This is a genomic window from Streptosporangium canum (assembly GCF_900113865.1).
GTDB classification, from domain to species: Bacteria; Actinomycetota; Actinomycetes; order Streptosporangiales; family Streptosporangiaceae; genus Streptosporangium; species Streptosporangium canum.
On sequence record NZ_FOQY01000015.1, the window covers coordinates 57,245 to 114,497 of the forward strand.

The 57,253-nt window shown below is 68.0% G+C and carries 54 protein-coding genes (2 of these 54 cut by a window edge); 29 read left to right on the plus strand and 25 right to left on the minus strand.

Annotated features, from left to right (window positions below):
- Both BM085_RS22345 and BM085_RS22350 read left to right on the plus strand, forming a co-directional pair.
- Positions 1-699: the 3' portion of an alpha-amylase family protein gene (locus tag BM085_RS22345; protein ID WP_093888882.1), read on the plus strand. The gene continues 627 nt to the left of window position 1, outside the view; only the last 699 of its 1,326 coding nucleotides appear in the window; the start codon falls outside the window, past its left edge; its stop codon occupies positions 697-699.
- Between the two features lie 126 nt (positions 700-825).
- The gene (locus BM085_RS22350) at positions 826-1,257 is read left to right on the plus strand and encodes a hypothetical protein (RefSeq protein WP_143121019.1); all 432 of its coding nucleotides are present in this window, start codon (positions 826-828) and stop codon (positions 1,255-1,257) included.
- Between the two features lie 34 nt (positions 1,258-1,291).
- On the opposite strand, the gene BM085_RS22355 is transcribed toward BM085_RS22350, so the two are convergent.
- Complete coding sequence (locus tag BM085_RS22355) at positions 1,292-1,486, minus strand: hypothetical protein (protein WP_143121020.1); 195 nt, start codon at positions 1,484-1,486, stop codon at positions 1,292-1,294.
- Positions 1,487-1,583: 97 nt separating this feature from the next.
- On the opposite strand from BM085_RS22355, the gene BM085_RS46870 reads away from it, so the two are divergent.
- Complete coding sequence (locus tag BM085_RS46870; RefSeq protein WP_093888885.1) at positions 1,584-2,003, plus strand: MarR family winged helix-turn-helix transcriptional regulator; 420 nt, start codon at positions 1,584-1,586, stop codon at positions 2,001-2,003.
- A gap of 7 nt (positions 2,004-2,010) precedes the next feature.
- Here the strand turns inward: BM085_RS46870 and BM085_RS22365 are convergent, their stop codons facing one another.
- The 3 genes from BM085_RS22365 to BM085_RS22375 all read right to left on the minus strand — a co-directional run bounded on the left by BM085_RS22365 (position 2,011) and on the right by BM085_RS22375 (position 5,089).
- A complete protein-coding gene (locus tag BM085_RS22365) occupies positions 2,011-3,609 on the minus strand; it encodes a PP2C family protein-serine/threonine phosphatase (RefSeq protein ID WP_177245214.1) in 1,599 nt (532 codons plus the stop codon).
- A gap of 152 nt (positions 3,610-3,761) precedes the next feature.
- Positions 3,762-4,697: a sensor histidine kinase gene (locus tag BM085_RS22370; RefSeq protein ID WP_093888887.1), complete on the minus strand. Its 936-nt coding sequence runs from the start codon at positions 4,695-4,697 to the stop codon at positions 3,762-3,764.
- A complete protein-coding gene (locus tag BM085_RS22375) occupies positions 4,697-5,089 on the minus strand; it encodes an STAS domain-containing protein (protein ID WP_177245215.1) in 393 nt (130 codons plus the stop codon). Before BM085_RS22375 ends, BM085_RS22370 begins: the two co-directional genes overlap by 1 nt.
- A 149-nt stretch (positions 5,090-5,238) precedes the next feature.
- Between BM085_RS22375 and BM085_RS22380 the strand changes: the two genes are divergently transcribed.
- Positions 5,239-6,213: an NAD-dependent epimerase/dehydratase family protein gene (locus BM085_RS22380; RefSeq protein WP_093888989.1), complete on the plus strand. Its 975-nt coding sequence runs from the start codon at positions 5,239-5,241 to the stop codon at positions 6,211-6,213.
- A gap of 89 nt (positions 6,214-6,302) precedes the next feature.
- Here BM085_RS22380 and BM085_RS22385 read toward each other — a convergent pair whose 3' ends face one another.
- Positions 6,303-7,895 carry a sigma-70 family RNA polymerase sigma factor gene (locus BM085_RS22385; RefSeq protein WP_093888889.1) on the minus strand — a complete coding sequence of 531 codons (1,593 nt, stop codon included), beginning with the start codon at positions 7,893-7,895 and terminating at the stop codon, positions 6,303-6,305.
- Positions 7,896-9,611, minus strand: a complete 1,716-nt coding sequence (locus BM085_RS46875) for a ricin-type beta-trefoil lectin domain protein (protein WP_093888890.1) — start codon at positions 9,609-9,611, stop codon at positions 7,896-7,898. It lies immediately after the preceding gene.
- A 238-nt stretch (positions 9,612-9,849) separates the two neighbouring features.
- Here BM085_RS46875 and BM085_RS22395 point away from each other — a divergent pair, with 238 nt between their 5' ends.
- Genes BM085_RS22395 through BM085_RS22405 form a run of 3 tightly spaced genes read left to right on the plus strand, consistent with a single transcriptional unit; the run spans position 9,850 to position 14,212 of the window.
- Complete coding sequence (locus BM085_RS22395) at positions 9,850-10,479, plus strand: TetR/AcrR family transcriptional regulator (RefSeq protein WP_177245216.1); 630 nt, start codon at positions 9,850-9,852, stop codon at positions 10,477-10,479.
- On the plus strand, positions 10,473-12,206 hold the full coding sequence (locus tag BM085_RS22400) for an ABC transporter ATP-binding protein (protein WP_093888892.1): 1,734 nt from the start codon (positions 10,473-10,475) through the stop codon (positions 12,204-12,206). The genes BM085_RS22395 and BM085_RS22400 overlap by 7 nt, the downstream gene beginning before the upstream one ends.
- A complete protein-coding gene (locus tag BM085_RS22405) occupies positions 12,203-14,212 on the plus strand; it encodes an ABC transporter ATP-binding protein (protein ID WP_093888893.1) in 2,010 nt (669 codons plus the stop codon). The genes BM085_RS22400 and BM085_RS22405 overlap by 4 nt, the downstream gene beginning before the upstream one ends.
- Before the next feature lie 129 nt (positions 14,213-14,341).
- Here BM085_RS22405 and BM085_RS22410 read toward each other — a convergent pair whose 3' ends face one another.
- Entirely contained in the window at positions 14,342-15,313 is a 972-nt protein-coding gene (locus tag BM085_RS22410) for an acyl-CoA desaturase (protein WP_093888894.1), read from the minus strand.
- 372 nt (positions 15,314-15,685) lie between these two features.
- Here BM085_RS22410 and BM085_RS22415 point away from each other — a divergent pair, with 372 nt between their 5' ends.
- The 5 genes from BM085_RS22415 to BM085_RS22435 all read left to right on the plus strand — a co-directional run bounded on the left by BM085_RS22415 (position 15,686) and on the right by BM085_RS22435 (position 22,304).
- A complete protein-coding gene (locus tag BM085_RS22415; protein WP_245789550.1) occupies positions 15,686-17,101 on the plus strand; it encodes a cytochrome P450 in 1,416 nt (471 codons plus the stop codon).
- Positions 17,098-18,690 carry a peroxidase family protein gene (locus BM085_RS22420; protein WP_245789552.1) on the plus strand — a complete coding sequence of 531 codons (1,593 nt, stop codon included), beginning with the start codon at positions 17,098-17,100 and terminating at the stop codon, positions 18,688-18,690. Before BM085_RS22415 ends, BM085_RS22420 begins: the two co-directional genes overlap by 4 nt.
- Positions 18,687-20,981 (plus strand): alpha/beta hydrolase family protein, encoded by a 2,295-nt coding sequence (locus BM085_RS22425; RefSeq protein WP_093888896.1) that lies wholly within the window; start codon positions 18,687-18,689, stop codon positions 20,979-20,981. Before BM085_RS22420 ends, BM085_RS22425 begins: the two co-directional genes overlap by 4 nt.
- 38 nt (positions 20,982-21,019) lie before the next feature.
- Positions 21,020-21,262: a hypothetical protein gene (locus tag BM085_RS22430; RefSeq protein WP_093888897.1), complete on the plus strand. Its 243-nt coding sequence runs from the start codon at positions 21,020-21,022 to the stop codon at positions 21,260-21,262.
- A 199-nt stretch (positions 21,263-21,461) separates the two neighbouring features.
- Complete coding sequence (locus BM085_RS22435; protein ID WP_093888898.1) at positions 21,462-22,304, plus strand: NAD-dependent protein deacetylase; 843 nt, start codon at positions 21,462-21,464, stop codon at positions 22,302-22,304.
- A gap of 347 nt (positions 22,305-22,651) precedes the next feature.
- On the opposite strand, the gene BM085_RS22445 is transcribed toward BM085_RS22435, so the two are convergent.
- The gene (locus BM085_RS22445; RefSeq protein ID WP_093888900.1) at positions 22,652-23,611 is read right to left on the minus strand and encodes an NAD(P)-dependent alcohol dehydrogenase; all 960 of its coding nucleotides are present in this window, start codon (positions 23,609-23,611) and stop codon (positions 22,652-22,654) included.
- A gap of 101 nt (positions 23,612-23,712) precedes the next feature.
- On the opposite strand from BM085_RS22445, the gene BM085_RS22450 reads away from it, so the two are divergent.
- Positions 23,713-24,348 carry a TetR/AcrR family transcriptional regulator gene (locus tag BM085_RS22450; RefSeq protein ID WP_245789554.1) on the plus strand — a complete coding sequence of 212 codons (636 nt, stop codon included), beginning with the start codon at positions 23,713-23,715 and terminating at the stop codon, positions 24,346-24,348.
- Between the two features lie 108 nt (positions 24,349-24,456).
- Here BM085_RS22450 and BM085_RS22455 read toward each other — a convergent pair whose 3' ends face one another.
- From BM085_RS22455 to BM085_RS22485, 7 genes are all read right to left on the minus strand, one after another.
- Entirely contained in the window at positions 24,457-25,167 is a 711-nt protein-coding gene (locus BM085_RS22455) for an HAD hydrolase-like protein (protein ID WP_177245217.1), read from the minus strand.
- A 97-nt stretch (positions 25,168-25,264) separates the two neighbouring features.
- Positions 25,265-25,783, minus strand: a complete 519-nt coding sequence (locus BM085_RS22460; RefSeq protein ID WP_177245218.1) for a hypothetical protein — start codon at positions 25,781-25,783, stop codon at positions 25,265-25,267.
- Between the two features lie 120 nt (positions 25,784-25,903).
- Positions 25,904-26,638: a Type 1 glutamine amidotransferase-like domain-containing protein gene (locus BM085_RS22465; RefSeq protein WP_093888903.1), complete on the minus strand. Its 735-nt coding sequence runs from the start codon at positions 26,636-26,638 to the stop codon at positions 25,904-25,906.
- Between the two features lie 247 nt (positions 26,639-26,885).
- Positions 26,886-28,043, minus strand: a complete 1,158-nt coding sequence (tgmC, locus tag BM085_RS22470; protein WP_093888904.1) for an ATP-grasp peptide maturase system methyltransferase — start codon at positions 28,041-28,043, stop codon at positions 26,886-26,888.
- Positions 28,040-28,489, minus strand: coding sequence for an MvdC/MvdD family ATP grasp protein (locus tag BM085_RS43280; RefSeq protein WP_143121022.1), 450 nt, complete (start codon positions 28,487-28,489; stop codon positions 28,040-28,042). Before BM085_RS43280 ends, tgmC begins: the two co-directional genes overlap by 4 nt.
- A 42-nt stretch (positions 28,490-28,531) precedes the next feature.
- Complete coding sequence (locus BM085_RS22480; protein WP_093888906.1) at positions 28,532-29,203, minus strand: restriction endonuclease; 672 nt, start codon at positions 29,201-29,203, stop codon at positions 28,532-28,534.
- Positions 29,204-30,611: 1,408 nt separating this feature from the next.
- Positions 30,612-31,304: a hypothetical protein gene (locus tag BM085_RS22485; protein WP_093888907.1), complete on the minus strand. Its 693-nt coding sequence runs from the start codon at positions 31,302-31,304 to the stop codon at positions 30,612-30,614.
- 111 nt (positions 31,305-31,415) lie between these two features.
- Here BM085_RS22485 and BM085_RS22490 point away from each other — a divergent pair, with 111 nt between their 5' ends.
- The 3 genes from BM085_RS22490 to BM085_RS22500 are packed head-to-tail and all read left to right on the plus strand — an operon-like array spanning position 31,416 to position 35,538.
- Positions 31,416-32,840, plus strand: a complete 1,425-nt coding sequence (locus BM085_RS22490) for a ParB N-terminal domain-containing protein (protein ID WP_093888908.1) — start codon at positions 31,416-31,418, stop codon at positions 32,838-32,840.
- Between the two features lie 9 nt (positions 32,841-32,849).
- Complete coding sequence (locus BM085_RS22495) at positions 32,850-34,673, plus strand: DEAD/DEAH box helicase (RefSeq protein ID WP_093888990.1); 1,824 nt, start codon at positions 32,850-32,852, stop codon at positions 34,671-34,673.
- A 19-nt stretch (positions 34,674-34,692) separates the two neighbouring features.
- Positions 34,693-35,538, plus strand: a complete 846-nt coding sequence (locus BM085_RS22500) for a protein NO VEIN domain-containing protein (protein ID WP_177245219.1) — start codon at positions 34,693-34,695, stop codon at positions 35,536-35,538.
- 353 nt (positions 35,539-35,891) lie between these two features.
- Here BM085_RS22500 and BM085_RS22505 read toward each other — a convergent pair whose 3' ends face one another.
- Complete coding sequence (locus BM085_RS22505; RefSeq protein ID WP_093888910.1) at positions 35,892-36,407, minus strand: very short patch repair endonuclease; 516 nt, start codon at positions 36,405-36,407, stop codon at positions 35,892-35,894.
- An 82-nt stretch (positions 36,408-36,489) separates the two neighbouring features.
- Between BM085_RS22505 and BM085_RS22510 the strand changes: the two genes are divergently transcribed.
- Positions 36,490-37,764 carry a DNA cytosine methyltransferase gene (locus BM085_RS22510; protein ID WP_245789556.1) on the plus strand — a complete coding sequence of 425 codons (1,275 nt, stop codon included), beginning with the start codon at positions 36,490-36,492 and terminating at the stop codon, positions 37,762-37,764.
- Positions 37,765-37,821: 57 nt separating this feature from the next.
- On the opposite strand, the gene BM085_RS22515 is transcribed toward BM085_RS22510, so the two are convergent.
- Positions 37,822-39,636 (minus strand): alpha/beta hydrolase family protein, encoded by a 1,815-nt coding sequence (locus BM085_RS22515; RefSeq protein WP_143121023.1) that lies wholly within the window; start codon positions 39,634-39,636, stop codon positions 37,822-37,824.
- Entirely contained in the window at positions 39,624-40,838 is a 1,215-nt protein-coding gene (locus tag BM085_RS22520) for a helix-turn-helix domain-containing protein (RefSeq protein ID WP_177245220.1), read from the minus strand. Before BM085_RS22520 ends, BM085_RS22515 begins: the two co-directional genes overlap by 13 nt.
- A 71-nt stretch (positions 40,839-40,909) precedes the next feature.
- On the opposite strand from BM085_RS22520, the gene BM085_RS22525 reads away from it, so the two are divergent.
- From BM085_RS22525 to BM085_RS22540, 4 genes are all read left to right on the plus strand, one after another.
- Positions 40,910-41,275 (plus strand): hypothetical protein, encoded by a 366-nt coding sequence (locus tag BM085_RS22525; protein ID WP_143121024.1) that lies wholly within the window; start codon positions 40,910-40,912, stop codon positions 41,273-41,275.
- Positions 41,276-41,482: 207 nt separating this feature from the next.
- Positions 41,483-41,821 (plus strand): response regulator, encoded by a 339-nt coding sequence (locus tag BM085_RS22530; protein ID WP_093888914.1) that lies wholly within the window; start codon positions 41,483-41,485, stop codon positions 41,819-41,821.
- A 25-nt stretch (positions 41,822-41,846) separates the two neighbouring features.
- Positions 41,847-42,095: a hypothetical protein gene (locus tag BM085_RS22535; RefSeq protein WP_143121025.1), complete on the plus strand. Its 249-nt coding sequence runs from the start codon at positions 41,847-41,849 to the stop codon at positions 42,093-42,095.
- 756 nt (positions 42,096-42,851) lie between these two features.
- Positions 42,852-43,430 carry an ATP-binding protein gene (locus BM085_RS22540; protein ID WP_245789558.1) on the plus strand — a complete coding sequence of 193 codons (579 nt, stop codon included), beginning with the start codon at positions 42,852-42,854 and terminating at the stop codon, positions 43,428-43,430.
- Between the two features lie 78 nt (positions 43,431-43,508).
- On the opposite strand, the gene BM085_RS22545 is transcribed toward BM085_RS22540, so the two are convergent.
- The 3 genes from BM085_RS22545 to BM085_RS22555 all read right to left on the minus strand — a co-directional run bounded on the left by BM085_RS22545 (position 43,509) and on the right by BM085_RS22555 (position 46,145).
- The gene (locus tag BM085_RS22545; RefSeq protein WP_093888917.1) at positions 43,509-44,294 is read right to left on the minus strand and encodes a neutral zinc metallopeptidase; all 786 of its coding nucleotides are present in this window, start codon (positions 44,292-44,294) and stop codon (positions 43,509-43,511) included.
- Positions 44,295-45,038: 744 nt separating this feature from the next.
- Positions 45,039-45,278 (minus strand): hypothetical protein, encoded by a 240-nt coding sequence (locus tag BM085_RS22550; protein WP_093888918.1) that lies wholly within the window; start codon positions 45,276-45,278, stop codon positions 45,039-45,041.
- Positions 45,279-45,410: 132 nt separating this feature from the next.
- Complete coding sequence (locus tag BM085_RS22555; RefSeq protein WP_093888919.1) at positions 45,411-46,145, minus strand: L,D-transpeptidase; 735 nt, start codon at positions 46,143-46,145, stop codon at positions 45,411-45,413.
- Between the two features lie 96 nt (positions 46,146-46,241).
- Between BM085_RS22555 and BM085_RS22560 the strand changes: the two genes are divergently transcribed.
- The 3 genes from BM085_RS22560 to BM085_RS22570 all read left to right on the plus strand — a co-directional run bounded on the left by BM085_RS22560 (position 46,242) and on the right by BM085_RS22570 (position 49,638).
- Positions 46,242-46,958, plus strand: a complete 717-nt coding sequence (locus tag BM085_RS22560) for a response regulator transcription factor (RefSeq protein WP_093888920.1) — start codon at positions 46,242-46,244, stop codon at positions 46,956-46,958.
- Positions 46,955-48,736 (plus strand): sensor histidine kinase, encoded by a 1,782-nt coding sequence (locus BM085_RS22565; RefSeq protein ID WP_093888921.1) that lies wholly within the window; start codon positions 46,955-46,957, stop codon positions 48,734-48,736. Before BM085_RS22560 ends, BM085_RS22565 begins: the two co-directional genes overlap by 4 nt.
- 98 nt (positions 48,737-48,834) lie before the next feature.
- The gene (locus tag BM085_RS22570) at positions 48,835-49,638 is read left to right on the plus strand and encodes an SAM-dependent methyltransferase (RefSeq protein WP_093888922.1); all 804 of its coding nucleotides are present in this window, start codon (positions 48,835-48,837) and stop codon (positions 49,636-49,638) included.
- A gap of 228 nt (positions 49,639-49,866) precedes the next feature.
- Here BM085_RS22570 and BM085_RS22575 read toward each other — a convergent pair whose 3' ends face one another.
- A complete protein-coding gene (locus tag BM085_RS22575; RefSeq protein WP_143121027.1) occupies positions 49,867-50,328 on the minus strand; it encodes a hypothetical protein in 462 nt (153 codons plus the stop codon).
- Positions 50,329-50,650: 322 nt separating this feature from the next.
- Between BM085_RS22575 and BM085_RS22580 the strand changes: the two genes are divergently transcribed.
- Positions 50,651-51,295 carry a TetR/AcrR family transcriptional regulator gene (locus tag BM085_RS22580; protein ID WP_093888924.1) on the plus strand — a complete coding sequence of 215 codons (645 nt, stop codon included), beginning with the start codon at positions 50,651-50,653 and terminating at the stop codon, positions 51,293-51,295.
- Between the two features lie 44 nt (positions 51,296-51,339).
- On the opposite strand, the gene BM085_RS22585 is transcribed toward BM085_RS22580, so the two are convergent.
- Entirely contained in the window at positions 51,340-51,939 is a 600-nt protein-coding gene (locus BM085_RS22585) for a hypothetical protein (RefSeq protein ID WP_245789560.1), read from the minus strand.
- A gap of 257 nt (positions 51,940-52,196) precedes the next feature.
- On the opposite strand from BM085_RS22585, the gene BM085_RS22590 reads away from it, so the two are divergent.
- The 4 genes from BM085_RS22590 (at position 52,197) to BM085_RS22605 (ending at position 55,074) form a co-directional block, all read left to right on the plus strand.
- Entirely contained in the window at positions 52,197-52,817 is a 621-nt protein-coding gene (locus BM085_RS22590; protein ID WP_093888925.1) for a pentapeptide repeat-containing protein, read from the plus strand.
- A gap of 150 nt (positions 52,818-52,967) precedes the next feature.
- Positions 52,968-53,507 (plus strand): DUF4262 domain-containing protein, encoded by a 540-nt coding sequence (locus tag BM085_RS22595; RefSeq protein ID WP_086577518.1) that lies wholly within the window; start codon positions 52,968-52,970, stop codon positions 53,505-53,507.
- A gap of 102 nt (positions 53,508-53,609) precedes the next feature.
- Entirely contained in the window at positions 53,610-53,894 is a 285-nt protein-coding gene (locus BM085_RS22600; protein WP_093888926.1) for a hypothetical protein, read from the plus strand.
- Between the two features lie 115 nt (positions 53,895-54,009).
- Positions 54,010-55,074, plus strand: coding sequence for a cobalamin-independent methionine synthase II family protein (locus BM085_RS22605; RefSeq protein WP_093888927.1), 1,065 nt, complete (start codon positions 54,010-54,012; stop codon positions 55,072-55,074).
- A gap of 65 nt (positions 55,075-55,139) precedes the next feature.
- Here BM085_RS22605 and BM085_RS22610 read toward each other — a convergent pair whose 3' ends face one another.
- Together BM085_RS22610 and BM085_RS22615 are read right to left on the minus strand one after the other, a co-directional pair.
- Complete coding sequence (locus BM085_RS22610; protein ID WP_093888928.1) at positions 55,140-55,700, minus strand: carboxymuconolactone decarboxylase family protein; 561 nt, start codon at positions 55,698-55,700, stop codon at positions 55,140-55,142.
- Positions 55,701-56,010: 310 nt separating this feature from the next.
- Positions 56,011-57,253, minus strand: the 3' portion of a protein-coding gene (locus tag BM085_RS22615; protein WP_093888929.1) for a sensor histidine kinase. 671 nt of this gene lie beyond the right edge of the window; only the last 1,243 of its 1,914 coding nucleotides appear in the window; its start codon lies off the right edge, out of view; it ends in the stop codon at positions 56,011-56,013.

Genomic DNA, 57,253 nt, shown 5'->3' on the forward strand with positions numbered 1-57,253 from the left:
GTCGGGGAGGTGATCCACGGCGACTACGCCGAATACGTCATGGTGAGCGGCCTGGACTCGGTCACCCAGTACGAGCTGTGGAAGGCGATCTGGAGCTCGCTCAACGACGGCAACTTCTTCGAGCTCGCCTGGACCCTGGACCGGCACAACAGCCTGCTCGACGCCGTGCCGCCCCCGCTGACCTTCGTCGGCAACCACGACGTGACCAGGCTGGCCAGCCGTCTCGCCGATGAGCGGCACCTGGGCCACGCGCTCGCCGTGCTGTTCACCGTGGGCGGCGTCCCCAGCGTCTACTACGGCGACGAGCAGGCCTTCCACGGCGTCAAGGAGGAACGGGAGGGCGGGGACGACGCGATCCGCCCCGCCTTCCCCGGCCGTCCGGACGCCCTCTCTCCCCTGGGATGGCCCGTCTACCGGCTGCACCAGCGCCTGATCGGCCTGCGCCGCCGCCATCCGTGGCTGGTCAGAGCCCACACCGCCGCCCATCACCTGACCAATCGGACTGTCGCGCTGGTGTCGACCGGCGCGGACGACCCGGGCCTCAGGATCGTGACGCTGCTCAACACCGACGACCGGCCCTGCCTCTTCCCGCTGGAGACCGGCGGGCTCACCGTGGAGGAGACGTCGGAGCCGGCGCCCGCCTCCGGGGACCCGGCGCTCGTCCCCGCCCACGGCTGGACGGTGCTCAGCGGCCGATGACCTCTGCAGACGCAACCGTGACCGCCGCCACCGCGTCCGGGAGGCCCGGCGCCACCGGCCCCTGGCTGGCCGGACATTTGATCCCTGGGAACCACCACATGGGAATACAGAAGGTACGGTCGGCTCATGTCTGAGCGCAGCATGCCGCACGACGCCGCCTCCTGGGCGTGTCCCCACGGGCAGGACGCCCGCCGAGGCTGCGTGGCCTGCTACGAGGAATCGGTCAGCCCCGACCCGGCGCTGCCGTTCTGGGAGGTCGCCGCCTGGTTCACCACGGAGCGGCCGATCCCCATCAGGACCCTTCAGGACGTTCACCACCACGGCCGGCGCTTCGCCCTCGACCAGCCGTCCACGCCGCTGGTCTACCTCCTGACCGGCCACGCCCGCGCCCACGACAGCGTCGAGGCCATCGCGGGCGTGATCGGCTTTCTCCTCCACAACCGGCACGTGGTGGCCAACTTCACCGTGACGGAGACCCGGGCCGCACCCCAGTCGCCGCCCAGGACCAGCACGACCCGCCAGACGGACGTGTGGCTCGACGACCGGCGAGGCGGCTGAGGGGCGAGACGCCGCCGGAAGGGGGCGCGGCTGCTCAGTCCTCGAACGGCTGCTCAGTCCTCGATGCGCCGGTCGAGCTCAGCTTGACGCCGATGATCTGCGGGACGGCCACATTGGTGATCGTCGCGCTGGAGACGACCATCGCTACCGCCAGTGCGGTGAAGGCGAGCCCCGCCCACCGCGCCCGGCTGTCCCCGCGCGCCGTCTCCGGCGATCTCGTCGCACTCACGCCGGCCGCCTCCTCGAAGTCCAACACTAAGTGCCCTTAGCTTCATTCGGATAACGTGGCCTGAGAGTTTCATCCGAGTACCGGCAGATGGAGTTTCATGGACGATCTCGCGTCCTGGCCGACGGGCCGCCTCCTCCTGGTCGCCGCGCGCCTGGTGGAGCGTGAGTGGAACGCCGTGCTCGCCGAGCGCGGCCTCACCCACGCGGGGTTCCTCACCCTGAACGCGCTCGGCGACGGCCCCCGGACCCAGCGGGAGCTCGCGGCCCGCACCTACGTCGAGGAGCAGACGATCCGCCCGGTGCTCGACCGGCTCGAACGCAACGGCCACATCAGCAGGGAGCGCGACCCGGCGGACCGGCGCCGCGTGATGGTGACCCGCACCCCCCGGGGAGAGCGGACGTATACCGCGCTCCTGGCCGGCGACTCCGCCGAGCGGATCATCGCCGACCGGGTGGAGGACCCCGAGGTCCTGCGGGCCGAGCTGATCCGGCTGATCAGCGGCATCCACGGGCAGTGACCCGGCGTCAGCCGTCCCGGCGGGGGAGCATCATGACCTCGCCGTTCTGGGTGACCTGGGTGACCAGGACGCAGGTGTCGTCGGCCGCGTTGGCCGGGACCATGGCGTCCATGACCGCCAGGAGCCGGTCCTGGGAGCCGGGAGCGATCGGCCGGAGGGCCTCGGTCAGGGCGGCGCTCATGAGATCCAGGCCCTCGTAGAGGTCGCTGCCGCGCTTCTCGATGAGCCCGTCGGTGAACATCACCATGAGGTCGTCGGGCCGGAGCCGTATGGTGCCGCAGGTGTAGGCGGCGTCCTCGAAGACGCCGAGCAGCACGCCCGGATGGAGCAGGCGCTCCACGTGCGAGCCCCGGGCCAGGAGCATCGGGGGGTGACCGGCGTGGGTCCACCGCAGGGTGCGGTCGGCCGGGTGGTAGCGGGCCACGAGCGCGGTGGCCAGCACGTCGGGCCGGAGCTTGCACAGCAGGCGGTTCAGCACGGTGAGGATCTCCGCCGGGTCGTGGTCGGCGAAGGCCAGGCCGGTGATCGCGTGACGCAGCTTCGCCATGGCGGAGGCGGCGGCCAGCCCGTTGCCGGCCACGTCCCCGACGGCGAGCAGCACGTCGCCGTCGTCCAGGCCGATCGCCTGGTACCAGTCCCCGCCGAGGTAGTCCGCCGTCTCGGCGGGCTGGTAGCGGGCGGCCACCCGCAGGCCGGGCAGGAGGTAGGGCTCGTTCTGGACCGGCATGATGATTTTCTGCAGGTGGGCGGTGAGCTGGTTCTCCTCCTCCAGCCGCCGGCTGACGCTGGCCAGCTCGTCGGCCGTCCGGCGCCAGCCGGTGATGTCCTGCATGACCCCGTGGATCTCCAGGGGCCGGCCCGCCGCGTCGAGGGTCGCCTCGGCCGAAATGCGGATGTGGCGGAGGGAGCCGTCCACCTCGATCCGGACTTCGAGCTCGTGGGGCCCGCCGCCGCGCGTCCACCTGTCCGCCGCCCCCGCGAGGAGCGGCGCGTCCTCGCTGTGGACGAGGGTGGAGTACTCCTCGATGGTGAGGGGGCCCTCCGCAGGATCGCGCCCGTGGATGCGGTAGAGCTGCGGCGACCAGACGACCTCCCCGGTGACCATGTTCCAGCGTCCCCAGCCGAGGTTGCCCAGGTGCTCGGTGCGGGCGAGACGGGCCTCCAGCCGCTGCCCGAGGTCGTCGCGGACCCAGGTGACGAGCAGGCCGTCGTCGAGGCGGGCGATCCGGATGGCGTAGGTCGAGCGGTGCGGGACGCCGTCGGCGACCTCGACGTGCTCGTACGGGCTGTACCGCTCGGGCGCGCCGGTCTCCATCACCCGCAGGTATGCCTGCCAGAGGGGCGTTTGCGCCACCGACGGGTAGGTCTGCCGGGTGCGCAGGCCGATCATCTCCTCGCCCCGTCGGCCGTGGATGTCCTCCGCCTCCGGGCTCACGGCCTGGACGAGGAGGTCGACGATCGTTCCGGTGGCGTCACGGATCGGCACGGACCAGCTCGCCGATCCGGGCATCACGTCGAGCACGGCCTGCACCGCCGCCGTGGAGGCGGAGACGCGCTCCGCGTCGATCGTTCCGGGAAGCGGCGCGGCCCCGATGGTGGTCTCCATGACGTTCGACCTGCCGGAGGGCAGCAGGCGACGTCCGTCTCCTGGGCTCAGAATCGCTTCCTTCCGCATGGCCGTAACCGGCCTGGGGGAGCCTGGTGGCGGGCGAAGTGCCGTCACGGGCTCTGACAGAGGGGGTGGGATGTGCGGACGGTTCAGGTGCTGAAATACACGCGGACGGTGGTGCCGTCCTGGTTGGTGTGGATGCGGACCAGGTCGCTGAGCAGGTTGGTGACGAGCAGGCCGCGAGAGCCCCGCTGGCGGGGATCGGCCGGCCGGCGTCCGGCAAGGGGGTCGAGGATGTGACCGGCGTCGGTGACGTCTACGGCCACCTGCCCGTTCTCGGCCCAGATACGCACCGTCCCCGAACCTCCCCCGTAGTCGAGGCTGTTGGCCGCCAGCTCGCTGGCGATCAGCCGCAGGTCCTCCAGGCGCTCTCCGCAGAGCCCCATGGAGGCGGCGTGCCCGACGACGAAGTCACGCACGCGCCCCAGGTCGCCGCCGGCGAATCCGAGGGCGGCGGCGTCCACGGGGTCGGGCAGCGGCTGGTTGTAGTCCTGGATGATCCGTTCGGGCGCGTAGACGCGGCTGGTGCGCTGGCCGTACCCGTCCATGACGACGGGATGGGTCATCTCGGCCTCCGCGATGACCGAGGGGTCCAGCCCGTCGAGATCATAGGGACACAGGATGGTGACGGCGCGGCCGGAGAACGCGAGGTTGATCAGCGCCTCGTGCTGGACGCACGCGGGATACTCCGTCGCCGACCGGCCGGCCCAGATCGGCTCGCCGATGATGCGGACCCTGCCGGCGGGGTGGAGGTCGGCGAAGGCGCGCAGGACGCCGGGGATGATGCGCCCCGGATTGCGACCGGCCCGCGTCATGTCGAGGAAGCGCACCTCGGAGGCCGCCTCGCCGAGCTCGGCCCGCAGCAGCTCCACGTTCTGCGGGGGCACGGCCACCGCGACCGGCTCTCCGGCCGCCAGGCCCTCACGGATGAACGGCACGGTGCCGTCGAGATACTGCCGGGCCCCGCGGTAGAACAGCGCGGGATGGACGAACGGATCCACCGCGGTGGTCGTCGTCGTGGTCATCACGTCTCCACTTCGATCGGGAAAGAGTCCGGTCCGATCAAGGCGAGTACGGATCTCAGACAGTAGGGCGCGTGGTGCAGGAACACCTTCTTGCCCCTGGGGAGGCCGCGCGCGGCCTGGGTCAGCAGCCATGTTCCCCGGACGTCGACGAACGTGAGCCCGGCGAGGTCGATGTGCATGTCGTCGCCCTGGGTGACCAGCCCGCCCAGCGCCTCTTCCCACAGCCTCCTGGTCGTGCGGTCGATGTCACCGCTGACCTTCAGGCGGACCGGCGGGCCGGTCAGGTCGATGTGGAGGTCATGGGGGGACGGCCCGCGGACTCCGGATGTCGAGGAGCCGGGTCCGGCGGCCGGTGACGGCCCGCGCGGTCTCACCTCTGGCCAGATCGTCACGGTGACCATCCTGAAGTCGACGATGGACACCTCCAACGTACCTGTTGTCGCCTTTAACAGCGAAAAGGATGCGCTCAACCGCACGCCACGGCCCGCGGGATGAAGGATAAGTCTGAGCCGGATGCACTTTATGCAGGAAAATGACCCTCATGCGTATTCTGATCATCGGTGGAACCCGGTTCGTCGGCCGGCACATCACCGAGGCCGCGATGGCGGCCGGACACGAGGTCTCCCTGCTGCACCGGGGGCAGACCGGGCCGGAGCTGTTCCCCGAGGCGGAGCACCTGCGGGCCGACCGGAACGAGGACCTGTCCATCCTGCGTGACCGGCGGTGGGACGCGACGATCGACGCCAGCGCCTACCTTCCGTCGCAGATCGCCTCCCTGGCCGAGGTGCTCTCCACGGACCAGTACGTCTTCGTCTCCACCACGGCGGTCTACGCCGACCCGCCCGCGCCGGGCTTCACCGAGGACTCGCCGCTGGCCGAGCCCGACGGCCCGGTCGAGGAGACGGTCACCGCCGAGACCTACGGGCCGCTGAAGGTGCTCTGCGAGCGCGCCGCGCTCGACCGCTTCGGGCCGGGGACGCTGGTCGTACGGCCGACCTACGTGATCGGCCCGCACGACTACACGGGCCGCTTCACCTACTGGGTCAACCGGATCGCACGCGGCGGCGAGGTCCTGGCCCCGGGCGACCCGTCGGTCCCGATCCAGGTGATCGACGGACGTGACATGGGCGCCTGGATCGTCGCCATGGTCGAGAAGACGGACTCGGGGACCTTCCACGCGGTCAGCCCGCCCCCGCCGTTCTCCTTCGGCGACATGCTGGAGACGATCGTGGCCGAGGTCGGGCCACCGGGGACCACGCTGACCTGGGTCGGGCAGGAGTTCCTGCGCGCCGAGGGGGAGGACGGGCGGTCGCTGCCGCTCTGGCAGCAGGGCGGCGGAGCGGCCAACACCGCGGACCCGGCCGCCGCGACCGCGGCCGGACTCGCCCCGCGCCCCCTCCGCCGGTCGGTGCGCGAGATCCGCGAGTCCGAGGCCTCGTTCACCACGGCCACGACGATCAGCCCGGACCGGGAGGCCGAGCTTCTGGCCAGGTGGCACTCCCGTCAGCAGGGGTGACCGCTCACCCGCCGCTCCGGCCGCGCCCGGCCCCGCCGGGGTGACCGGTCCTCGACGCGCCCGGAGACCTGGCCGCGGCCGACGGCGGGTCAGCCGTCCACGAGGGTGACGCGCTGATCGGCCGAGCCGGTGTAGGGGCCGTAGAGGATGAACGCCGTCGGCGGACGCTTGCCGGCGAACTCCTTGCCGATGGACAGCGCCTTGCCGGAAGGGACGCTCACCAGCCGGCGCACACCGTCGCTGAAAGCCGGGCGGTGCCAGCGCTGTGCCAGGACGGAGGCGCAGGGCTTGAGCCGGACCGCGAGCATGCCGCCGCCGTTGAAGGCGACGGTGTCATATCGCTCGCCGGCGGCCAGGCATCGGCCGCTGACGACGTTGACGAGCTGGAACCGCTGGGCGCCGCCCCGCGTACGCCAGGCCGTACGCGGGTCGGCGCACGGCAGCGCCGCCACCAGCCCGCCCGCCGCGCCGACACATCGGCCCGCGTGGGCGATCCGGGTGCCCGGCTGGGAAGTGGGCTTGCGGGGGGACGGCGACGCGGGTCCCGGCGTCGTCACGCGGATGGCCGGGGTCGCCTCGCGGGCGGGCGTGCGGACCCTCACGCGGGTGGGCTTCGGGGTGGGCTTCGGGGTGGGTGACGCGCTCGGCGCGGGAGCGGCGACCCGCGTGGGCGGGGAGGGTGCCGGGTCCCGTGACAGGCTGAACACGGCCACGGCCACGACGACGGCGATGATCGCCGCCGCTCCCGACAGCGGGATCGCCCAGCCCGGCGTCGCGGCCCCCTTCGACGCGGCGGCCGACTTCCCGGCCCCTTTCGACGCGACGGCCGACTTCCCGACCCCTTTCGACGCGACGGCCGACTTCCCGGCTCCCGTCCCCGTCCCGGCTGGCGTCCCGGCCCCCGCCGTGCCCGGCGTCCCGGCTCCCGCCGCGCTCCACTTCCCCGCTCCCAGGGCGGACGGGAACAGTGCGATCGGCAGCGCCGCGCGGAGTGTGGCGTTGAGGTCGAGCAGCTCCGTGTGCGCCCGGGCACAGCTCGCGCAGGATTCCAGGTGCGCGCGCAGCGCCCGCGGAAGGCGTCCGCTTCTCTTGCGCACGATCGCCGCCAGTGACTCGGCGTACTCCTGGCAGCGGGGTGACGCGCTGGATACGTGCGCGGCCAGGTACGCCTTGCGCAGCCCCTCGCGGGCGCGGAAGGCCAGCACGCCGACGTTGCCGGGAGTGATGCCGAGGATCTTCGCGACCCGCTCGGGCTCCTCGTCCTCGATCAGGGTGTGCCAGAGCACGGTCTGCCAGCGTGGCGGCAGCGAGCGGTAGGCGCGGGTCACGAGATCGTCCGGTGGCTCCGGCGCGGCCGTCGTGAGATCGTCCTCGCGGAACTCGTCGGTCAGGACGGACCGCCGATCGGAGCGCGCCCACTCCGCCGCCGTGTTGCGGACCACCGCGTACAGATAGGGACGCCAGTCGCCGGTCGGACCGGCCAGGCCGTTCCGGACGGTGCGCAGGGTCCGCGCGAACGCCTCACTCGCCAGGTCCTCGGCGGTGTGCGGGTCCTGGCACAGGCGGCGGGCGAAAGCGATGACGGCCGGGTGGTGCCGCTCGTACAACTCGGAGACGGCACGGTCGTCCCCGGCCCTGACCAGTCGGGTCAGGGCCGGATCCGCGCTTTCCGGTTCGATCACTTACTTGATTATAAATTTGACGGAATTCTTCTGATAAGCGGCCTTTGCGTAGATGCTGGCGGGCTTGGCGGTGACGGCGACGAGCCGGGTGGCCTTCGTGGTCGCGCTCTTCAGCGTGACCGAGCCGCCGGCCTTCTCAAGCAGCCAGCGCTGCCCCTTACTGGCCGTGCCGCACCTGGTCAGGACGACCGAGCGCTTGCCGCCGCTGACCTTGCCGAGCGCCATGCAGCGGTTCTGGTGGCGCACCTGCACGTGCTTGCCGACCGTCACGACGTTCCACGTGGTGCCGCAGGCGCCGAGGCGCACCCTGGTGCCGGACGCGGTCAGGCAGGTGCCGTACGCGCTCTTGAACCGGACGTTCCGGCCCTGCGCGGGAGTCTTGGCGGGGTCGGGGTCGAGCGACCCGATCGGGTCCGGCGTGACGGCCGGCTCCGGGACAGAGGTCGGCGTCGTGGTCGGCCCGGCGGTCGGCTGCGCGGTCGGCTGCGTGGTCGGCTGCGACGTGGCCGTCGGGGCCGGGGTGCTCGGCTGGGTGGGCGAGGCGGCCAGGCCGCCCAGCAGTTCGGCCACGAACTCCCCCTTGCCCTCGCGCACCACCGCTCCGCCGTCCCGGTTGTCCTTGACGGCCAGCTTCCCGCCGGCGCGGCCGGCGAAGTTGGTCCTGTCCTGGCCGGCCTGCGGCAGCCACTGCTGCGACTTGTCCTGCTTCGCGCACGGGCCGGTCACGACGGTGTCCGCCATGGTGAGGCAGCGGCCGTTCGCCGCGTTGCGGATGGTGAGGTACCCGTCGTCGTCGATGCCGCGCTGCCACGTCTGCGCGGAGCCGCCCGTGCACGCGCGCTGCACGACCTGCGCCGCGCTCGCGTCGAGGCATCTGCCGCCGTCCACCACCTTGATGCGGAACTGCCACACCGGACTCGGCTGGTCCTGGATCAGGTACGGGCTGAACGCGACGTTCCTGATCCTCTCCAGCTCCGGCTGCCGTACCGGCGTCGGCTCGAAGTAGCGGAACTCGTCGATCCGGCACGAGTCAAGGTGGTAGTTGGCCGCCAGATCGCTCGTGCACTCCTTCCGGGTGCCCATGTTCCGGCAGACCGGGTCGTTGCCGTTCACGCCGCCCCCGTCGCAGTGCGAGAGCCCGAAGCTGTGGATCAGCTCGTGGGTGAGCCCGGCCTCGCTCCAGCACCAGCGCGGGAGGATGACGTTGCCGGTGCTCAGGCCGGCGTTGGCGCCGCCGCCCGTGCAGGAATCCGTGATCTCGTTGTCCCTGACGAAATACAGTGGCTTGACCCGGTTGGTCTGCCAGAGCGTACGCACCAGGGCCGGCTGGGAGGCGAGGTTCTCCGCCATCGCCTTGCCCATCTCCGCCCGGTTGCGCCCCTTGGCGAACGGCAGCTTCGCCACCACCGGACGGCAGTCACCGTCCTGCACGACCCGGAGCCGCCGGGAGACCCCGAACCGCTCCGCACTCGAATCGACCGTCTGGTCGGTCTCCCAGACGGTGTTCAGCAGGGCGGCGCTGTCGGCCTCCCAGGCGTCCTGCCCGGGCTGGTGGACGTAGATCGGCAGCACCCACCCCTTGTCCTTGGCATCCACCCCGTCGCAGGCGAACCCCGACCGGGCCGCCGGAGCCGCCGCCACGGCGGGCGACGGCACGGCCAGGACCACCCCGCACATCGACAGCAGCAACGGCAGCAGCGCGAGGGTAGATCTCATCGTGCTCAATCCAAGCTCCTTTCACTCACTGAGGAAGGAGTCCACCCACTCGCCCGGATTACGCGACTTCAGTAATTTCTTTTGGACTTGCCATGGTTGCGACCACGGACGCCGCACAGGCGTGCCGCAGGCCGTACGGCGTGCGACCAAAGGCCCGTACGGCGGTCGGCCGAAGGCCCGTACGGCGGGCAATTAAATGAGTGAGCAACTCACTCATTCCTGTACTAGGGTGTCCCGGGTGATCTTGGCTTCCCAGCGCGCAGCCCCCCTCCCACCGGACGAACGGCGTGCCGCGCTCATCGAATCAACCCTGTCGCTGGTGCTCGCCCACGGCCCCGACGTGAGCACCCGGCAGATCGCGCAGGCGGCCGGCGTGGCCGAAGGGACGATCTTCCGGGTCTTCGCCACCAAGGACGAGCTCGTGGACGCGGCCGTGGCCAGCGCCTTCGACCTCTCCCCGCTCCTGCGGAACCTGGCGGCCATCGACCGCGCCGCTCCCCTGCCGGTCCGGCTCGTCGCGGCGGTCGAGTGCCTGCAGCAGCGTACGGCACGCGTCTTCCGGCTGATGGACACGCTGGGATGCCACGGAGTCGCCAAGACGGCCCGCGACCGATCCGATCAGAGCGTTCTCATCGGGCAGGCGCTCGTCGACCTGATCGGCCCCGCAGCCGATCAGCTGCGGTGCGAGCCGCCCGAGGCCGCGCGACGGCTGCAGCTGCTGACCGTCGCGTTCAGCCACCCCCGGTTCGTCGGGGACGATCCGCTGCCGCCCGTGGAGATCGTCGCCACGCTGCTGGACGGCATCCGCCTGCACCCCGGGCACGACGCGCTCCACCCGGACTCCACGAACAGGGAACACCCATGCTGAGCCGGCTGCTCCGCACCTACCTGCGGCCCTACTCGTCGACGCTGACCGCCGTGGTGGTGCTGCAGCTGATCGGCACCATAGCCTCGCTGTACCTGCCCAGCCTGAACGCCGACATCATCGACCGGGGCGTCGCCACCGGCGACACCGGCTACATCCTGTCCGCCGGAGGCTGGATGCTGGCCGTTTCCCTCGTGCAGATCGCCTGCTCGATCGCGGCGGTCTACTACGGCTCCCGCGCGGCGATGGGATTCGGGCGCGACGTCCGCTCGGCCGTCTTCCACCGGGTGGGCGGGTTCTCCGCCCGGGAGGTCGCCCAGTTCGGCGCGCCCTCGCTGATCACCCGCAGCACCAACGACGTGCAGCAGGTGCAGATGCTCGTGGTGATGACCTGCACGATGCTGGTCGCCGCGCCGATCATGGGCGTCGGCGGCATCGTCATGGCGTTGCGGCAGGACCTCGGCCTGTCCTGGCTCATGCTGGTCTGCGTCCCGGCGCTGCTGGTGTCGATCGGCCTGATCGTCTCGCGCATGGTCCCCCAGTTCCGGGCGATGCAGGACCGCATCGACGCGGTCAACCAGGTGCTGCGCGAGCAGCTCACCGGTATCCGGGTCGTCCGCGCCTTCGTCCGGGAGGGCGAGGAGACCCGCCGGTTCGCCGCGGCGAACGACGCGCTGACCGGGACCGCGCTGCGCGTCGGGCGGCTGACCGCGCTCATCTTCCCCGTCGTGATGCTGATCCTCAACGCCTCCAGCGTCGCCGTGCTGTGGTTCGGCGCGAGCCGCGTGGACAGCGGCGAGATGCAGGTCGGCGCCCTCACCGCGTTCCTCATGTATCTGATGCAGATCCTCACCTCGATGATGATGGCCACCTTCATCTCGATGATGATCCCGCGAGCCGCGGTCTGCGCCGAGCGCATCATCGAGGTGCTGGACACCGAGTCGTCGGTGCGCCCGCCCCAGGACCCCGTACGGCAGGTGCACGGCCGCGCCGAGCTGGAGCTGCGTGACGTCGAGTTCCGCTACCCGGGCGCGGCGGCACCGGTGCTGTCCGGCATCTCCTTCCGCGTCACCGCCGGGCAGACCACCGCCGTCATCGGCAGCACCGGGGCGGGCAAGACGACACTGGTCTCCCTGGTGCCCAGGCTGTTCGACGCCACCTCCGGCACGGTGTCGGTCGACGGCGTCGACGTCCGCGACCTCGATCCGCAGATGCTCTGGACCCGCATCGGCCTGGTGCCGCAGAAGCCGTACCTGTTCAGCGGCACCGTCGCGAGCAACCTGCGTTACGGCAACCCGGACGCCAGTGACGAGGAGCTGTGGGAGGCGCTGGAGGTCGCCCAGGCCCGCGACTTCGTCGAGGCGATGCCCGAGGGTCTTGAGGCCCCCATCACGCAGGGCGGCACGAACGTGTCCGGCGGGCAGCGGCAGCGGCTCTCGATCGCCAGGGCGCTGGTCAGCAGACCCGAGATCTACCTGTTCGACGACTCGTTCTCGGCTCTCGACCTGACCACCGACGCCCGGCTCCGCGCCGCCCTGCGCCCGCACACCGCCCAGGCCGCCGTCGTCATCGTCGGCCAGCGGGTGTCCACCATCGCCGACGCCGACCAGATCATCGTCCTCGACGACGGAGTGATCGTCGGCATGGGAACCCATGACGAGCTGCTGGATTCCTGCCCGACATACATCGAGATCGTCGAATCCCAACTGACCGCGGGGAGCGCAGCATGAGCGACAGGCCCGTGACGACCACACGACCGCCGGCGGGCGGCGGAGGCTTCGGCCGAGGGCCCTTCGGGGGGGCCGGGATGCCCGCGGAGAAGTCGATGAACTTCGGGCCGTCCATGCGGCGGCTGATGGGACGGCTGAGCCCCGAACGCCCGAGAATCCTGGCCGTGATCGGCCTCGCCGTGACCAGTGTGGTGTTCGCCGTCGTGGGGCCGAAGATCCTCGGCCACGCGACGGACCTGATCTTCAGCGGTGTGATCGGCCACCGGCTTCCCGCCGGGACGACCACGGAGCAGGCGGTCCAGGCCGCCCGCGCGTCGGGCGACGACAACTTCGCCGCCCTGCTCGCACGGATGGACGTCGTGCCCGGTCGCGGGATCGACTTCGGCGCGCTGGGCACGGTCCTGGTGTGGGTCCTGGCGCTCTACGTCGCGGCCTCGGTCTTCAGCTGGTTGCAGGGATACCTGCTCAACGACGCCGTGCAGCGCAGCGTGTTCCGGCTGCGGGCGGACGTCGAGGACAAGCTGAACCGGCTCCCCCTGAAGTTCTTCGACGGCCAGCCGCGCGGCGAGCTGCTCAGCCGGGTCACCAACGACATCGACAACGTGTCCCAGACCCTGCAGCAGACGCTGAGCCAGCTGCTGACCTCGCTGCTGACCGTGATCGGCGTGCTGGCGATGATGTTCGTGATCTCGCCGCTGCTCGCGCTGATCGCCCTGGTGACCATCCCGCTGTCGATGGTCGTCACCGCGCAGATCGCGAAACGCTCGAAGAAGTTCTTCGTCGCGCAGTGGGCCAACACCGGCACCCTGAACGCCCACATCGAGGAGGCCTTCACCGGCCACGAGCTGGTGAAGGTGTTCGGGCGGCAGCCGGAGGTCGAGCAGGTGTTCCGGGACAGGAACGAGGAGCTGTTCAAGGCCAGCTTCGGCGCCCAGTTCGTCTCCGGGATCATCATGCCGACGATGATGTTCATCGGGAACCTCAACTACGTCGTCATCGCCGTCGTCGGGGGTCTGCGGGTCGCCACCGGGTCGATGAGCCTGGGTGACGTCCAGGCGTTCATCCAGTACTCCCGGCAGTTCACCCAGCCCCTGACCCAGGTCGCCTCGATGGCCAACCTGCTGCAGTCGGGGGTGGCGTCGGCCGAGCGGGTCTTCGAGCTGCTGGACGCCGAGGACCAGTCCCCGGACCCCGCCGACCCGGTGCCGCCCACCTCACGGCGGGGCCGCGTCGAGTTCGAGCAGGTGTCCTTCCGCTACGTCCCGGAGCAGCCCCTCATCGAGGACCTGTCGCTGGTGGCCGAACCCGGGCACACCGTCGCGATCGTCGGCCCGACCGGCGCGGGGAAGACGACCCTCGTCAACCTGATCATGCGCTTTTACGAGCTGGACGCCGGCCGGATCACCCTCGACGGCGTCGACATCACCGCGATGCGCCGCGAGGACCTGCGCTCGCACATCGGCATGGTGCTCCAGGACACCTGGCTGTTCGGCGGCACCATCCGCGAGAACATCGCCTACGGCAACCCCGGGGCCACCGAGGAGCAGATCCAGGCCGCCGCGCGGGCCACGTTCGTCGACCGGTTCGTCCGCACCCTGCCCGACGGCTACGACACCGTGATCGACGACGAGGGCAACAACGTCAGCGCCGGTGAGAAACAGCTGCTGACCATCGCCCGCGCCTTCCTCGCCGACCCGTCGCTGCTCATCCTCGACGAGGCCACCAGCTCGGTCGACACCCGGACCGAGGTCCTGGTCCAGCACGCGATGGCCGCCCTCCGCTCCGACCGCACCAGCTTCGTCATCGCCCACCGCCTGTCCACCATCCGCGACGCCGACCTCATCCTGGTGATGGACGCGGGCCGCATCGTCGAGCAGGGCACCCACGACGAGCTGCTGGCCACTCAGGGCGCCTACCACCGGCTGTACTCCGCCCAGTTCAGCGGCGCCCTGGTCCCGGGTGACGGCGAGATGAGCGGAGAGGAGGTGACGGGGGTGAGGGGGTAGGCCGTCGCGGCCGGCGATCCCGGACGGACCCGCTCCGGCGGCTCCGTCCGGCGGCTGTCCGCAGTTGTTCGGCGGCTGACCGGCGGTTGTTCGGCGGTTGTTCGGCGGCTCCGTCCGGCGGCTGTCCGGTCAGACGCGCGGTCCCGGCCCCGGTCCCGCCTCGATGCGGCGGGCGGTCAGGCGCGCGGGGTCCGGCCAGCGCACGCCGTACGCCCAGCCCGCCCGCTCGAACCAGCGGATCAGCCGGGCGCTCGGGTCCGGCTGCCCCTTGAGCACCCCGTGGCGGGCGCAGGCCGGGTCGACGTGGTGCCAGTTGTGCCAGCCCTCGCCGAGGGTCAGGAACGCCACCCACCGGACGTTGGACGACCGGTCCCTGGTCCTGAAGGGACGGTCGCCGAAGGTGTGTGCGATGGAGTTGACCGACCAGGTCACATGGTGCACCACGGCGTAGCGGACCAGCCCGCCCCAGAAGAGCGCGGTCCACATGCCGGTCCACGACATCGACCACAGTCCCCCCGCCGCGGCGGGCAGCAGGAACGACAGCGCCGCGACGGCCGGGTAGGCGGCGTCGAACCGCCGGACGTCCGGATCGGCCATCAGGTCCGGCACCCAGCGCTGCCGGCTGGAGCGGCGGCGCGCGGTGTAGAACCAGCCGATGTGGGCGTGCGCCATGCCGCGCAGCAGGGCCAGGCCGCTGTCGCCGTAGCGCCAGGGCGAGTGCGGGTCGCCGGCCCGGTCGGCGTACTTGTGGTGGCGGCGGTGCTCGGCCGTCCACAGCGTGATCGGGCCTTCGAGCGCCATGCCGCCGGCCAGCATGAGGGCGATGCGCAGCGGCCTGCGGCACCTGAAGGCGCGATGGGTGAAGTGCCGGTGGTAGCCGATGGCGATCCCGAAGATGCTGATCAGATACATGACGACGGCGATGACCGCGTCACGCGGACCGATCCCCCACCCCCAGACGGCGGGGACCGCCGCGGCCAGGGTCAGCACCGGCAGGACGACGAGGGCGACCAGGTAGACGGTGCGGCGCCCGGCCGTGACCGCCACCGTCTCGGCCCTGCCTGACTCCGGCTGACCCGGCGGGAAGGCCGAGGTGGTCACGCTGCCTCCTCGCGGTCGGCGAAGACCGCCTGGTGTGCGATCCGGCCGACGAGCCGGACCTGTTGACGAACGGTCCGGTCAGTGAGCCGGACCTGTTGACGAGCGGTCCGGTCAGTGAGCCGGACCTGTTGACGAGCGGTCCGACGGGTGGGCCGTCCGGCTGTCCGGCCACCCATTGAACGGCCGGACGGCCAGACGGCGGGAGTTGCCGGGAAGTGATGCCTTAATTACTTACTGGAGTCAAAACACTGCATTCAGTAGCCATCTTGAGCTAATGTATCGCCGGCCTAGATTGTGGCTACGGAAAGTGACGATCTCTGTTCGCCATGGCTTCAGTGGTCGGTTCACGCGTAAAGCGGAGGGTCCTACGGCATGGGTGCTGTCGATCAATCGACCATGGGCGGCCATCTGGAGCGATACGACGTGGCCGTGGCGCGTGATCCGATGGCCGCCCTCGGCCTCGTCCGGGAATGGATGCGCACGGACTGGCGCGTTTTCTTCGCGGAGCTCCGCACCCAGCGGCCGATCTTCGTCACGCCCGCCTTCACCGTGGTGACCCGTTTCGCCGACGTCGTCGAGGTGCTCTCCCGGGAGGAGACCTTCACGGTCCGGGCCTTCGGCCCGCGCCTGGACGCGGCGCTGGGCGCCCCGTTCATGCTGGGCCGGGACGCGACGCCGATGAACTGGCGGGAGAAGGGGTTGATGCAGGTCATGCTCGCCCCACAAGACGCGGCGGACCTGCGCGGGCTGGCGGGGCGGATCGCGGACGAGGCTCTGGACGCCGCGTCGCGGCGGGGGCGGATCGAAGCCGTCGGCGAGCTGTTCCGGCACGTCGCCCTGCGGGTGTGCGGGGAGTATTTCGGCTTCCCCGGGCCCACTCCGGAGACCCTGTCGCGGTGGACTCGCGCCGTGATCACCGACGGCTTCGCCAACTTCCAGGGCGACCCGGCGATCCAGGCCGGGTCGGTCCGCGCGGGCGAGGAGATGATGGCCCACCTCCGCGGCCGGCTCGCCGAACGCCGGGCCGCCCTGGCGGCGGGGCGCGAGGCGCCGGATGACGTCTTCGGCCGCCTCATCCGCACGACCCTCCCGGCCGAGGTCGGCGTCGACGACGAGCGCCTGCTGATCAACATGGCGGGGCTGCCCCTCGGGTTCGTGGAGAGCGGGCCGGGAGCCATGGTGGAGGCGGTGGAGCAGCTCATGCTCCGCCCCCGGGTGCGGGCGGAGGCGGCCGACGCCGCCGCCGACCCGGATCCCGCCCGTTTCGATCGCTATGTCTGGGAGGCGCTGCGGTTCAGCCCGTTCTTCAAGCTGCTCCCCCGGCTGTGCGAGCGCGACTACGTCCTCGCCGCCGGCACCCCGCACCGGACGGTCATCCCCGCGGGGACGTTCGTGCTCGCCGCGCCGGCCTCGGCCATGTTCGACGCGGACGTGGTGGAGGAGCCGGACGACTTCCGCCTCGACCGGCCGGAGCACCTCCGGCTGCACTTCGGACACGGCCACCACGCCTGCCTCGGCGTGCACCCCGCCAGAGTCGTCATCTGCGAGGTCGTGCGCCGCCTGTTCCGCCGCCCCGGCGTGCGCGTGCTCCCGCCGCCGGAGGGGGCGATCACCCGCAGCCACGGGATCTTCCCCGACCGCTTCGTCCTGGGTCTCGGCCCGGAGGGGACTCCCGGCCCGGACGCGAACCCCGGCCCGAACGGAAGCCCCAGCTCGGACGGGAATCTCGGCCCGAACGGAAGCCCCGGCTCGGACGGGAATCTCGGCCCGAACGGAAAGGGGGCGTGACAGTGGCACCCACCAGAGCGCGGGCGAGAAGCATCGCGACCGACGGCGCCGCCAACCGCCTCAGGTTCCTGGCCCTGACCAACGGACGTCCGCTGTGGGACCTCGCACAGCGCGTCCAGCCCGTACGGCGGCGCCTCAACGCCTCGCTGATCGACCACGCGGTCCGCGAGATGCCGCCGCGGCCCGAGCCGCTGAGCACCATGGCCGACTACACCTCGTGGGCCTCGCTGACCGACCGGACGTTCAGCGGGCGTCACATGCCGCCGGTCACCGGGCCCGAGGGCGGCCGGCCCACGCCCGAACAGGCCGCTGACCTGTTCGCCCGGGGTGACGCCATGATCCCGTGTCCCCGGTCCACCGTGCTGTTCGCCTACTTCGCCCAGTGGTTCACCGACGGGTTCCTCCGCGGCGACACCCACATCCCCAGGGATCCGCGCAAGAACAGCTCCAACCACCACATCGACCTGAACCAGCTCTACGGGCTCGACGAGGCGGCGACCGCCGCCCTCCGGACGTTCGACGGCGGGCTGCTCAAGAGCCGGATCGTCGACGGCGCGGAGTTCCCTCCCCACCTCTGCGAGAACGGCAAGATCAAAGACGAGTTCTCCGCGCTGAGCGTGATCCGTTTCGACGAGCTCACCGACGCGCAGCGCGACACCCTGTTCGCGACGGGCAGCGACCGCGGCAACATCCAGATCGGCTTCACCATGCTCACGGTGCTGTTCCTGCGCGAGCACAACAGGGTGGCCCGCCTCCTGGCCGGCCACTATCCGCGCTGGGACGACGAGCGCCTGTTCCAGACGGCGCGCAACATCCTCATCGTGCTCCTCATCAAGCTGGTGGTGGAGGAGTACATCAACCACATCACGCCCTACCACTTCCGCTTCACCCTGGATCCGCGGCTCTCCGCCATGCTGGCCCACGCGCCCTGGTACCGGGAGAACTGGGCCTCGGCGGAGTTCAACCTCGTCTACCGCTGGCACAGCCTGATCCCCTCCAGACTGGCCGTGGGCGACCGGGAGCTTCCGATGGCGGAGACCATGGTCGGTGCGGCGCTCATCCCCGGGCCGGGCCTGGGCCGGCTCTTCGAGGACGCCTCCCTGCAGCGCGCCGGGCGCATCGGCCTGTTCAACACCGACCCCGTCCTGCGGGCGGTGGACGTGGCCAGCGTCGCCGAATCGCGCGCGCTGAACCTGGCCCCCTACAACAGCTACCGCGAGCACTGCCGCTTCCCCCGCGTGCGCCGCTTCGACCAGGTCTCCGGTGACGCGAGGGTGAGCGAGGCGCTCGGCGAGCTCTACCGGAGCGTGGACGACCTGGATCTGTACGTCGGTCTGTTCGCCGAGGAGCCGGGAGCCCCGAACGCCATGCTGCCGCCGCTCCTGACGAAGATCATCGCCATTGACGCCTTCTCGCAGGCGCTGACCAATCCGCTGCTGGCGTCACGGGTGTTCAACGTCGCGACCTTCTCCCCGCACGGGATGAAGGTCATCGCCACCACGCGGACGCTGTCGGACGTGCTCCACCGCAACGTCCCGGAGGACCCGCGACCGCGTTTCGTGAGCATGACCCGGCAAGGAGCGCGGTGAGCGGCGCGGATGCCTCCGGGAACCACCCCCGATCCGACGCCCGCGGGGAGGCCGTCCCGGCCGGAGGTGCCCCCGCCCAGAGCCCCCAGGCCGCAGACACCCCAGCCGAAGTCACCCCGGCCGGAGGTGCCCTCCCCCAGGGCGCCCTGGCCGAAGGTGCCGCGGCCGCGCAGCCGCTGCTGCGCACCGCGGCCCGGGAGCTGGCCGAGATCGGGGTGGCGATCCAGGAGGCGTCCGTCCACGCCACGGCGGCGCTCACCGACGGCGCCGTGCTCGGCGCCCTGCCGTACGCCCCGGCGGAGGGCTACCGGGCCCAGCGTGCCCTGCTCCGCGCGGTGACCGACCGGAGGGGGCTCGGATACGCGGTGGCCGGCGGACGGCTGGGCGCTCTCGCGGCCAGGCTCGGCGGCATGGCGGGCGCGGAGAGCCTGGCCGTCCTCGTCCTGGCGACCTCGCTGCGGCTGCGGATCACCGCCGTGGCCCTGGACCATCCGGAGCTGGTCGACGACCCTCTGCTGGGCAGGCTCATCGGAGCGGTCGGCGCCGACCGCGACATCGAGTCGGTCCGGGCGCTGCGCGCGCTGCTGAGGGACCGCGGCGCCGTACGCACGCTCAGCGAGCTCGCCCCGGTCTTCGGCGAGGTGCTCGCCCTGCGGGCCCTGCTGGACGAGAACCCGCTCAACGACACCGCCGCCTGGCTGATCGCGACCGGGAAGGGGTACGCCAGCGCCGACCCGATCATCGGCCTGAGCAACCGGGCCGTAGCGGTCCTCGACACGGGGGAAGGCGGCGCGCGCCGGCTGGAGCCCACTCCGGCCGAGGCCGCGCGGCTGAGCTCGAAGGGGTCGTTGCTCGACTTCCTCCGCAACCTCGGCGCCCTCGGCACGACCGGGCGGGTGCTCATCCAGAGCGTGGCGGGCCCGGACGGGGTGGTGCGCCACGTCGTCCAGGCACCCGGCATGAGGTCCGGCCGGCCCGACAACGACTCCCCGCAGGACCTGCTCGGCGCCTTCAGCAGCGCCGTACTGGACAGCGGCCCCTACAGCCGCGCGCTGATCAAAGCCGTCGACGACTTCGGCATCCCGCCGGGCGGTGAGATCGCCCTGATCGGGCACAGCGCGGGCGGGGCGGCGATCATGAACCTGGCGCAGGACCCGGAGTTCTGCGCCCGCTACACCGTCACCCACGCCGTGGCCGTCGGATCGCCGGTCGACTTCAAGAAGCCCGCCGACCCGCGGACGTGGATCGCCAGCGTCACCAACCAGCACGACATCATCCCCACCCTGGACGGGCAGGGCGCGGGCGGCTGCTTCGACCTGCATCCCGGCTGGTACGTGGTCGACTACTTCGACCCGACCCACCTGTTCCCGATCTGCCACAGCATCGAGCACTACACCGCCAACCTCGCCGACGACCTGCCCGAGGCCCGCGACCGGATCGACCGTCAGCTCACGCCGTACCGGGGCCCGGTCACCCGCTCGCAGGTCTACCTGCTGTCCGACCGCGACCCCCACCCCGAGGGCTTCCCCTTCCTCACCGTGCCGACCTATCCGGCGGCGACCTCGCGGGGGACGCTCGAACTGCCGGTCAGATGCCAGGACGGGTCCGCCCTCACGGCCTACTTCGCCGCCGATCCGGGCGTGGCGGCGACCCTGCTGGAGGGGACCGGGCTCGGGCCCGCCGTCCAGGTCGCCGGGCGCGCCCTCGTCGCCGTCCACGCGTTCTGGAACCGGCGGACCAGCCTGGGCGGCTACCGTGAGGTCCACCTCGGGATCGTCGTGCACGACCCGTGGCGGGCGCGGCCGTTCCGGGTCTGGCCGGATCTCGTCCGGAGAGCGGACCGCCGCCGCTCCGGCAGCTTTCTCGTCGACTCCGTGGTCGACACCGACACCGTGTCGGCCGTGGCGCCGGAGATCTGGGGCTGCGAGCCGTCCGTCGCGCCTCTGGACGTCGCAGTCACGGCGAGGTCCGCCCGCATCGTGGCCGGCGGCCCGGACGACAGGCTCCTCACCTTCCGCGGCCCCCTCGGCCCGGGGATCCCGGCCGGGGCCTGGGACCTGGTCGGCTACTCCCACCGCGAGGGCGCCACGCTGCGGTCGTGCGTCGAGACCCGGGGCCGGGGACGGGCGCATCCCGCGCCACGGGCACGGCTGACCGTCGGGCAGGCGGCTCACCCCATGGCACGGCACCTGCGAGAGCTGGGCCTCGACGGCGCCCGCCCGCTGCTGTGCCTGTCCGCCGTCGCCCACCAGACCCTCCGCGCCGCCGGCGCCCCGGTGCGGACCACCTGACCCGGCGGCCTCGGCCGTCTGACTGAAGGAGCATCCGGATGCCCGCCGTTCCCCAAGCGATCACCGCGCACGCCAAGGTCCTGCGGTCCGATGCCCGCGTGCTCGCCGAATGCGCCGAACGCCTGCGGGAGATCGGGGCCCGGCTGGACGGAGGCGGCGTCGCGCCGGAATGGCTGCGGGAGACCGTGAACGCCCACATCGCCGCCTGCACTGCGGCCTCCGCCGACCTGGCCGAGGCCGCGACCCGGTTGCACGTCTACGCCGACCGGACCCGCCGCTGACACGCCTGCACGTCTACACCGACCGGACCCGCTGCTGACACGCCCGCGCCACGCTCGAAAAGCCCTGTCCTACCGACGAGCGGAGAGCGGATCGGAGCCCCCATCCCCGGAAAGATCAGGGCAGTGCGGCTCGACGGCGGCCGGAGACCGCTCCGCACATGCGGTGGGGCAGCATGGAAGGGTGAGCGAGAGTACGAGCATGCTGGCGGAGCTGCTGACCGCGGGCGAGGTCGTGGTGCTGAGCGGGGCCGGGCTGTCGACGGAGTCGGGGATCCCCGACTACCGGGGGCCGAGCGGGGCCGCACGCCGGCACACCCCGATGACCTACCAGACGTTCGTCGGCGACCCGGCGGCCAGGCGGCGCTACTGGGCCCGCAGCTATGTCGGATGGCGGGCGATGACCCGGGCGATGCCGAACAGCGGCCACCACGCGGTCGCGCGCCTCCAGCGGCGGGGCCTGGTGGCCGGCGTCGTGACGCAGAACGTCGACGGCCTGCACCAGGCGGGCGGCGCCCGGGCGGTCGTCGAACTGCACGGCAGCCTGCACCACGTGATCTGCCTGAGCTGCGGCGACTCGACCTCGCGGGAGGAGCTGGACCGTCGCCTGACAGAGGCGAATCCGCAGTTCGGCGCCCGCGCCACCGCGGTCAACCCGGACGGTGACGCCGACCTGGGAGACGCGGAGGCCGACGGGTTCCAGGTGGTCGGATGCCGGGCGTGCGACGGAGGGGTGTTGAAGCCCGACGTCGTCTTCTTCGGGGAGACCGTCCCGGCGGGGCGGGTGCGCGAGTGCTTCGCCCTCGTGGAGAGAGCACGCCTGCTCCTGGTTCTCGGATCGTCGTTGACGGTGATGTCGGGCCGCCGGTTCGTCCTGCACGCCGCGAAGCTCGGCATCCCCGTGGCGATCGTCAACCAGGGTCCGACCCGCGGCGACAAATACGCGACCCTCGCCGTCGACGCCCCGTTGGGCACGACTCTTCCGGAACTGGTCCGCCTGGTCGACACACGGGCCGCGGCAGCCGGTTCACCGGGGCCGATGTGAGGCGGCGCACCCGAGCCGATGTGAGCGGCTCACTCGACCCGATATGAAGCGGCTCGGGTGAACCGATATGAGCGGTGCACCTGAGCCGATATGCCTGCGGGCCGACCTTGTCGATGCTGGCGACCGCCGTGATCGGGTGTCAGTCATATCCAGACGAGATTTCCCGCTTGCGGTCCGGCCGCTTGTTCTCGGAAGCGCTGGGCTGGCCGTACATCGCCCCCTGGAGCACGTTCTTGGAAGTGTTCGTTTCGAGGGCTTCCGCGAACACGGTCTTCTCGGAAGCCGCTGGCCTGCGGAGACAGCCGGTAGCAGAAATTTCCGGCCGGATATGACTACGGCCCCAGGTCTCAGACGATGCGGACGATGATCTTGCCGCCCACGCCGCCCGCCTCCAGGGCCCGGTGCGCCTTGGCGATCTCTTCCAGGGGAAACACGGTGTCCACTACCGGGCGGATGGCGCCGGCCTCCACGTACCTGGTGAGGTCGGCGAGGAGGCGGTGGGTGGGCCGGCCGCTGAAGAAGCGCACGCGCCGCCGGCCGTACACGGTGGAGGCGGCGACGTACGACAGGGACGCGGCGACCCGGTTGATGTCGAAGGCGATCGCCACCATGCGACCCGACGGGGTCAGGAGGCGCCGGTAGGCGGGGTGCTCGGTGCCGACGGTGTCCATGACCACGTCGAACCGCGGCAGATCCGCAGGCCGCGTGGTGGCGTAGTCATAGGCCTCGTGGGCGCCGAGGTCGCGGACGAGGTCGAGGTTGCGTGCTCCGGCGAGGGCGGTGACGTGGGCGCCGAGTGCCCTGCCGAGCTGCACCGCCACGACGCCGACGCCGCCGCTGCCGCCGCGTACGAGCAGGCGCTCGCCCGGCTGTAGTTTCGCCTTGTCGCGCAGTGCCGTGATCGCCGTCGTGCCCACCGGGAGTGCCGAGGCCTCCACCAGGTCGAGGCCCGCCGGGACGAGGGACAGGTGACGGGGGCGGACGGCCAGGTACTCGGCGACGCTGCCGAACGTGCGGTCCAGCACGCCCCACACCCGGTCGCCCACCCGGGGGCCGGCTTCGGCCGGGTCCGGGCCCAGGGCGACGACCTCACCGGTGAAGTCGAGCCCCATGCGTTTCGGGAAGCCCCGCTGCATCAGCCCGGTCACGGGCCGCAGCTTGCCCGCCCGGCCGTGCAGCTCGCCGCCGTTCACGCTGGCGGCGTGCACGCGCACCAGCACCTCGCCGGGTCCGGGGACCGGCTTGCGCACCGTGCCCACATACAGCACTTCCGGTGGCCCGTACCGGTCGAACAGGGCCGCGCGCATCTCAGACGCATTCATTTCCACGTAAGTGACGCTAGCCAGCTAAGCGGATGGGGTCGTCCATTTACGTTAATGTGAGAAACATGCCTGGTCATCCCTCTCAGATGGAGCCTGCACAGGCGCTGCGGGCCGACGCGCGGCACAACCGCGTGCGCATCCTCGAGGCCGCGCGGGAGGCGTTCGCCACGCGCGGGCTCGATGTACCCATGGCGGCCATCGCGCGGCGCGCCGGAATCGGCGTGGCCACGCTCTACCGGCGTTTCCCGTCGCGGGAGTCGCTGATCACGGAGGTGTTCGGCGACGAGCTCGCCACGTGCGCGTCGGTCGTGGACGAGGCGCTGGCCGATCCGGACCCGTGGCGGGGGTTCTGCTCGGCGATCGAGAAGGTGTGCACGATGCAGGTCGCCGATCGGGGGTTCACCGACGCGTTCCTGACGGCGTTCCCCGACGCGATCGACTACGAGCGTACGCGGGTGCGGGCCGAGCAGGGCTTTGCCGAGGTGACGCGGCGGGCCAAGGCCGCGGGGCGACTGCGTGCCGACTTCGACCTGGCCGACCTGACGCTGCTGCTCAAGGCCAACTGCGGCGTCGCCACCGGGACGAGCGAGGCCGCGGCGGCGGGGTCGCGACGGTTGGTGGCGTACTTGCTACAGTCCTTCCGGGCCGAGCACGCCGAGCCCCTGCCGCCGGCGCCACCGCTCACACTCGATTTCCTGTACGGGTCGGCGACGGTGCGGTAGCCCCTGGTCCGCCTGCGCCACGTCCTTCAATCCGCCGTATTCGCTGCGGAGTAGGCGGCCCACTCGGTCCCGGGGACGATGCCGGGCATCCAGATCCGGAAGCGCGCTCTACCCATCCGCCGCGACGAGTACGGCCCGCACGACGGCGTCTGTGTCGGCGAGGTCCTCCAGCACCAGATCGGCGCCGGCCTCCTTCAGAGCCCGGACATCGCTGGAGCCGGTGGCGACGGCGACCACCCTCGCTCCGCCCAGGTGGCCGGCGAGGACGTCGTTCGGCGTGTCCCCGACCAGCACGGTGTTGCGCGTGGTGAAGGATTCCCCGTACTTCCGGGTGGCGCGCTTCTGCGCCATGCCCACCAGCACGGCGCGGTCCTCGTGGTCCATCCCGTAGGCGCCCACCTCGAAGTCCACGAAGTGCTCCAGCCCGAACGCCCTGAGCTTGCCGATCGCGAGGGGCTCCATGTTCCCGGTGAGCACCGACTGGATCACATCGACCCGGCCCGCCAGCGCGTCAAGCACCTCACGCACTCCGGCCAGGACCCTGCCCCGCTCCGAGATCGCCGCCTCCTGAACGACGAACGCCTCGGCGAGGGCCGTTCCGAAGGAGTCCAGCAGCCGGTCCGTTACCTCGACGCCGTGCATCCGGAGCGTCTCCACCGTGATCGCCCAATCGGTCCGCCCCGCCATGGCCGCGACCCGCTCCATCGGCTGCCCGGTGACCAGGCGGAAGGCCTCGGCGTAGATGTCCCTGCCGACCCCGTCGATGCTGACCAACGTGTGGTCGATGTCCCACAGCACAAGCGTTCTCGCGGAGCTCACCGTTCGAGCATAACCAAGCCTGGATTTTCCCCCTTGACGGCCTTGAACACTCGCTGGACGGCCTCCATCGGCTCCGCGCTCCCAGACCCTGGAACCCCTAATCGTCTTCAAGCCCAGGGAGAACCGAGAAGGAGGTCAACCGACGCAGCGAGCGGCGCGTTCCACGGATATCGAGATCACCGGTAGCGGTGACTTCGAGGCCGGTTCCATGTGCTCGCACTGCCGACTTGTAGTCGGATTCATCCAACTCAACGCGGAATCTCCGCGCATTACCTGTGTCGTCGTCGACTCCCTGTATAACCACCTCCCCCTTCCCAAGCTTTCCCTCCCGGAACAGGCGGACCACCAAACCGGTAACTGCGACACCAGCCTTTGGCTGCTTCGTTCGCAGGAAGTCCGCGGCTTCGCCCAAGATTCTCTGCTGACTGGGCGTGATCTTCAAACGTGTGGGCTCGCGATATCCCACGGCGAGTGGCGACTGGGAAAAACGGATCTGGTAAACGTCATGATCCGGCCCTCCCAGGGAGCTTAATGCCTCTAACTCAGTGGCATTGGCAACATTTTGGCCAGGCTGCCCAAAGGATGACAGCGGCTTATCTCCTTCACCGACTTCCACCGCGAGACGTTGAGCCCTTTGGGCCGCAGCGAGCATTCTACTCATCACTTTACGGCCAAAAGGCTGAGCAGGAACCTCAAGCAAAGGCTCTTGGCCGGCCCGACGCATGCAGTCTTCGGCTCATGGCAGCCAGCATCGAGCGGGAAAGGCTGTCTCACGGTGCTTTCCTTCCCCATCAGGTTCGACGAACCATGCGTTCCGGTCAGGAAGGACACCCAGGGCTTCGTGAAGCCGGGTGCCCACGTAGTGGAGAGCCACGCCGTCTTCAGACGCGTACCCCTGCCGGAGAACCCCTTCGCCGATGAGTTGGCGAAAACGCGACCTCCGGGGCTGATCGCCCAGGTCGTCATGGACACCGTTACTGAACGGCAGGAAGCCCAAGCCGTCATTGACGGCATCGAGGTCGTCGCCGAAAGAGTCGGTCACTCCACCCAGATGCCAGCACAGACTGCCTGCGCTCTGGCCGGCCAGCACCACACCCGCCTCCCAGCACTCCCGCAAGATCGCATCGAGCCGGTGCGCGCGCCATACTGCCAGCAGATTCACCACACTGCCCCCCGACACGAAAATCACGTCCTGGGCCAGAAGATGAGCTCGGACATCGGCGACGTTCGGCTGGACGAACAACTGGAGATGGGACAGGTCCGCATCTCCGAAGGAACCGGCCCGCGCGTACCAACGGTCGATGTACTCCCGCGAGTCGCCGACCGCCGTGGCGATGAGACACACCCGCGGCCTGCGCACGCCGGCCAACTGCATCGCCTGCCATATCTGGGCGCCTACGTACTGCGGAGGGAACCCCTCAGGGGGATACAACAGCCCGGAGCACGCCAGAATCTGCCGTTCTCTGATCATGAACACATCCTCTGTCCGGTGAAGGGTGCCCGCAGCGGCTGCTTCACGGACGTCATGATCCCTGATCCGGCGTAACCCTCGGCCTTCTTGCGCAGAGGCATCCCCATGATGCCGAGCAGATCCAGCGTTTCATCGCCAATAGGTCCGTCAACTTCCACTCCCCCTGATGTCCACCGGCGGGGAGTTCACAAGGGGATACCTGGACGACTTGTCTCGTACGGCCGGGGCATCCCAGCGTCAGCGTCACTCAGATGGGAAGGTCCCAGCTCGGCCCGTCAGGGTCGCCCAGCCAGACGTACTGACGCTCCCCGGTGACAGTGAGGCCGTACGTCGACTGGTGCGGAGACCCGGCTGCCTGCCAGGTCAGGACGGCGTGCTCGACCGCGTCCCACAACCGCAGCGGCCCGCGCTGGCGGACTGTCCAGCCGCCCTGCGGATCAAGCCCGGTGGCGGCCAGCGAACCAGTGGCCACGTCCCACAGGACGACCTCGTCACCGCCGCCCAGCTTCACCGCCGACGGCGCGGCCAACTGCGCGGCGAACAGCCCGGCCGGATCGTCCAGAACCCCCGGATCCACCCGGCTCTCCCTGGCATCCCCGGTCACGAGGTAGGCGGACGGCATCGGCGGCGGGCCGTGGGGACGGGCGGTCATGAAGGAGATGTCATCCCTCAGGAACCGTCCGCTCGCGGTGCCGTCGTCGTCGAGCGTGAGGTGCGCGAACGCGGACCCGCCCATCCACCCGGACAGCGGCGCGGTGATCGTGCCACCGTCGCGGACCTGCCACATCCACAAGAACGGGATGGAGCGGACCGAGCAGGTGGCGATCAGCCGGTCGTACTCGGCGTTCTTGTCATATCCCAGCAGGCCGTCCCCGGTCACGAGCGTCGGCGCGTACCCGGCCGCGGTGAGCGCGGCACGGGCCCGGCCGGCCACCGCCGGGTCGTACTCGACGGAGGTCACGGCGTGGGAGCCGAGCCTGTGGCACATCAGCGCGGCGGAGTAACCGGTGCCCGTGCCCACCTCCAGCACCTTGTCCCCATCGGAGATCCCCGCGGCCTCCAGCATCAGCACGACCAGGCCGGGCAGGGTCGATGACGACGTGGGCGCTCCGGAGACCGTGCCATGCGCGCCCTCGACCATGCTCCCGTCGATCTGCGTCACCCAGGTCTCGTCGCGGTAGACCAGATGGAGCCACTCGTCCTCGGTGACCTCCGCACGGTGGGTCACCTGCCACGCACCGTCCTCGGTGCCTCTGGCGACCGCCGAACCGAGGAACCGCTCACGGGGTACGGCCTCGACCGCGTCCCACCAGGCCGCGTCGCGTAGGGAACCGGTGCGGGCGAGCCGGTCGGCGAGGGTACGGCGGAGCCGTACGGCGAGGCCGGGGTTTTCGCGGGTGGTCACGTCGAGTCCTCCAGGAGCAGATCGGCGATGGCGGCGGCGATGGGCAGCCCGGTGGCGTCCTCCAGCCATCCCCACTGGCCGTTGGGGTTGCACTCCAGGAACACCGGAGTGCCGTCACCGGTGAGTGCGAAGTCGAAAGCGCCGAAGCTCAGGCCGAACTCTCCCAGGTAGGCGAGGCAGGCGTCGGCGAGTCCGGGCGGCGGCTCGATGACTGTGTAGGAGAGACGGTCGTAGTCCTGCCGCCAGTCGAGCAGGTCGGAGTCGATCCGGACGCAGAACACGCGCTTCCCGACAACTGTTACCCGGAGGTCGGCTGTTTTGCGAACGCATGCCTGGAACAGGTGCGCCGCGGCGCTGACGGTGCCGTCCATGTCGTCCGGCCCGACCTGGGCTGTCCAAATGGTGGCGGGCTCCCCGTCGGAGCCGGTGTACGGCGTGGCTCGCAATCGAGCACAGTCCATTGATTTACCAACAGTTATCATCGTCCGTTAGTAATCAGTGCTACTTTCGCTGGAACCCGGAACCGGAGAAACGATAACAAAGTCCCGCTGTAGATGCTTTCTGAACAACCAGAGTAGATGCTGGCCATTGTAGAGCTCAACAGATAAACGTGCAGCCTCATCGCGAGCAGGAGCCGTAAAATCTGATGTGGTCATGACAACTTGCTTGGTGAAGTTCCGTCGCTGAGCCGAACCAACAATCTCACGAATGGGACGGACATCCACCTTGCGATGGAGTGCATACCTCTTGACTTGTATAGCGACCTTCCCACCCAACACTGGCGCTTCATTCACCGCTACGAGATCGATGCCTCCATCACCCCCGACACGCGTGAGTCGCACCTCTGCGAACCCCATGGCCTTCAGAAGCATACGGACCAACTGCTCGAACTGCCAGGGATCAAGATCCAGCAGATTCCAGCCATCCGAGAGCTCAAAAGCAAAGCCTTCAGAGTCCGCGTACTGGAGATCGTCATCCCACTGGCGATCGATGACCGGCTCCAGCGGAGGACCAACCTTCCAACTGTCCAGCAAAATCCTCGCGTCCGAACGCGAGAACCAGTCCATTGTCCGCTTCAGCAAGAGAGCCACGGCAATTACTAGGCTCATACCTACAACCATCACGACGATGGATACGACCTGGCTAACCACGACGTTCATGGGAGATCCTTCGCGTCCTCGTCCTCATCCTCGGGCAAGTACAGCTAGCCATGGTCGCCGGGCCGCAGTAAAGCAAAAAGATCAACTCAGATCGACGCGGAACAGAAAAGCACAGAAGCCTGGACCGGCATGTGCCTCTTGAGCAAGCAACTAGATCCGCCCAAAAATAAGAGGATCATCCGACGTTTTCGGTCGGAACAAAACGGAACAGAAAAGAACAGCGTGATGTACATGAGCTCATGCGGCAGATGCGATCATTAGGGCAAAGCGATGATCGTGTGGGGCGTCTCCCTGCTCACGAGAGGCGCAGGTCACCGACCAGCGGGAGGATCCCATCACTCAGAAATCACCTGACACAAGATGGGTTGCTCTTGCGACCAGCTTGCGCGAAGTGCAGCATTCGTGCGATGAGCCCTCTATCCGCCAGATTTCGCACTTCTCATACCGACTGTCCGAATTAGTCGAAGGGAAGGCCCGAGCCAGAAGGCTACCCGGGCTTTCCCCTACCTGCGTGAGTGACTTCCTTAGCGGGAATCGAGGTGGCCGGCCGAAGCTCACACGAATCTTGTCTTTCGTTCTGGCCTGCAGATACTACGCGTGGGACAGTGGGCCACTCCACGCCAAACCGGACCCTGCGGCCGAACGTGACATCTGGCGCGAAAAACTTGAGACCCTGTTTCAGGATTCACCATCAGCCGTCGCCGAGCCAACCATCTCACCATTGGTGACAAGCGCCGAGAATCTTCGACAGGTCTCAGCACTACCATCCACTGCGACAGCTCCAACCACCAGCGCCGGGAGGCTCTCGGTTGGCGAGTTCAACATCCATCAGCGCCAGTACCAAGAGTGGTACGGCCTACATGGACTTGATCTCGCACAGGCAGCAAGGGCGGGCGAAGCGAACGCTGCGTTTCGTCTTGGGGTCCTTCTGACGCTGGACCGGCACCCTCGAATGGCACGACTCTGGCTTGCCTCGGCAACCCGGAGTGCACACCCACATGCTGGGTCTCTTCTCCACACAGAGATTAACGGAGCCGCGGGAAGGACAGCCGCTGCCGACCACGCCTATCTCCTAGGCCAGTCCGCCCACGGCCAAGGCGACATTCCCACCGCCGCGATCTACTACGGGCGGGCTGCGGCAAACGGTCACGCCGATGCCGCCTACCACATGGCTCTGTTGCACCTTGTCAGAGGCGAGACTGGCCCAGCGGGACGCTGGTTCGCCGCGGCAAGCCGAAATGGCCACCCTGATGGGGACCGGCAGCTCAATCAGATCATGCAGGGGCTGAGCCGAAACGACTCGGCAGCCTTCTCCGACACCTGACATATGCCGTCAAGGGCAAAGATAGGCTGCGTCTCGCGGCGCTACCGGCCAGACCTGAGAAGTCGCGTCAAACCGTTGTCTGCGCTAAGGGATAAGTCTGAGATGATCATGAATCATCTTTCGCGCATCACTCGGCAACCGGCGGTACTCAGACCATAGCTGATCAACCCTTGTAGGTTGACGACGCCCCTTGGCGATCCACAGCGCAAGAGCTTCCCGCTCGTCTACGTCGAGGGCTCCGAGACTTTCGAGTACAGATGGCAAGCTGGCGACTACTCCCGGAGCAGCACCTGCACGACATCGCTTACATTCAGTGACATACTGGACTTCCCTCACACCGTTCAGTGACTCACTGTCGCGGCGCGTAACAGAAAGTTGCGCTACCAGGTGAGGTGCGTCAGGGTAAGGCTCCCCTCCTGTAATGCCACACACCACACACATGTAGTCGTCTGCGGCCATAATCACTGCACGTTGCTTTGCGGTGAGGGCGTCACCAGAAGGAGCAGACCTCCCAGGCTTCCACACTTCATCGCCGGCCTTGACAAACCGGAGCTCGTTCGGATCGAGTGTGACATCATCCTTGTTCGTCGCGATCACCCAGCGGTTGTCCCGCAGGTCCCGCATGCGCCGATCAACTTGCTCGACCCCAGGGAAAGCATCTCGGAGCTGGGCCTTCGTGAAAAGGTTGCCTTCACCGACTTCCGACAGCAACCATAGCGCGATCCGGATCTTCGTGCCACGCTTAGTAGTGGTATCGCTCCAGTCGGGAAGAACCACGTCGGCCCCCTTGCCGCGAGATCATCTAAGCCGAGAGCCTAGATGTGTCAGTTATCCATAGCATGGTACGTAAGCATCTGTCGCACGAAGTTATCTCTGGGAGAACATCCGATGGTCCCGACCGCCCCACCCGCCGGCAAGGACATTCAGTCGCTGGTGGACAAGCGCCTCGATGAGGTTCGTAAGGGCCACAGCACCAGGGAGACCGTCACGATCGAATGGCGTGGTCGGCAACTGAGCATCGAAGTGATCGACATGCCTGTCGCGATGCTCTACTACAACCCTGAAACTCATCGTATCCGAGCACAGCGGGAGCACGACGCCGACCGGGATGCGAGGCTGACGACCGACCCATGGGCAGAGGAGAGCCAAGAGTACCTACATGACCTCCTTAAGGCTAACCCTGCTAACCCAGAGCGCGACGACCCTGACTTCCAGGGCCTTCAGGATGACCTGAAGAGCTATGGGCAGAAGGATCCTGGCATCATCACGCCAACGGGAATTCTAGTCAATGGCAACACCCGTCGCGCAGCTCTCAAAGAACTAGGGCATCCAAATATTCGAGTCGGTGTACTGCCCGGCGACTGGGGCTGGGAAGACATCGGAGCAGTAGAGCTAGAACTTCAGCTCCGCAAAGAACATCGCCGCGAGTATTCCTACATCAATCGACTCATTACCATTGAAGAGCAAATAAGCAAGGGACGCACAACTATAGAGCTCGCTAAAGCCTTCCGAACTACACAAAAGGCCATTCAACAAGATCGCTGGGTTCTGGCTTTCCTTCAAGATGCAATCGAGCGAAGTCGCGTTACCTTGGCTGATGGCAGCAGTGCGAGTATGCACCTGATCGATTTTGAAAAAGATCAAGAAAAGCTTAAGGAACTACATCGAGCCTATACTGTCGCCGAGAGCAAGGACCGAGATTTAGCTGATCAGCTCAGGGAGAGCCGACTTCTGGCCGTCGCAATCGGACATTCAAAGACGGATGTCCGGGTGGTTGAAGAGGGCTTCCATGAGAAATATCTGGAACCGAGGCTATCGCCCGACCTAAAGCCTACGGCGGCAACCCTGCCCGATTCAATCGGAATCCCTGGATTGACCATATCAGTACCCGATTCTTCCATTAAGGCGCAGGAGATCCGCGCACTTACGGACAAGGTGCTTCAAGCACAAGCTCAGATGAATGCGTCTTCTAAGCTGACAACAGCAGAGACAGCCAAGGCGAGTAAGGTCATTACAGCAGTAACGAAAGCTGTCGACGACAGTATCGATCACGCTAAACGTGACCAACGCGCAAAGAAACGGAAGCTCGCCGCCCAGGACACCCTGTCCGACGCTACGGATCAACTTAAACTTTGTATCGACGAGATCGCTCGCGCACGCAGCCAAGGTGCACTCGATAATGATGCCCTCGACGAGGAGCTCATTAATTTACGTGACACTTTGCGACGACTCGCGCAGCAAGCATCTCGTGGTGTGGCCGAGCCAGGCAAGGGCTTGAGCTGGCTTCAGCGTGCAACGACGGGCCAGGACTAGGTGGATACGATGGCTAGTCTCCGGCTTGAACTCGCGGCTTCCGGCACAGCTGTCCTGCTTAGATCCGCGGAAGAGCATTTAACGAATCTCCGGCAGCTTGCCCCACGATTCCGTACGGCCATACACAAAGGGCCAAACGTAATTGAAATAAAACTTGATGATTTACTTGTTAATCTCCGCGAACTTAGCCGATGGCCATCTCCACATGATGTGGACTGGCAATCAGAGCTGAGAACCATAGTGGAGGATGTCCATCTCGATGCCAGCGCTGCTACCGCCTATCTGCAAGGCACAGCTCCCGCAACAGCTCCACTGAGCAAGGACGAAATTTTCGAGCTTCTCGGACCAGAGTGGATTGCACCACTAACAGAATTCCAGCTTCGCGACATCTCCAAGCTTCTATCCCTTCGGCATGGAGCAAACTTCAGCGTTCCTGGCGCCGGAAAGACCCGGGTCGCTCTAGCTATCTTCCAGGCGCTTCGTACCAAAGGGCTGGTCCAGCGTCTCCTGGTGGTTGGCCCCAAGGCAGCTTACGAAAGCTGGCAGTATGAGAACAAAATATGTCTCTCCCAACCACTAAATGTGCAAGTGATCGACGGTAAAGTAGATGCAGGAGCGAGGTTGCTACTGGTCAACTACGAACGATTGGCCATCAACGAGACGGCCCTGGCGAAGTGGCTAACCACGAAGCCATCCATGCTTATCCTCGATGAAGCTCACCGTATGAAGCTGGGTGCTACAGGCGTGTACGGCGCAGTTTGCCTAGCTCTTGGCCCCAGGGCTCGACGACGGCTGATTCTTACGGGCACACCGGCACCCAACGGCGTCCAAGACCTTGAAAATATTTTTGGGTTTGTCTGGCCAGGCCACGGTCGGCAGTCCGTGACCCGTGCAGTTTCTGGAGGAAACCTAAAGCACGCAAGCAAGGTTCTTCGTCCTTTCTTCACTCGGACGACGAAGAAAGAGCTAAATCTCCCGCCGGTTACTACCCGAATACAGCGTGTTGCATTCAAACCCGGAAGCCTTCACGGAGAAATTTATTCAGCGCTCGTCGGAGAAATGAGCGCACGGGCCGCGCGATCTCGGGATGATTTTGAGGCTCTCGGACGCATTTTAATGTACCTACTGATGGCTGCTACTAGTCCTGCGCTCATCGCTCTTGGAACCACGAAACACGAGCCTCTTCTCTATCAGGCGCCACCCATCGAGATCCCCGAAAACAGGACCCTAACTGAGCTTCTCAAAGATCTGCCAAACCATGAGATGTCACCTAAATATGAAGCAACACACGACATCGTCTTAGCCAATTCCTCGACCAAGCGAAAGACCTTAGTCTGGTCAACATTTGTCAGGAGCCTGACTACTCTAGAGTCTATACTGAAGGAGCATCAGCCTGCTATGGTGCACGGCGGGACACCTGACAGAGAGAACCAGATCAAGCGGTTCCGTGAGGATCCGGACTGCATGGTTCTACTCTCTAATCCCGCAACTCTCGGCGAAGGCATCAGCCTTCATCAAGTATGCCATGACGCTGTATATGTGGATCGAGACTTCGCCGCCGGCAGGTATTTGCAGAGCCTGGACCGTATACACCGCCTGGGACTATCTTCAAACATCGAAACCAATGTGACAGTTCTCGCTACTGCGGAGACCATAGATGAAATGGTCGAACAGCGTTTGAGCACAAAATTGCGATTCATGGGCGCAATTCTAGACGACCCAGAGGTCGAACAGCTCGCAGATTTGCAAGAGGAACCAGTCGCCGGCCGTACTATGGATTCGGCCGATGTAAAGGCCATGCTAAGGCACCTTCATGTCGGCCCTACCTCCTGAACCAGTCATACGTGCGGCGATGCGCTGGGTAAACCATCTTCAGCATTCCTCGATCGATCGCACCTATTCTCTATTCGCTTCTCACCCTGCCTATAGGGATTTAACGCTGACACAGTACAGTGCAGCGTTGAGTTGGCTGCGCGATACCGGAGTGATTGACGATAGAGGTCGTCCAGCTCACGTCTCCGGACGCATGGAAATCGCTTTACTTAAATCCGCTTTTCTCCACGCCAATCCACTCTGGCTACAGGATGCCGACCAACTAATTACAACTGCAAATGATCTTCCTCAGGATGCGTCAGCTGTGGGAGAAGCTCTGGGGTTAAGCTCACACGAAGTGCTTGCAGCGGTACGCATGAGCTGGGGAAAAATAGATACTCGAACTCGACAAGAAGTCGGTTCTGCAGGAGAATTGGCGCTTTTACGTCTCCTGCAGGAGATTGGCTCTGTCACCGCGACCCACGTCGCCGCGTACGCCGATGGCTTAGGTTATGACGTATCAGTGGAAGGCAATGGACTCTGCCTCCATCTTGAGATCAAGTCAACGACCCGGCGTGGGCGCTTAAGCATTTACCTCTCGCGCAATGAGTTCGAAGTCATGCTCACTGATCCCAAGTGGCGGCTAGTGGTCGTGCTTGTGGGGACAGATAAAGAGGCCAACGCCATCGGCATGGTTGATTCGCAATGGATCACGGACCATGCTCCGGTTGACACCTCTTCCCTTGGACGTTGGGAATCTGTGCGCCTTGACATCCCTCCAGGGGTGGCACGAAGCGGCATAACAGATCTGAACGGACAAGTAAGCGAGAATCACTTGCTACTTGCTGGAGCACAAGAGGTGCGACCATCGTGGCTGGTAGGTTAAGTTCCGTCAAGCAAGTCAGTAGGTTTTTACCGCGTAGTTTCGCAAACTGCTTGACGAGGGGGTTAAAATCTTGCCCCCGACGAACAGCCCAAGCCTGTTTCGCTCACGCTGCGTGCAGCCCTGCTGACTCAATACTCTCGATGTGACTCATCCATGCCTCATACTCGCGCTGCGACTGTTGCCTGTCAGCGCCAGGAAGATCACTTGATGTTGCCTTACAAGTCCGCCAAGTTACGCCCCTAGGGGTACAACGGGTAACGTCTGCAACATGAAGACCGTATATGGGCATGTCAATGCACTTGAGATCAGCTTGCCTAGTGACCTGCAAGCAGCAGCTACCCTCCTATGCCATGTCACTCTAGGTAATGTCGGCTCAATCCGCTAGATTCGCTGACATGTTCGGAAGAGCCAGGCCGCACTGCCGCCACCACCGCGTCGATCGCAGACGTGAGCGGTTCGTGCTCCCACAGCCGAACCACCTGCCATCCAGCAGCCTCAAGGGCAGCGTTGACGGTGCGATCACGCTCCATGTTCCTGCGCAGCTTTGGCGTCCAATACCACTCGTTCACCGTTGGCCGTCGGCCGTGTTCGGGACAGACGTGCCAGAAGCAACCGTCGACGAACACCGCGACCTTCTTCGCAGTGAAGACGATGTCAGGCCGAACCTTGACCCCCTCCAGGTCGAGCCTGAGATCCTTCCGGTACCGGTAGCCCAGGCGGTGCAGGGCACTGCGCAGCACCACCTCCGGCTTGGTATTCGTCCTCCGGTTCGCCTGCATGTTCCGCGAACGCCCCTCGTTGAGCGGCGCGGGGTAGAGGCCCTTGGCATGGGCCTCCTTTCGGACTTGATCCCTACTTCTCTTCGTCATGTCCTCACCAGTTGCTGCTTTATCCGGGAAGATACAGCTAGCAACCCGGTCATGCCGAACACCGCACATGAAAGGATCTACCGTGAGCGAGCGGCAGCTACGCGTCATTGAGATTTGCGCTGGCGCGGGCGGCCAAGCATTAGGTCTCGAGAAGGCTGGGTTTGAGCACGAGCTGGCCATCGAGTTGGATCCCAACGCGGTCAAGACGCTCCAGGCTAACCGGCCGGAATGGAAGGTCGAGCAAGGCGACGTCGCAGATCCCAGCATCTGGAATCCAGCAGACTACGCCCCCAGCGACGAGCATCCCGACCGTGAGCCGATCGACTTGCTGGCCGGAGGTGTGCCGTGTCCCCCGTTTACGATTGCGGGTAAGCAGCTCGGCGCGAACGACGAACGTGATCTCTTCGCATGGGCGGTAGAGCAAGTTGGCGTTTTGAAGCCCCGTGCGGTCATGTTAGAAAACGTCCGCGGACTGAGCATGCACCGCTTCGCGGCCTACCGTCAGCATGTTCTCAACGAACTCCACGGATTTGGATATATCGCTGAATGGAAGCTTCTGCAGGCATCACATTTCGGGGTGCCTCAGTTGCGCCCTCGCTTTGTACTTGTCGCGCTCCGAGAAGAAGACGCTCCCTACTTTCACTGGCCCGAGCCTATCGGCACCCCTCCCACAGTCGGCAAAACACTGCGCGACCTCATGGCTTCCGACGGCTGGGAAGGCGCTGACGCCTGGGCTGATCAGGCGAACAGCATTGCACCCACCATCGTGGGCGGGTCCAAGAAGCACGGAGGGGCTGACCTCGGCCCGACACGAGCAAAAAAGGCTTGGGCATTAATGGGTGTTGACGCTCTTGGCGTCGCTAATAGCGCCCCCCCTAAAGGGAGCAAGTTCGCTGTCGGTCCGAAGCTGACATGCGAGATGGTCGCCCTACTCCAAGGCTGGAAACCAGAGGACGAGTGGGAGTTCAAGGGTGGAAAAACTTCTGTATATCGCCAAATTGGTAATGCTTTCCCACCACCGGTCGCCGAAGCCCTTGGCGGCGCCATCAAGGCTGCGCTCTTGCACGAGACCGAGCCTCTTCAACGCACCAAGTCGGTCCACGATCCCGTGTACCAGGCACTTCGGGACAGCGATACCCCTCTTACGCTTAACCAGATCGTCAAAGCAACTGGGCTTGAAATACGCGTTGAGGATGTTGAACGCCGACTCAAGCACCTTGAGCTGGACTTCGAAATTGAAATGATAGAGACTGCTCGCAGCCGTAAATACAAGCTCGGAGAGTTTAGGGCGTTCCGCGGCCAAGAGGGCCATATCCGCCACCAGTTGTTCCCTAAAAACCTTTCGAAGATCAGTTAGGAATAGGCGGAATTAGCCCCCGGTAAGGATCGTCCGGCCGATTTTCCGCACCTCAGCTCAGCGGCCACCACCGAGTGGGGCTGAGCGGAGGTGCTCCAATTCCTTGGAGAGAACGTGCTCCACATCGGAGCGGCATCGCAGGGTGTGACCCACTCCAGGAATAACGATCAGTTGTGAGCTGCCATCGAGTCGCTGCACAAAGGATCGAGCCTGATCTATTCGGGTCACGCGATCTTCTTCTCCATGGATCAAAAGCAGTGGGCATCGAATTTCGGCGGCGGGTTCGTCTATGGCACGACGATGACCTCCGCTGAGTAACTGTGTGTGATGAGCTTGGAACTTTGGTGCGGCTCTGCTCCAGCTCTCGAGGCCGACCACGGTGGATCTGGCGATCCCTGTGACGAATACATCGGTCGTCGCCAGAGCGCGCAGAACGGTGTATCCGCCAGCGCTCGCTCCCCAAATCGTCATTCGCGCGAGATCTGCAAGGCCGATGGACGCCAGATAAAGCGCCGCGTCAGCGCAATCCGTGGCGTCAACCATCCCCCATCGATAACGGAGCCCTAGACGGTATACGCGTCCGTACCCCGTACTGCCCCGGTAGTCGATATCGGCGACAGCGAAACCTCTGCTCGCGAAGTACTGCGCATGTAGGTCCAACCGAAGAGGCCAATTCGCCGTCGGTCCCGGATGAGCCCGTACGAGCAACGGTGGTGGCAGGTCGCTCTTGCTCATAGGCGGGTAATAAAGGCCGTACGCTTCGTGTCCGTCCCGGGTAGGAAAGACGAAGCGGTCGGGTTGAGCGAGCGATGCCGGGTCGATCCCGAGGTCGTTTGTAGTGAGCTCTTGGATGGGGCCGTCCAGCTGGGACAGCACCACCGTGGGCAGCTTGGTGGGACTGGAGCCAATGAAGGTGAGCTTCTGGCCTGCCAGGGCCAGATAGGGCTTGATCGAGGTGTAGGACAGGACCTCCGGCTCCAGTGAGCCGTCAGGATGTCTCGTCACGAGATGGTGCTCTGGGCCCTGCTGAATGACCGCCACGATCTGAGCGTTCTGGAACGCGTAAGTACGGTAACCGAACTCCCACGGAGCAGCCGCGACCTCGAACTCCCCCGTGATCACCGGGTCGAGGCGATCGTCGCGCCAGGCGTACAGGTTCCACCAGCCCGAGCGGTCCGACACGAGGTGCAGCACACTGTCCGGACTCCACTGCGGCTGGCACACCGACTCATCTTCACCACCTGCGACAAGCTGAAGGTCCGTGAGAGTTCCGTCAGAGCGGATGTCGGCCACCCAGAGCCAGGAACCGTCCCACGGCATGAGCGGTGCGTTCCATGACACCCAGGCCAGCCGCTTCCCATCGGGACTGGGCTCCGGGGACATGTAGAAGTCGTCGCCGAAGACGACCACCTTCGGCTCGGCCGACCTGTCGACCGGCAGGATGACGAGTTCGTTGTGGACTGACCCGTCGGCTTCGTGTCGCTCGCGGACACAGATCAACTTGTCGATACCCGGTAGGAGGCGGAGATCGGCATAGCGCAAAGCCCCAGGTGAGGCGGGAGCAGGCGTCACCGGTACAGGAGGCCGGCCGTCGCTCACGCGATAGATCCGCTGATCGTCGGCGTTGCAGAACCAGAGGTCCCGCTCGGTGGCCAGGTAGGCGCCTCCGCCGTACTCGTGCACATAGGAGGCGACGTGGAGGCCCTCCGGCAGCACGTCCTGAGTGCCGTCGGAGGCGGTCCAGCGCACGAGCACGTCCCCGGCCGGTCGCCCCTCGATCCAGTAGACGGTCTCGCCGACCGTCTGGAGGGCGTCGTAGGAGACGGTGGCGCGGGCGACGAGTTCAGCCGGGATAGGGCTCACTCTTGCCATGTTCGGACGAAATCATCCAATTCGCGAACCGCCGGCTGCTCTGCCATGCGATCGCGGAGTTGCCGCACCCGGGACATGCCCGAGGAGGATCCCCGCTGGGCGAACACGGTGATCGCTTCCCGTGTCAGCCGTACGGCTTCGGCTGTTTCGCCTTCTCCGAGGCGTGCCTGCGCCAGGTCCACGCTGAGCTCCGCCCGGCGGCGTACGCATGTGGCGGGGACGCCGCTGAGGGCGTGTTCGAAGGAGCGGGCCGCCTGGGCGTATCGGCCGAGCTCCAGCAGGCAGTTGCCCTCGTAGCCCAGAAGGCGCTCATGGTCGAAGTCGTACATCCACTCGTCGCGTTCGTCGCCGGCCTCTTCCAGGGCTCCATGTGCCTGGCCGAGCTGGGACAGAGCGGTACGGCTGTCGCCCGCGTGGGCGCAGGCGGCGGCGTTCACCGCGTGGAGCCAGGACCTCGTCACGCGGGTGACCGAGCGGCCCGCCATGTCGAGAGCCGCCGATGCGTGGCGTACGGCTTCACCGGCCTGACCGGCCGCGTCGGCGGTGACCGCCTGGTAGGCGCTGATGTAGGACCGCAGCCCTCTGTCCTCGCCTTCGACCAGGGCGTCCATGGCTATGCCGTATCGGCGGCCCATCTTGAAGTGGTCACCGAGGTCAAACCAGATCCATGCCGAGAATCCGGCGGCCTCCCCAGCCGCGGAGACGATGCGTCGCCGTAGCCGGTCCGGTGCGGGGGTCTCCAGGAGAGAGAGCAGCAGCCCGAGATGGCCGTCGACCGGGACGAGCATCTGGGTCGACGTCAGTTCGTGGTAGAGACGGCGCTGGTACATCGTGATCATCTCGATGTCGTCCACCACCGCGGAGGTCACCCCTGAAGCGCGTTTGCCGCATGCGCTGAGCCGTCCCCAGTCGACATCGGCACCCGGGGCTTCCGTGCCGGACCTGCGGGCGGCCTCGCTGCTGTGGCGGAGGTGTGCCTGTTCCCGGATGACGCCGGGGAGCATACGGTTCAGCGCTCCGCCGGCGCCGAGTGCGGTGTCGCACGCGACGATCACCGACTCCGAGGGGGCGACGGAGCCTCGTTCCACGGCACCGAGGTGCTGCCAGGAGTATCCGGTCAGCTCACCGAGCTCCATCAACGTCAGCGCGCGTCCTTTGCGCAGCTCACGCACCTTGGCCCCCAGGGCAGCGAGCAGTGACATGCCGGGATCGAGGGCCTTGGCCGGTCGCCCACGACCTCTCTTCCGCTCCGTGGTCATGCGATCACCTCGCGTTGTTTTTGCTGTTCGTTGCGAGCAAATCAGGCCATGAGGTCTCCTGTCAGCACCTTGAGCACGCCGGATCGCGAGAGATGGACACCATGAGTGCCAACGCCGTACATGCCCTCGATCAACTGGAGAGACTCGCCGCGCGACTGGACCGGCGGAGCTTCACCGTCCGGCCGCACCTGGAGGAAGGTCGCCCTACCTCGTTGACCGTGGTCAAAAAGGCCGCGCCACCGCTGACCGAGAGCGTGCTTACCGCGCCGAACACCGGCGGAAAGCTCCGGTTCCCTGGGCCGTTCCTGATCACACCGATCACCGACGTCGAAACCGCCGCCGACCGGATCGAACGCGTTCTCGCGGAGATCGGCCGGTAGTCCCTGAACCGGCGCGACGGCACGCCCCGTGTACGGCCCCAGTCCGGGTCTGCGGGCCTTCCCACCGTGCCGTCGCGCCACCTACAAGAACACCTTCGGTCGTGTGCCGCCGCCATCGAGGCACTTGATGATCTCTATGACGCCGCCTGAGCGGACGTAAGCGGCGTCATCCGATCTCCCCTGGAATCGATCTCATCTGGAGAAGACATGCCGGGCGAACCTCCATCCCCGATCCCGACAGACCCCTGCCAGACCGCAGAGTTCCTGCGTAAGGCTCTGGAAGAGCAGGGGATCGCCTCCGACGTTCACGACGGTTACGGGCTGGCGCTGGTGTCGGTCTGGGTGGGCCTGGTGGTGTGGTGTGACGGGGAGCGGGTCTGGTGGCGGACCGGGTGGGACGCCCGGCGGGGGCGGTCCGTCTATGCCTGGCATCCGGCGAACGATCCTGTCCGCGCCGCCCGGCGGGTCGTGTTCCGCTATGCGGAGCTCCGCGAAACGCATCGACTGCCCGAACCGCCGGCGGGGGCACGCGGTGATCCCGCCTGACAGGTGCCTGAGTCCGCATGTGGCGATGGTCCAGCGAGAGCACACGCGACTGGAGTGGCGGTCCCCGCACCAGGCGCTGGAGCGGGCGCGGCCGGTCGCGTGGACCTGCTTCTGCCGCGCCACCGTCTACGAACTACTGGAAGGCGCCGGGCGGGCGTTCCTCCGTCGAACCGTCCAGCTCGACGGCGGCCATCAGGTGCACGAGACCGCCCCCTGCTCGATCAACGAGGCTTGGGCGATCTGGACGGCACTGCTGACCGGGAGGACCCGATAGACCGGCGTGGCGGCGTGGGATCTGGAGGGACGGCGCCGCCACGCCTCACCATACGAACCCCGCGATACCGCTACCAGGCCGAAGAACTGCAAAAAACGGCCCTGCCAGGCGAATCCCGTCGGCTGGCAGGGCCTTGATCGCATACCGGAGGTGCGACCCGTGCCCAACCTTAGTAGAGCCGGACGGATCATTCGGGTCCGTTGGCATGCCGGACAGCCGCCGTCGCCACTTGGTTGCCGGTGGTGCGGCCATCCGCCCTACGCCCACGACGCGGCCAGCCTGCCGCACCGCCGCGACCATCTGTGGGACCAGCCCACGCCCGCCCAGGTCCGCACCCGCATGGCGGCGCGGCGGCGGCTCGGTCTGTGTGGCCGACCGCTCCCGGCCGTGCCGGACATCGTGACGGTACGGCCGCCAAAGCCTCACCACCCCACGGTTTCTCCTGGAAGCCGGGGACACCGCTTGCGGCCGGCCGCGACGGCCGCCGTGCCGTACGGGCGCGAAGCGCCGCCGGGCGTCAGCCCTCCATCCGGCAGGCGCGAGCCGTACTGGAAAGGCGAGCTGCACCGAAAGGACGAGCCGTACCCAAAGGGGGCGGTGACATGAGTCTGTTCCACCTCGATGCCGATCGGTGGGGTGCCCTTGGCGTACGGCGGGCACACCCCATCTCCAGAACGGGCCGCGAGACGGCCGTTCCAGAGATGGGGCGATCAAGCGGTGTCAGCACCGATATCGCAGTGGAGAGGAGAGACAACGATGGCGGCGCGACTTCTGGCCATGCTTGCCGGCGTGTTCACTGATCGGTCCCGGACGACGGCCCACGACACTACGGGCCTCGCGCACCAGGGGCCGCTCCTGGGCCACGCGCCCACCGCCCCTCTCGTGATCTCCCGGCGGTTCGGAGCCACTCCCCATCAGGTCAGGCCCGCGCGGAACTTCGTCGCCGGGATACTCGGGGACGGCCATCCGCTCCGCGACGACGCCGTGCTCCTCACCAGCGAGCTCGCCACCAACGCCGTCGAGCACTCTTCCGGGCCGTTCGACGGCCCGCAGGAGTTTCTCGTCACGGTGGCCTTCGTCGTCCACGGCGTGCTGATCACCGTGCAGGACCCCGGTTCCTCACAGATCCCCTGCCCGAGGGACTCCGGGCCGGACGCCACAGGTGGCCGTGGTCTCGCCCTCGTCAACAGCCTCGCCACCCGATGGGGATTCCACCGCGACTCCGTCGGAACCGTCATCTGGTTCGAGCTCGGCTCACCCGCCGAAAGGCTCCCCGCCGAAAGGGGCTCCGCTGAGGAACATGACACCGGGAGGCTCCCCCGACGAGACCGCTGAACCGGCGGGGAGGCGCGAGCGTGGAGGGCGGCGCCACGCGGTCAGGCGACGCGCGCGGAGGGCAGAGCCGCCGCGCGGTCAGGCGACGCGTGCGGAGGACGCCTTCCAGGTGTTGCAGGAACCGGGGTCGCCGCTCTTGAAGCCGCGGTCGAGCCAGTAGACGATGTTCTTGCCCTTGGCGAAGTAGCGGTCCTTCTTGGACCTGTGGTCGCCATTCGACTTCACGAGGTCCAACAACGCGGGCCAGCCTTCACTGCCCTCTCCTGCGGTCTTCCAGACGCTCCCCAGGAAGACCCCCGACAGGCAGCTCCCCTGAAGCATCCAACGCCGCTCCCGCTCGAAGTTCTCGGCCTTGTTCTTGTACGGCAATGCGCTGAAGCCGCGTGCGATGCCTGTGGTGTGCTGCAGATGGGCGCCGTAGAGCGCGGTGATGTACGTGAAGTGATAGATCTCGCGTGTCCGCAGGTAGTACTCATCGTTCACCAGCACCGCCGCCGTCTTCGTTCCGGCGCAGTAAGTGGACAGGAAGCCCTCCTTCCATTTTTTACCGCAGAACGGCGCCGGTTCGGTGAGGACGACGAGCTTGGCGGGCGCGAAGGGCAGCTTGGCGTGCTTGAAATGCGCCGACCAGGAAGTGTTCAGGCAGCGCCACAGCGCGGTGATCGTGCGCTTCGCGGCTGGGGCACTCTCAATGCTGAGCGCACCGTCGGGGCATTCCGAGGATTTGATCTTTCCACTGCGGTAGAGGCTGTTGTCGGTCAGAGCGGGCACGCTCTGGATGGGGGAGGTGAGAGCGTCGGCCGTGCCGGGGAGGAGTAGGGCGGCGATTAGGGCCACGGCCGGCAGCGCGAGGGGTTTGAGCACAAAAGGGCACGGTAGAGCAGGACGTTGTCAATGATCAAGGTTCTGAGCATCGCACCGGCCGTACTTCGACGCGGGAGACCTCGGTGCTCCGCCACGGCGGTGACGGCACGGCTCCCGGGTCGCTCCAGCGCAGCGGAACCCGCTGTGCCACCGGCGCTTCAACCGCCGCCGTCCCCTCCTCCGCCAGGAGGAGCCGGCTCGTAGGAGAGACGTGGCGGCACCGGCTCCGCGGGGACGGCGCCGCCACGCTTGGGCAGGAGAGGCCATGACACCTCCTGACCTGCGGGGAGACTACTCCGCAGCCGCGGGTCGTCGTACTGGGATGGTCAGATCCGGTCTGGCCCTCGCTGCGGGAAATCGGCGAACGTCGACTCACCGGTGGCGAGCTCGGTGCGGGCTTCGCGAAGGTGGCGGACACAATTTCGTGCGGCGAGCAATCCGGAGTGACGACGGCTCCGAAGTACAGGAGACCGGCCGGTGGCCGGTCAATGAGGCTCGGGCGATCCAGACGGTGCCGCTGTCCGGACCGACCCGGTGGACGGGCGTGGCGGCGTGAACTTGGAGGGGTGGCGTCGCCACGTCTGGACTGTACGGCCGGCGCCTGCCCGGCAGCCGTACCCGCCCTGGCCTGCTCGAACTGTACGGCTGGCACCCGACCGGCGGCCATACCCGCCCTGGCCTGCTCGATCAGCACGGCGGGGGCGCCCGCCGGTCGCGGGCGCCCTCGGCGTCTTCTGCTGCTGCTCAGCCGGTGTAGCGGGGCAGCCTCACCGAGGGGTCACCGGGCTTCTTGACGGCCGGAGCCGGCTCCTCGCGGACCTTGGCCGGGACGGGCCGGGGGGCGGCGGACTTGGCGGGTTCGGCCGTGGGCCGGCTGACGCCCTTCTCCGTAGGAGCCGGCTCGTCGGCCATCGCCGTGCCGACCAGGCCGGCGCCGAGGGCCAGGGCGACGACGCCGCCGACGAGTGCGAGCTTGAGACGCATGTGTCTCACCTTTCGTTGTTGTCAGTTGAGTTGTTCTCGGTGACGAGCCGTACTCGGCCGAGCCGTACTCGGTTGGGTCCTACTCGGTTGGGTCGTACTCGGTGACGAGCCGTACTCCGTGCCGGAAGGGCGTCAGCCCTTCAGGACGACCGGGGTGCCGATCGCCAGGTTCTCGGCCATCCAGGTGATGTCGGCGTTGCCGACCCGCACGCAGCCGTGGCTGACTTGCGTGCCGAGGGCCGCCGCGTCGTCGGTCCCGTGGATGGCGAGCTGCCCCGGGCCTCCCGCGAAGCTCTTCAGCGTCGGGGAGAACCCGCTCAGCCCGAAGGCGTAGGCACCGTACGGCCCGTGCGGGTCCGGCGGGCGTACCAGCTCGGTGAAGAAGTAGCGGCCGGGAGGGGTGGGCGTGCCGTCCCGGCCTGTCGCCACCTTTCCCGTGCGCAGGACGCGGGCCCCGTCGTAGACCGTGAACCTGAACCGCGCGGGGTCGACCTCCGCCCGATGCGTGGTCCTGGCCAGCGTGACGTCGCCCGCCCTGATCCAGCCCGTGCTGCCGTTGGGCCTGATCGGCAGCAGGACCCGCAGCCACTCGCCGTCGCGGCGCTCCACGAGGAAGACCCGCTCGGCGCCGTAGTCGTTGGGGCTCGCGAGCTCGCGCCAGGGTGAGCTCGCCCCCTTGCGCTGGTAGACGGCGATCCGTGGTCCCCGTACGGTCGCCACCTCCACGCCGGCCCCTGTCCCGGCCTGGCCGGTGGCGGTGGAGGCGGCGGCGCGCGGAGGGGCCGGCTGGGTGCCGGACGCCGCGCAGCCGGTCAGCGTGGCCACGGTGACGAGTGCCGCCGTTGCGAGATAGCCGTTGAACTTCATGCGACTGAACTTCACGCGACGCAGACTGGCGGAGGAATGTGAAGGTCCTGTTTGGTCGCTGTCAATGACCTGTCTTGGTCACATAACCTCGTCCCGATGTGCGCATATGTGCTGGTTGCAGAGGATGACGTGAAGCAGGCGGAGCTGGTCCGCCGCTATCTGGAGCGGGAAGGCCACTCGGTGCTCGTCGTGCATGACGGGCGGGCCGCGATCGACGAGGCCCGTGGGCGCGAGCCCGACCTCGTGGTGCTCGACGTGATGATGCCGAAGGCCGACGGCCTCGACGTCTGCCGTGTCATCCGCGCGGAGTCGGACGTTCCCGTGCTCATGCTGACCGCCCGCGCCACGGAGGACGACCTGCTTGTCGGCCTCGACCTGGGGGCCGACGACTACGTCACCAAGCCCTACAGCCCCCGGGAGCTGATGGCCAGGGTCCGCACGCTGCTGCGGCGGGCGCGGCATTCCAGGGACCCCGAGGAGACGCGGCGTCCCGGGGCCCCCGAGGAGACGCTGAAGGTCGGCGATCTCCTGGTCGACCCCGCGCGCCACCTGGTCAGCGTCGCCGGCGGCCCGGTGGACTGCACGCCCGCCGAGTTCCGGATCCTGGAGACGCTCGCCGCCCAGCCCGAGCGGGTCTTCACCCGCGCGCAGCTCCTGGAGGAGGTCCACGGGTTCGACCGTTTCATCACCAGGCGCACGGTCGACGTGCACATGCTGAACCTGCGGAAGAAGATCGAGCCCGATCCGCGCAGGCCGACCCGGATCCTGACCGTCTACGGCGTCGGCTACAAGCTGACCGACGGTTCGGGATGAGCCTCTGGCGCCACAGCCTGCTCACGCGACTGCTCGCGAGCTCCGTCCTGGTGGCCGTCTGCTCGATCTCGGCGACCGCCTGGCTGACCAGCCAGGGCACCTCGGGCGCGATCCGCGAGGAGCAGGACCAGACCCTGGTCACCGACACCCGCATCAACGACACCCTGCTCGGCTACGGCGCGACCCACGCGAGCTGGGACGGCGTCGGTCAGACGGTCCGTGACCTGGCCGGGAAGACGGGCCGCCGCATCGCGCTCACCACCGAGAACGGCGAGCCGATCGCCGACTCCAGCGGCACCCCGCTGCCCGCCAAGCCGTCGGTGGTCGTCGATCCGCTGCGGGTGGACGTGACCTTGGTGCCGGGGGCGGCCAAGGACCGCATCGACCCCCGGGCGGTCGGGCCGTTCAAGCTCACCGCCGCGGAACGGTCCCGGCTGCGGAAGGCCGCCAACCTGGGGGTGATCTGCGCGCGCCGCAGCGGACAGGAGGCCGGCGTCGTCCTCTCCCCTTCCGGGCGTCCCTCTGTCGAGATCCCCAGCAAGAACGCCTCCGCGTCCATCGCGTGCGCCTCGAAGACGCTGAACACCCCCACCGCGACCGAGCGCAAGGCGCTGCGCCGACTCAACCACCTGGTCAACCGGTGTCTGGTGGACCAGGGCAAGTACGAGGTCACACTCGCCCTCGACCTGTCCTGGACGCTCTTCGGGCCGCGCCCCGCCGCCGTCCCGCGCGTCCTCGACCCGCAGCCCGTCTCCGCCTGCCTGGCGGGTGCCAGGCGCGAGCAGCTCAGGGCGTATGTCGCGCCCGCGGCCCTGCTCTATCTCGGCTCCTCGGCGCAGGCGCCCTCCGCCGAGCTGCCCTCGGCCGGGGTGGCGCGCATCGCGGGCACCGCGCTGGTCGTGCTGCTGTTCGCGGTCGCGGTGAGCGTCGTGGTCGCCACCCGGCTGGTCCGGCCGGTGCGGGCGCTGACCGAGGCGGCCCAGCGGATGGGGCAGGGCGACAGCTCCGCCCGCGTCGCGGTGACGGCCACGGGTGAGGTGGGCGAGCTGTCGGAGGCGTTCAACAGGATGTCGGAGCATCTGGAGCGGATGGAGGCGCAGCGCAAGGCCATGGTCAGCGACGTCTCCCACGAGCTCCGTACTCCGCTGAGCAACCTGCGCGGCTGGATGGAGGCCGCCCAGGACGGCGTCGCGGAGCTGGACCCCGAGCTGATCGCCTCGCTGGTGGAGGAGATCCTGCTGCTCCAGCACATCGTCGACGACCTGCAGGAGCTGGCTCTCGCGGACGCGGGCAAGCTGCGGCTGCATCCCGAGCCGGTGAACGTGGCCGACCTGCTCGACCAGATCGCCACGGCGCATCGCGGCCGCGCCGACTCCGCCGGCCTCACCCTGACGGCCCACACCGCCGGCGACCCCGGACTCCTCGCCGACCGGGTACGGCTGCGCCAGGCCGTGGGGAACCTGGTGAGCAACGCCGTGCACTACACGCCGCCGGGCGGGCGGATCGCGCTGCGCGGCCGTCTCGCGGACGGGCACGTCCTGATCGAGGTGGCCGACACCGGCGTCGGCATCGCTCCCGAGCACCTTCCCCATGTCTTCGACCGGTTCTGGCGGGAGGAGAAGTCACGGAACCGGCGGACCGGCGGCAGCGGGCTCGGGCTCGCCATCGTCCGGAATCTGGCCGAGGCCCACCAGGGGACCGTGAGCGTCGTGAGCACCCCGGGCGAGGGCGCCGTCTTCACGCTGCGGCTGCCGGTCGAACCGGATCTGCCGACATAAGCAGAGTAAGCAGATCTTGATCCGGCATTACCCGCACAAGACCGCGAAAGTCTCTCTAAGATCAATTAACGACGAATACCGAAGAATCGGGGAGAAGCGTGGACAGTCAGGCCGCGCCGGACGGGGTGGACCCGAACGTGCCCAATGTCGCCCGGATGTACGACTACTACCTGGACGGCAAGGACAACTTCGCCGCCGACCGGGCCGCGGCCGAACAGATCCTGAAACTCTTCCCGGAGACCCGGGACTCCGCGCGGGAGAACAGGGCGTTTCTCTCGCGTGCCGTACGCCACCTGGTCGAGTCGGGCGTCCGGCAGATCGTGGACCTGGGGTCCGGGCTGCCCACGCAGGGCAACACGCATGAGGTCGCGCACGGGGTCGCACCCGACACCCGTGTGATCTACGTGGACTACGACCCCGTCGTGTGCGCGCACGGCCGGGCGCTCCTGGCGGACGGCGAGAACATCACCATCGTCCAGGCCGACGCGCGTGACCCGGAGAAGCTGCTGGTCGCGCTGCGCGAGCACGTCGACTTCGACCGGCCCGTGGCGTTCCTGATGCTGGCCATCCTGCACTTCATCCCGGACGAGAGCTCCGACGGCGCGGGCGCCTACGAGATCGTCCAGCGGCTGTGCGAGGCGAGCACGCCGGGCAGTTACCTCGTGCTCAGCCACGCCATCGACGCCAAGCCGGACACCACGCCGGAGGCCCTGGAGATCTACAACCGCGCCACCGCGGCGCTGAGCCTGCGCACGCACGCGGAGATCACCCGCTTCTTCGACGGTTACGAGCTGGTCGAACCCGGCCTGGTGTTCCCCAAGGACTGGCGCCCCGACGACCAGCCGCTGATCGGCGCGGAGAGCACCTCGATCGGCTACTCCGGGGTGGGCCGCAAGCCGTAGTGCCGCGTTCCCCGCAGGAACGGGTGGGCGGAGTGATTCCGGCGGGAGCGGGAGCCGGAGTCACCCCGCTCCGTGGACGGGCGCGGGCGTCGAGCCGGGCGGCACCCCCGCACCGGCGGACCCGCACCCGCGCCGCCCGGGGAGCCCGTGTACGCCGTCCCGGGATGCCCGTCCCCCCGCGCCGTCCGGAGAGCCCGCGCCGTCCGGGGAGCCCGTGTCAGCGCGTCGTCAGGGCAGGACCAGCTCGATGACCTTGACGGCCATCGGGCCCGCCGGGTCGTAGACGACCTTCACCGGCATCCTGTCCTTGCGGAGCCGGTTGTACAGGTCGATGGGGTCGCACACCTTGGTGCCCAGGGCGTTCTTGTCCGCGGTGTCGTACGGGTACCCGGCCGTCGCCCTGCCGCACTTCTTGTTGACCTGGCGGAAGATCAGCCCCTCGGTGTAGTCGATCCGGATGGGGCGGCCGTTCTTCCTGCTCAGCTCCCATGCGATGCCGGGGCCGTCGCCGACCGTGGTCCGGGTGGCCCGGTACGGCGTGACGATCATCGCCGAGTCGCCGGACTTCTTCGCCCAGCCGTACACGGTCTTGAGCGGCGCCTGGCGCTCGGCGGCGGCCATCGCGGGCGCGGCGAACGAGGACAGCAGGGCGGCGACGGCGCACACCGCGGCCAGGGATGATCTGTTCACGTCTTCTCCGATCATGGGATGGCGACCATCGTGACACCTCACGGTCCGCACTCAAAGGGCGCGAGTGTCGTGATTCATCCCATACCTCAGCAGCGCAACATTCGCGCGGAATGACGTGTCATACATGGTTCGGCAATGCGGGGCGTGGGCCAGCTGGGGAGGCATCACCGGCCGCTGCCCGCCTCTTCCGTCGTGTTCTCCGCTCGGCATGAACGGCACCCGAATTTGTGCGCTTGCACGATGCGTATGCGCAACTCGTGTGCGCAAGACGCTCGTGCTAAAACCGGGTGTCGCGGCAGGCGGGCGAAGTAACATCCCCGGTATGGGAAATCGTGAGGATCTGCTCGCCGGCGCCAGGCGCTGCCTGGAGGAGAAGGGGTGGGCGCGGACGACCGTCCGCGACATCTCGGCCGCCTCCGGAGGGGTCAGCATGGCGGCCATCGGCTACCACTTCGGTTCCCGAGAGGCACTGCTGAACGCTGCGCTCATCCAGGCGATCGACGAATGGGGCACCGAGACCGGGCGCACACTGGCCGCCTACGGTGACCCCGACTCCACTGCGGCGGAGCAGTACGAGGCCATGTGGTCGCAGATGATCGAGTCGTTCACCGCGCACCGGAAGCTCTGGCTCGCCAGCGTCGAGGCGCTCCTGCAGGCCGAGCACTCCCCCGAGCTGCGGGAGTATCTGGCCGGCTCCCAGCAGGAAGGACGCCGCGGGCTGGCGGCGACGCTGCGGGGCGTCCCGGAGGACGAGCTCCAGGACTCCACCGTGCGCACCCTCGGCTCGGTGCAGATGGCGCTGCTCTCCGGCGTGATGGTGCAGTGGCTGACCGACCCCGAGTGGTCGCCGTCCGGGCCCGAGGTGCTGGAGGGCCTGCGGGCCATCGTGGCGGGCATCGGTCCGGCCGGGGGGAGGGCTCCCGATGAATCCGGGACCACTGGTGTCCCGGATTCGCCAGGGGTGTAGCCGCTTTCACCGGGAGCGTAGCCGTACCGTCACGGTCGGTGCGGTCAGCGGGCGCCGGGGACGGCGATCTCCCGCTCCTTGAAGTCGTAGCCGTTTTTGGCGGCGTGCTGCCGCAGGGCGTCGAAGGCGTTCTTGCCGGCGGCGAGGTCGGCCTCGGTGGCCGTGCCGTTCCTCAGTTTGCCGGTGAGTTCGGAGAAGCTGTCGCTGACCGCCTGGACGCCCTTGCACAGCGTCGGGTTGGCCGCGGCGAAGCGCTTGGCGACCTTCAACTCGTGGAGGGCGAAGGCGCCGGCCACGGCCGCCTTCACGAAAGTGCGCTTGCGCTTCTCCGCTCCGGCTTTGAAGCCGCCGCTCCGCAGCGGCTTGTAGATGTAGCGGTAGAACGCCCCCAGCGCGAGGCCCGCGTGCAGCGCGAAGCGCGTCTTGGCGAACCGCTTGGTGTTGCCCGTGGCCGGGCATTCCTCGCTGCTCTCCGGGACGGCGCCCGCCGCCGGTGGGTCGCTCGCAGCCCCGGGATGCGTGGGCGCCGCGGCCGGGGGCGTCGCCGGAGCGGCCTGCCTGGCATCCCCGCAGCCGCCGATCAGCGCTACCGCCAGCATGACCGCCACCGGGACGGCGGCGAACCGAGCTCTCCGTGCAGACATCTCTTCCCCCATGCGACTTTCATGGCGCCACGATCTACCCCCTCCCCGTTCCCTCCGTAGTCGCGTCGACACACTTCGCGACGGCTGGAGGTCCGGCGCGGCGACGGTGACGCGGACGCCCGGCCGGGGGCGTCACCGGTGACCGGGAGTACTACCGTGACAGGGCCGGACTACCGCGACAGTGCCGGCTCGCCGCCCCGGACGGACGGGGACGCGAGGCGGCGACTTCCATTCCGGCACGGAAGGCATGATGAGCCATGGCTGAGCGCAAGTACGGCGAGCCTGCGCCCGAGACCCACACGACCATCCGGTCGGCGGACTGGGACAGCGAGGACCTGTCCGGCCAGAACCACGAACGGGTCGCCTTCGTCAATGTGGACATGACCGAGGCGTCGAGCCGGGGCGCGGTCTTCCACGAGTGCACCTTCAGCGGGGTCCGGTTCAACGCGTCGGTGCACTCCGACACCGCGTTCACGAACTGCGTCTTCAAGCGGTGCACGTTCTTCGACGCCGCCTTCACCGGCTGCAAGTTCGTCGGCAGCGTGTTCGACGGCTGCAGCTTCGACCTTCTCAAGGTCGAGGGCGGCGACTGGTCGTTCGTCGGGCTTCCGGGGGCCGACCTGCACAGCGCTTCCTTCCGGGACGTGCGGATGCGCGAGGCCGACCTCACCGGTGCGCGCGGCGCGGGGGTCACCCTACGGGGGGTCGACCTGTCGGGCGCCTCGCTGGACAGGGCCGACCTCTCCCGCGGCGACCTGCGCGGGAGCGACCTGTCCTCCCTGGACCCCCGCGCCGTCAAGCTGAAGGACGCGGTGATCGACATCCCGCAGGCCGTAGTGATCGCCACCCTCCTGGGCCTGCAGGTGCGCTCCGACTGAGCCGGCCGGGGCGCCGCGCCTTCCGACGGCGACCGGCGTCACCCGGCAACCGGCAACCAACGACCGGCGACCGGCGTGCCGGACCCGTCACCGCACCGGGAGGGCGGGCCCGGCGGTCTGCCTCACACCCGTGCCACTACGCTCGATACCATGTTCGACCAGCCTGTATGCCACTGTCTCCTGTGCGTCGAGCGCGACGTGGAGCTCGACGAGGCCGACCTCAGCACGATGCGGCACGTCCGGGAACGCGGCTGGGGAATCATCATGATCCCGGAGGATGAGGACGGGCCGGGGTGGGCGTTCACCGTCGGCCTGTGGCACACGTTCCGCTCGCCCGAGGCGGCGATGTTCGGGCTCCGGGTCGAGGTGATGAAGAACTGCCTGAACACCCTGGCCGACGGGATCGCCGCCGGTCGCCATCTCGTCGCCGACCAGGCACGGGACGACGTCATCAGGAACTACTCCGTCGTCACGAAGACCGTGGACACGAGCTGGTACCGATCGCTGTTCGGCATGGCCCTGCACTTCTACCAGGAGCCTCCGCTGCCCTTCATGGAGGTCGTCTGGCCCGACGCCGGCGGCCGGTATCCCTGGGAACCCGGAGCTGCGCCGAGGCTGCGTGAGCTCCAGCCGTCGCTGTGGATCCCCAAGGACGACCACGCCCCGGGCCCCTGGACGAAACTGCCGTGAAGAACGTCCGGGCCACCCCCGGCCGGGGAGCCCGCCCTCGCGCCGGAGCGTGCCGGAGGATACTGTCGGCACCGGGTTTGCCGATGATCCGGAAGAGGAACCATGGCGGCGGAGTTCGAGCTCGGCGACTACATCCTGGTGCAGGACGGCAGGACTTTCGAGATCTTCCACCGGTCGTCGTCGGAGAGCATCCGATACCACGTGGCGTTTCTCGGGGTGGACGTGGAGCCGCGCGGTGACGAGTTCAGGGTCCGCCTCGGCGCCAGGCACGGCGACGACCAGATCCTCGGCGGGGTACGGCTGAGCATGGACCCGGAGCGGTTCGCGCGTTTCCGCGAGTTCATGGCTCTGGCGATCGCGGCTCGCGACCGCACCGGCACCCCGTAGACCGGGCCGTTCAACCCGCCCGCCACCGGGTCCGCCTCCGCGAAACCTGATCCCGGGGAGCGTTCCATATCCGTAAGTGATTGATAAGACACAGATCGTTATCTACGATCCCGGCATGGGCATCCCTACCGAACCGATCGGCAGCATCCCCCGTCCCCCCGCGCTGCTGGCCGCGCTGACCGACCACGCCGCAGGCCGGATCAGTGACGCCGAGCTGGCCGCGCGGCAGGCCGAAGCCGTCGCCGACACCATCACGCGACTGGAGCAGCTCGGCTGCCCGGTCCTCGTCGACGGCGAGCAGTCCAAACCCAGCTTCGTCACCTATCCGATCGCCGGGCTGGACGGCCTCAGTCCAGACGGGGCGGTCATCCCGTTCGCCGACGGGCACACCCGGCAGTTGCCGCACCTGACCTCCGGCCCGTTCCGCTACCGCGTCCACGCCGCGGAGTATCTGCGGGAGGCCCGGCGCCACACCCGCCTGCCGGTCAAGCAGGCGGTCATCGCCCCGTCGGCGCTGAGCCTGCTCTATCCGGCCGCCGGCATCGCCGGTTACCCCCGCAAGGTCTTCCTGGACGATCTGATCGCCGAGGCCGAGGCCGACATCCGCGGCTGCCTGGACGCGGGCGCGCACGCCGTACAGCTGGACTTCACCGAGGGACGGCTGTCGCTCAAGCTCGATCCCAGCGGCGGGCTGCTGGAAGACTTCATCGCCCTCAACAACCAGGTGCTGGAGCGCTTCAGCACGGCCGAGCGGGCCCGGATCGGCGTGCACACCTGCCCCGGCGGCGACCAGGACTCCACCCACAGCGCCGACGTCGACTACGGCGGCCTGCTGCCCCGGCTCCTCCGGCTGCAGGCCGGCAACTTCTACGTCCAGCTGGCCGGCGAGCCCGACCCGGCCCGGGTGCTGGACGTCATCGGCGCCCACCTGCGTCCCGGGACCAGGGTCTTCATCGGGGTGACCGATCCGATCGACCCCGAGGTGGAGACCCCCGAGCAGGTGCGTGACCGAGTGCTGCGGGCGGCCCGCCACATCCCGGTCGAGCGGCTGGGCACCTGTGACGACTGCGGGTTCTCCCCGTTCGCCGACGACACCTCCACCTCCCGCGAGGTCGCCTTCGCCAAGATCGCCGCCCGGATACGGGGGACCGCGCTCGCCGCCGAGGCCCTGGGCGTCTGACCCGTCGGCCCCTACCGCCCCTGTTCCGCCTTCCGTGAGGAAGAACGGAACAGGGAACGGGCGCCTCAGCCCCGGGGCTCCGCGACGGGAGAGGTGGTCGTGTAGCCGTACGCGATGACCCGGTCGGCCGCCGTCGCATAGGCCGCCGGGTCCTCGGGCGCGAACGTGGCCAGGCCGTCGACGTAGCGGTTGAACATGCAGAACGCCGCCGCGATCAGCACCGTGTCATGGATCTCCACGTCCGTCGCGCCCTCCGCGCGGGCCGCGGCGATGTGATGGTCGCCGACCTGCCGGCCGCCCTGCTGGACCGCGGCCGCGATGCCCAGCAGGGCCTTCAGTTTGGCCGAGACGGGCGCGCCGTCCGGATCGGCGCGCACCCGCTCCACCAGCGCCATCCCCTCCGGCAGCTGAGCGGCGGCGAAGGCCGCGTGTGAGGAGGTGCAGAACCGGCACTCGTTCAGTCCCGACACGTACGTCGCGATCAGTTCGCGCTCCCCGCGCGACAGGGTGCTCTCCCCGCGGAGCAGCACCTCGGCCAGATCGTTCAGCGGGCGGGCCGTCTCCGGGCGGAACCTCAGCAGTCCGCGGATCCCCGGCTCGTCGGTGTTCAACGTGATGTGTGGCATGAACGCTCCTTATGGCCATGACGGAGGAGAAGTGTCCTTGCGGCCGCAATGAAAGATCCATTCGGCAGTCACTCACGATCGCCGAGCCGTCGTCCGCCGTCAATGGTCAATTCCCGCCGAGCCTCCCACCGCCGCACATCGGAGCGTCCCACCGCCGAGCTGTCCTCCGGCACAACCGCCTCCGCCGACTGAGGCGCCCGCCGCCGGGCTCCGGGAGACAGCTCGGCGGCCTCCGCGAAACAATGCGAAAAAGGGGTGAAACAGCGCCACCTGCCGGTGGTCCCGGTCGCCTGTCTGGCCGCCGCGCCGGCTATTCGAGAGCTCGTACGGCCGACACTCCCTCCGGCTCGGGCTCGGCGAGCACGGTCTGCGGGATGAGCACGACCGCCGTGGTGCCTCCGAAGGGCGAGCGGCTCAGCGTGACCTTGACGCCGTGACGGGCGGCGAGCTGGCTCACCACGAACAGGCCGAGCTGCTCGCTGTCCGCCACGTCGAACTCCGGCGGGGTGGCGAGACGCTCGTTGATCTCCTCGCGCTCCAGGTCCTGCAGGCCGAGGCCCCGGTCCTCGATCTCGATCACGTAGCCCCGCCCGACGATCTCGCCCTGGACGCGCACCGGGGTGTTCGGCGGCGAGAAGACGGTCGCGTTCTCCAGCAGCTCGGCGAGCAGGTGGGTGACGTCGGCGGTGGCGGAGCCGGTCAGCCTGGCCTCCGGCAGGGGAGGGACGATGATCCGCCGGTAGTCCTCGACCTCGGCCACGGCCGCGCGGACCACGTCCATGAGGGTGACGGGGGTGCGCCAGGTGCGGCCGGCCGTGGCGCCGGAGAGGATGACCAGGCCCTCCGACTGCCGCCGCATGCGGGTGGTGAGGTGGTCGAGCCGGTAGAGGTCCTCCAGCGCTCCCGGCTCGCTGGTCTTGCGCTGCATGGCGTCGAGCTGGGCGAGCTGGCGGTGGACCAGCGACTGGTTGCGCCGGGCCAGGTTACGGAAGACCCGGTTGAATCCCTGCCGGAGCCGGGCCTCGCCGACGGCGGCCTCGACCGCTGTGCGCTGCACGGTGGAGAACGCCCGGCCGACGTCGGTGATCTCCAGGGTGGTGCCGGTCGTGGGGATGGGCGGCGCCTCGGTCTCCACGTCCACGGACTCGCCCTTGCGGAGCCGCTCGACGACCTGCGGCAGCCGTACCTCGGCCAGGTCCATGGCGGCCAGGCGCAGGTCGCCCAGCTCCTGTGCGAGCCCCCGGCCGAGCCTGGCGGACAGGACCACCGCGCCCACGATCGCGGCGAGGCCGAGGCCGCCCGCGATGACGATCTGCATGATGATCCAGCCCGCCGCGTCGTCGGCGCGGTCGTTCAGCAGCTTGGCCCGCGTGACCAGGAGCTGGTCCATCTCGCCGCCGACCTCGGCGGCGGCGTGCTGCCAGACGCTCCGGTCCCGGGGGAGCCGCGAGGTCTCGATGATCTCCTTTTCGAGCTCGGTGACCCGCCCGTGGCGGGGGGAGCTGAGAAGCTCCTCGAAGGGACCGCGCAGCTCGCCGTCCAGCACCGCCAGG

Coding starts and splice junctions, on each gene's coding strand:
- BM085_RS22350 (WP_143121019.1), top strand. CDS start 826: ATGTCTGAGCGCAGCATGCCGCACGACGCCGCCTCCTGGGCGTGTCCC.
- BM085_RS46870 (WP_093888885.1), top strand. CDS start 1,584: ATGGACGATCTCGCGTCCTGGCCGACGGGCCGCCTCCTCCTGGTCGCC.
- BM085_RS22365 (WP_177245214.1), bottom strand. CDS start 3,609: ATGGAGACCACCATCGGGGCCGCGCCGCTTCCCGGAACGATCGACGCG.
- BM085_RS22370 (WP_093888887.1), bottom strand. CDS start 4,697: ATGACCACGACGACGACCACCGCGGTGGATCCGTTCGTCCATCCCGCG.
- BM085_RS22380 (WP_093888989.1), top strand. CDS start 5,239: ATGCGTATTCTGATCATCGGTGGAACCCGGTTCGTCGGCCGGCACATC.
- BM085_RS46875 (WP_093888890.1), bottom strand. CDS start 9,611: ATGAGATCTACCCTCGCGCTGCTGCCGTTGCTGCTGTCGATGTGCGGG.
- BM085_RS22400 (WP_093888892.1), top strand. CDS start 10,473: ATGCTGAGCCGGCTGCTCCGCACCTACCTGCGGCCCTACTCGTCGACG.
- BM085_RS22405 (WP_093888893.1), top strand. CDS start 12,203: ATGAGCGACAGGCCCGTGACGACCACACGACCGCCGGCGGGCGGCGGA.
- BM085_RS22415 (WP_245789550.1), top strand. CDS start 15,686: ATGGGTGCTGTCGATCAATCGACCATGGGCGGCCATCTGGAGCGATAC.
- BM085_RS22430 (WP_093888897.1), top strand. CDS start 21,020: ATGCCCGCCGTTCCCCAAGCGATCACCGCGCACGCCAAGGTCCTGCGG.
- BM085_RS22435 (WP_093888898.1), top strand. CDS start 21,462: ATGCTGGCGGAGCTGCTGACCGCGGGCGAGGTCGTGGTGCTGAGCGGG.
- BM085_RS22445 (WP_093888900.1), bottom strand. CDS start 23,611: ATGCGCGCGGCCCTGTTCGACCGGTACGGGCCACCGGAAGTGCTGTAT.
- BM085_RS22450 (WP_245789554.1), top strand. CDS start 23,713: ATGGAGCCTGCACAGGCGCTGCGGGCCGACGCGCGGCACAACCGCGTG.
- BM085_RS22465 (WP_093888903.1), bottom strand. CDS start 26,638: ATGATCAGAGAACGGCAGATTCTGGCGTGCTCCGGGCTGTTGTATCCC.
- BM085_RS22480 (WP_093888906.1), bottom strand. CDS start 29,203: ATGAACGTCGTGGTTAGCCAGGTCGTATCCATCGTCGTGATGGTTGTA.
- BM085_RS22490 (WP_093888908.1), top strand. CDS start 31,416: ATGGTCCCGACCGCCCCACCCGCCGGCAAGGACATTCAGTCGCTGGTG.
- BM085_RS22495 (WP_093888990.1), top strand. CDS start 32,850: ATGGCTAGTCTCCGGCTTGAACTCGCGGCTTCCGGCACAGCTGTCCTG.
- BM085_RS22500 (WP_177245219.1), top strand. CDS start 34,693: ATGCGCTGGGTAAACCATCTTCAGCATTCCTCGATCGATCGCACCTAT.
- BM085_RS22505 (WP_093888910.1), bottom strand. CDS start 36,407: ATGACGAAGAGAAGTAGGGATCAAGTCCGAAAGGAGGCCCATGCCAAG.
- BM085_RS22515 (WP_143121023.1), bottom strand. CDS start 39,636: ATGGCAAGAGTGAGCCCTATCCCGGCTGAACTCGTCGCCCGCGCCACC.
- BM085_RS22520 (WP_177245220.1), bottom strand. CDS start 40,838: ATGTCACTGCTCGCTGCCCTGGGGGCCAAGGTGCGTGAGCTGCGCAAA.
- BM085_RS22530 (WP_093888914.1), top strand. CDS start 41,483: ATGCCGGGCGAACCTCCATCCCCGATCCCGACAGACCCCTGCCAGACC.
- BM085_RS22535 (WP_143121025.1), top strand. CDS start 41,847: ATGGTCCAGCGAGAGCACACGCGACTGGAGTGGCGGTCCCCGCACCAG.
- BM085_RS22540 (WP_245789558.1), top strand. CDS start 42,852: ATGGCGGCGCGACTTCTGGCCATGCTTGCCGGCGTGTTCACTGATCGG.
- BM085_RS22550 (WP_093888918.1), bottom strand. CDS start 45,278: ATGCGTCTCAAGCTCGCACTCGTCGGCGGCGTCGTCGCCCTGGCCCTC.
- BM085_RS22555 (WP_093888919.1), bottom strand. CDS start 46,145: ATGAAGTTCAACGGCTATCTCGCAACGGCGGCACTCGTCACCGTGGCC.
- BM085_RS22560 (WP_093888920.1), top strand. CDS start 46,242: ATGTGCGCATATGTGCTGGTTGCAGAGGATGACGTGAAGCAGGCGGAG.
- BM085_RS22565 (WP_093888921.1), top strand. CDS start 46,955: ATGAGCCTCTGGCGCCACAGCCTGCTCACGCGACTGCTCGCGAGCTCC.
- BM085_RS22580 (WP_093888924.1), top strand. CDS start 50,651: ATGGGAAATCGTGAGGATCTGCTCGCCGGCGCCAGGCGCTGCCTGGAG.
- BM085_RS22585 (WP_245789560.1), bottom strand. CDS start 51,939: ATGTCTGCACGGAGAGCTCGGTTCGCCGCCGTCCCGGTGGCGGTCATG.
- BM085_RS22590 (WP_093888925.1), top strand. CDS start 52,197: ATGGCTGAGCGCAAGTACGGCGAGCCTGCGCCCGAGACCCACACGACC.
- BM085_RS22595 (WP_086577518.1), top strand. CDS start 52,968: ATGTTCGACCAGCCTGTATGCCACTGTCTCCTGTGCGTCGAGCGCGAC.
- BM085_RS22600 (WP_093888926.1), top strand. CDS start 53,610: ATGGCGGCGGAGTTCGAGCTCGGCGACTACATCCTGGTGCAGGACGGC.
- BM085_RS22605 (WP_093888927.1), top strand. CDS start 54,010: ATGGGCATCCCTACCGAACCGATCGGCAGCATCCCCCGTCCCCCCGCG.
- BM085_RS22610 (WP_093888928.1), bottom strand. CDS start 55,700: ATGCCACACATCACGTTGAACACCGACGAGCCGGGGATCCGCGGACTG.